Source organism: Microbacterium proteolyticum (assembly GCF_029639405.1).
Classification (GTDB): domain Bacteria; phylum Actinomycetota; class Actinomycetes; order Actinomycetales; family Microbacteriaceae; genus Microbacterium.
Genome location: NZ_CP121274.1, coordinates 1652469 through 1709985, shown reverse-complemented (window position 1 = coordinate 1709985; position 57517 = coordinate 1652469). Strand labels below are relative to the sequence as shown.

General features: G+C 71.8%; 50 protein-coding genes (2 of these 50 only partly in view). 13 read left to right on the top strand and 37 right to left on the bottom strand.

All coding sequences use genetic code 11. From position 1 onward, the window contains the following. The 8 genes from rpoB to P8R59_RS08700 form a co-directional block, all read right to left on the bottom strand. On the bottom strand, window positions 1-163 hold the 5' portion of the coding sequence (gene rpoB / locus P8R59_RS08735; RefSeq protein WP_278103622.1) for a DNA-directed RNA polymerase subunit beta. The gene continues 3332 nt to the left of window position 1, outside the view; the window shows 163 of its 3495 coding nt (coding positions 1-163); it begins with the start codon at window positions 161-163; the stop codon falls past the left edge of the window. 269 nt (window positions 164-432) lie between these two features. Continuing rightward, window positions 433-1989, bottom strand: a complete 1557-nt coding sequence (locus P8R59_RS08730) for an urea amidolyase family protein (RefSeq protein ID WP_278103621.1) — start codon at window positions 1987-1989, stop codon at window positions 433-435. Between the two features lie 11 nt (window positions 1990-2000). Continuing rightward, a complete protein-coding gene (locus tag P8R59_RS08725) occupies window positions 2001-2756 on the bottom strand; it encodes a 5-oxoprolinase subunit PxpA (protein WP_278103620.1) in 756 nt (251 codons plus the stop codon). A gap of 97 nt (window positions 2757-2853) precedes the next feature. Next, entirely contained in the window at window positions 2854-3684 is an 831-nt protein-coding gene (locus P8R59_RS08720) for an N-acyl homoserine lactonase family protein (protein WP_278103619.1), read from the bottom strand. Then, entirely contained in the window at window positions 3681-5351 is a 1671-nt protein-coding gene (locus P8R59_RS08715) for an allophanate hydrolase (RefSeq protein WP_278103618.1), read from the bottom strand. The genes P8R59_RS08720 and P8R59_RS08715 overlap by 4 nt, the downstream gene beginning before the upstream one ends. Continuing rightward, the gene (uca, locus tag P8R59_RS08710; protein WP_278103617.1) at window positions 5348-8950 is read right to left on the bottom strand and encodes an urea carboxylase; all 3603 of its coding nucleotides are present in this window, start codon (window positions 8948-8950) and stop codon (window positions 5348-5350) included. The genes P8R59_RS08715 and uca overlap by 4 nt, the downstream gene beginning before the upstream one ends. Next, the gene (locus P8R59_RS08705) at window positions 8947-9627 is read right to left on the bottom strand and encodes an urea amidolyase associated protein UAAP2 (RefSeq protein ID WP_278103616.1); all 681 of its coding nucleotides are present in this window, start codon (window positions 9625-9627) and stop codon (window positions 8947-8949) included. The genes uca and P8R59_RS08705 overlap by 4 nt, the downstream gene beginning before the upstream one ends. A 12-nt stretch (window positions 9628-9639) precedes the next feature. Next, complete coding sequence (locus tag P8R59_RS08700; RefSeq protein ID WP_278103615.1) at window positions 9640-10479, bottom strand: urea amidolyase associated protein UAAP1; 840 nt, start codon at window positions 10477-10479, stop codon at window positions 9640-9642. Window positions 10480-10565: 86 nt separating this feature from the next. On the opposite strand from P8R59_RS08700, the gene P8R59_RS08695 reads away from it, so the two are divergent. From P8R59_RS08695 to P8R59_RS08685, 3 genes are all read left to right on the top strand, one after another. Continuing rightward, a complete protein-coding gene (locus P8R59_RS08695) occupies window positions 10566-11222 on the top strand; it encodes a TetR/AcrR family transcriptional regulator (protein ID WP_278103614.1) in 657 nt (218 codons plus the stop codon). A 309-nt stretch (window positions 11223-11531) separates the two neighbouring features. Continuing rightward, a complete protein-coding gene (locus P8R59_RS08690; protein WP_278103613.1) occupies window positions 11532-13046 on the top strand; it encodes a sodium:solute symporter family protein in 1515 nt (504 codons plus the stop codon). A 51-nt stretch (window positions 13047-13097) separates the two neighbouring features. Further along, on the top strand, window positions 13098-13745 hold the full coding sequence (locus P8R59_RS08685) for a cyclase family protein (protein ID WP_202401118.1): 648 nt from the start codon (window positions 13098-13100) through the stop codon (window positions 13743-13745). A 27-nt stretch (window positions 13746-13772) separates the two neighbouring features. Here P8R59_RS08685 and P8R59_RS08680 read toward each other — a convergent pair whose 3' ends face one another. Further along, complete coding sequence (locus tag P8R59_RS08680) at window positions 13773-14798, bottom strand: hypothetical protein (RefSeq protein WP_278103612.1); 1026 nt, start codon at window positions 14796-14798, stop codon at window positions 13773-13775. A 48-nt stretch (window positions 14799-14846) separates the two neighbouring features. On the opposite strand from P8R59_RS08680, the gene P8R59_RS08675 reads away from it, so the two are divergent. Continuing rightward, window positions 14847-15215, top strand: coding sequence for a cupin domain-containing protein (locus P8R59_RS08675; protein ID WP_278103611.1), 369 nt, complete (start codon window positions 14847-14849; stop codon window positions 15213-15215). Between the two features lie 53 nt (window positions 15216-15268). Here P8R59_RS08675 and P8R59_RS08670 read toward each other — a convergent pair whose 3' ends face one another. Next, window positions 15269-16180 carry an amidohydrolase family protein gene (locus tag P8R59_RS08670; RefSeq protein ID WP_278103610.1) on the bottom strand — a complete coding sequence of 304 codons (912 nt, stop codon included), beginning with the start codon at window positions 16178-16180 and terminating at the stop codon, window positions 15269-15271. Further along, a complete protein-coding gene (locus P8R59_RS08665) occupies window positions 16170-16685 on the bottom strand; it encodes a RidA family protein (protein ID WP_278103609.1) in 516 nt (171 codons plus the stop codon). Before P8R59_RS08665 ends, P8R59_RS08670 begins: the two co-directional genes overlap by 11 nt. Before the next feature lie 64 nt (window positions 16686-16749). Here P8R59_RS08665 and P8R59_RS08660 point away from each other — a divergent pair, with 64 nt between their 5' ends. Together P8R59_RS08660 and P8R59_RS08655 are read left to right on the top strand one after the other, a co-directional pair. After that, entirely contained in the window at window positions 16750-17250 is a 501-nt protein-coding gene (locus tag P8R59_RS08660) for a RidA family protein (RefSeq protein WP_077050691.1), read from the top strand. Further along, complete coding sequence (locus P8R59_RS08655; protein ID WP_278103608.1) at window positions 17247-18479, top strand: MFS transporter; 1233 nt, start codon at window positions 17247-17249, stop codon at window positions 18477-18479. Before P8R59_RS08660 ends, P8R59_RS08655 begins: the two co-directional genes overlap by 4 nt. Window positions 18480-18656: 177 nt before the next feature. Here the strand turns inward: P8R59_RS08655 and P8R59_RS08650 are convergent, their stop codons facing one another. After that, window positions 18657-18833 carry a hypothetical protein gene (locus tag P8R59_RS08650; RefSeq protein ID WP_278103607.1) on the bottom strand — a complete coding sequence of 59 codons (177 nt, stop codon included), beginning with the start codon at window positions 18831-18833 and terminating at the stop codon, window positions 18657-18659. A gap of 198 nt (window positions 18834-19031) precedes the next feature. On the opposite strand from P8R59_RS08650, the gene P8R59_RS08645 reads away from it, so the two are divergent. After that, window positions 19032-19400, top strand: coding sequence for a hypothetical protein (locus P8R59_RS08645; RefSeq protein WP_278103606.1), 369 nt, complete (start codon window positions 19032-19034; stop codon window positions 19398-19400). A 32-nt stretch (window positions 19401-19432) separates the two neighbouring features. On the opposite strand, the gene P8R59_RS08640 is transcribed toward P8R59_RS08645, so the two are convergent. From P8R59_RS08640 to P8R59_RS08550, 19 genes are all read right to left on the bottom strand, one after another. Continuing rightward, on the bottom strand, window positions 19433-20137 hold the full coding sequence (locus P8R59_RS08640; protein ID WP_278103605.1) for a hypothetical protein: 705 nt from the start codon (window positions 20135-20137) through the stop codon (window positions 19433-19435). A gap of 1149 nt (window positions 20138-21286) precedes the next feature. Next, window positions 21287-21718, bottom strand: coding sequence for a hypothetical protein (locus tag P8R59_RS08635; protein ID WP_278103604.1), 432 nt, complete (start codon window positions 21716-21718; stop codon window positions 21287-21289). Next, window positions 21715-22485 (bottom strand): amidohydrolase family protein, encoded by a 771-nt coding sequence (locus tag P8R59_RS08630; protein WP_077050697.1) that lies wholly within the window; start codon window positions 22483-22485, stop codon window positions 21715-21717. The genes P8R59_RS08635 and P8R59_RS08630 overlap by 4 nt, the downstream gene beginning before the upstream one ends. A gap of 45 nt (window positions 22486-22530) precedes the next feature. Then, the gene (locus P8R59_RS08625; RefSeq protein WP_278103603.1) at window positions 22531-23589 is read right to left on the bottom strand and encodes an ABC transporter ATP-binding protein; all 1059 of its coding nucleotides are present in this window, start codon (window positions 23587-23589) and stop codon (window positions 22531-22533) included. Next, a complete protein-coding gene (locus tag P8R59_RS08620) occupies window positions 23586-24458 on the bottom strand; it encodes an ABC transporter permease (RefSeq protein WP_077050699.1) in 873 nt (290 codons plus the stop codon). The genes P8R59_RS08625 and P8R59_RS08620 overlap by 4 nt, the downstream gene beginning before the upstream one ends. A gap of 1 nt (window position 24459) precedes the next feature. Beyond that, entirely contained in the window at window positions 24460-25338 is an 879-nt protein-coding gene (locus P8R59_RS08615; protein WP_278103602.1) for an ABC transporter permease, read from the bottom strand. 206 nt (window positions 25339-25544) lie between these two features. Then, window positions 25545-26618: an ABC transporter substrate-binding protein gene (locus tag P8R59_RS08610; RefSeq protein WP_278103601.1), complete on the bottom strand. Its 1074-nt coding sequence runs from the start codon at window positions 26616-26618 to the stop codon at window positions 25545-25547. A gap of 183 nt (window positions 26619-26801) precedes the next feature. Beyond that, window positions 26802-28223 (bottom strand): amidase, encoded by a 1422-nt coding sequence (locus P8R59_RS08605; RefSeq protein ID WP_278103600.1) that lies wholly within the window; start codon window positions 28221-28223, stop codon window positions 26802-26804. Beyond that, window positions 28220-29239: a hypothetical protein gene (locus P8R59_RS08600; RefSeq protein ID WP_278103599.1), complete on the bottom strand. Its 1020-nt coding sequence runs from the start codon at window positions 29237-29239 to the stop codon at window positions 28220-28222. The genes P8R59_RS08605 and P8R59_RS08600 overlap by 4 nt, the downstream gene beginning before the upstream one ends. Continuing rightward, on the bottom strand, window positions 29236-30597 hold the full coding sequence (locus tag P8R59_RS08595) for an amidohydrolase (RefSeq protein ID WP_278103598.1): 1362 nt from the start codon (window positions 30595-30597) through the stop codon (window positions 29236-29238). Before P8R59_RS08595 ends, P8R59_RS08600 begins: the two co-directional genes overlap by 4 nt. Before the next feature lie 30 nt (window positions 30598-30627). Further along, window positions 30628-32043, bottom strand: coding sequence for an amidase family protein (locus P8R59_RS08590; protein WP_278103597.1), 1416 nt, complete (start codon window positions 32041-32043; stop codon window positions 30628-30630). Continuing rightward, window positions 32040-33557, bottom strand: a complete 1518-nt coding sequence (locus tag P8R59_RS08585; RefSeq protein ID WP_278103596.1) for a GMC family oxidoreductase — start codon at window positions 33555-33557, stop codon at window positions 32040-32042. Before P8R59_RS08585 ends, P8R59_RS08590 begins: the two co-directional genes overlap by 4 nt. Next, window positions 33554-34195 carry a cysteine hydrolase family protein gene (locus P8R59_RS08580; RefSeq protein ID WP_278103595.1) on the bottom strand — a complete coding sequence of 214 codons (642 nt, stop codon included), beginning with the start codon at window positions 34193-34195 and terminating at the stop codon, window positions 33554-33556. Before P8R59_RS08580 ends, P8R59_RS08585 begins: the two co-directional genes overlap by 4 nt. 9 nt (window positions 34196-34204) lie before the next feature. Next, complete coding sequence (locus P8R59_RS08575; protein ID WP_278103594.1) at window positions 34205-35227, bottom strand: phosphotriesterase family protein; 1023 nt, start codon at window positions 35225-35227, stop codon at window positions 34205-34207. A gap of 3 nt (window positions 35228-35230) precedes the next feature. After that, entirely contained in the window at window positions 35231-36241 is a 1011-nt protein-coding gene (locus P8R59_RS08570) for a phosphotriesterase family protein (protein WP_278103803.1), read from the bottom strand. A 5-nt stretch (window positions 36242-36246) separates the two neighbouring features. Beyond that, the gene (locus P8R59_RS08565; protein ID WP_278103593.1) at window positions 36247-37713 is read right to left on the bottom strand and encodes an aldehyde dehydrogenase family protein; all 1467 of its coding nucleotides are present in this window, start codon (window positions 37711-37713) and stop codon (window positions 36247-36249) included. 8 nt (window positions 37714-37721) lie between these two features. Then, window positions 37722-39251 (bottom strand): glutamine synthetase family protein, encoded by a 1530-nt coding sequence (locus tag P8R59_RS08560; RefSeq protein WP_278103592.1) that lies wholly within the window; start codon window positions 39249-39251, stop codon window positions 37722-37724. Further along, complete coding sequence (locus tag P8R59_RS08555; RefSeq protein ID WP_077050711.1) at window positions 39244-40581, bottom strand: Rieske 2Fe-2S domain-containing protein; 1338 nt, start codon at window positions 40579-40581, stop codon at window positions 39244-39246. The genes P8R59_RS08560 and P8R59_RS08555 overlap by 8 nt, the downstream gene beginning before the upstream one ends. Before the next feature lie 43 nt (window positions 40582-40624). Beyond that, window positions 40625-41572, bottom strand: coding sequence for a PDR/VanB family oxidoreductase (locus P8R59_RS08550; RefSeq protein WP_278103591.1), 948 nt, complete (start codon window positions 41570-41572; stop codon window positions 40625-40627). A 142-nt stretch (window positions 41573-41714) separates the two neighbouring features. On the opposite strand from P8R59_RS08550, the gene P8R59_RS08545 reads away from it, so the two are divergent. Next, complete coding sequence (locus tag P8R59_RS08545) at window positions 41715-42437, top strand: GntR family transcriptional regulator (RefSeq protein WP_278103590.1); 723 nt, start codon at window positions 41715-41717, stop codon at window positions 42435-42437. A 68-nt stretch (window positions 42438-42505) separates the two neighbouring features. On the opposite strand, the gene P8R59_RS08540 is transcribed toward P8R59_RS08545, so the two are convergent. Further along, complete coding sequence (locus tag P8R59_RS08540; RefSeq protein WP_278103589.1) at window positions 42506-44725, bottom strand: RICIN domain-containing protein; 2220 nt, start codon at window positions 44723-44725, stop codon at window positions 42506-42508. A gap of 178 nt (window positions 44726-44903) precedes the next feature. On the opposite strand from P8R59_RS08540, the gene P8R59_RS08535 reads away from it, so the two are divergent. The 5 genes from P8R59_RS08535 to P8R59_RS08515 all read left to right on the top strand — a co-directional run bounded on the left by P8R59_RS08535 (window position 44904) and on the right by P8R59_RS08515 (window position 51559). Further along, on the top strand, window positions 44904-45977 hold the full coding sequence (locus P8R59_RS08535; protein WP_278103802.1) for a LacI family DNA-binding transcriptional regulator: 1074 nt from the start codon (window positions 44904-44906) through the stop codon (window positions 45975-45977). Window positions 45978-46043: 66 nt separating this feature from the next. Beyond that, the gene (locus tag P8R59_RS08530; RefSeq protein ID WP_278103588.1) at window positions 46044-48332 is read left to right on the top strand and encodes a beta-glucosidase family protein; all 2289 of its coding nucleotides are present in this window, start codon (window positions 46044-46046) and stop codon (window positions 48330-48332) included. A gap of 121 nt (window positions 48333-48453) precedes the next feature. Further along, window positions 48454-49764 carry an ABC transporter substrate-binding protein gene (locus tag P8R59_RS08525; protein ID WP_278103587.1) on the top strand — a complete coding sequence of 437 codons (1311 nt, stop codon included), beginning with the start codon at window positions 48454-48456 and terminating at the stop codon, window positions 49762-49764. Between the two features lie 44 nt (window positions 49765-49808). Continuing rightward, a complete protein-coding gene (locus P8R59_RS08520; RefSeq protein WP_278103586.1) occupies window positions 49809-50741 on the top strand; it encodes a carbohydrate ABC transporter permease in 933 nt (310 codons plus the stop codon). Next, on the top strand, window positions 50741-51559 hold the full coding sequence (locus P8R59_RS08515) for a carbohydrate ABC transporter permease (RefSeq protein WP_278103585.1): 819 nt from the start codon (window positions 50741-50743) through the stop codon (window positions 51557-51559). The genes P8R59_RS08520 and P8R59_RS08515 overlap by 1 nt, the downstream gene beginning before the upstream one ends. 95 nt (window positions 51560-51654) lie before the next feature. On the opposite strand, the gene P8R59_RS08510 is transcribed toward P8R59_RS08515, so the two are convergent. The 5 genes in view from P8R59_RS08510 to P8R59_RS08490 are tightly spaced (at most 41 nt apart) and all read right to left on the bottom strand, a layout consistent with a single transcriptional unit that may run on beyond the window. Continuing rightward, window positions 51655-52164, bottom strand: a complete 510-nt coding sequence (locus P8R59_RS08510; RefSeq protein ID WP_278103584.1) for a hypothetical protein — start codon at window positions 52162-52164, stop codon at window positions 51655-51657. Further along, window positions 52164-54191: a primary-amine oxidase gene (locus P8R59_RS08505; protein ID WP_278103583.1), complete on the bottom strand. Its 2028-nt coding sequence runs from the start codon at window positions 54189-54191 to the stop codon at window positions 52164-52166. Before P8R59_RS08505 ends, P8R59_RS08510 begins: the two co-directional genes overlap by 1 nt. A gap of 41 nt (window positions 54192-54232) precedes the next feature. Next, a complete protein-coding gene (locus P8R59_RS08500) occupies window positions 54233-55732 on the bottom strand; it encodes a gamma-glutamyltransferase (protein ID WP_278103582.1) in 1500 nt (499 codons plus the stop codon). Window position 55733: 1 nt separating this feature from the next. Then, window positions 55734-56831, bottom strand: coding sequence for an N-methyl-L-tryptophan oxidase (gene solA / locus P8R59_RS08495; protein ID WP_278103581.1), 1098 nt, complete (start codon window positions 56829-56831; stop codon window positions 55734-55736). Continuing rightward, window positions 56828-57517: the 3' portion of an aminotransferase class V-fold PLP-dependent enzyme gene (locus P8R59_RS08490; RefSeq protein WP_278103580.1), read on the bottom strand. It continues 567 nt past the right edge of the window; the window shows 690 of its 1257 coding nt (coding positions 568-1257); its start codon lies off the right edge, out of view; the stop codon is at window positions 56828-56830. The genes solA and P8R59_RS08490 overlap by 4 nt, the downstream gene beginning before the upstream one ends.

Here is a 57517-nt window from a genome sequence, read left to right as displayed (position 1 = left end):
GCGCCTTCCAGGCCTCGTTGCCGACCAGCCAGTCGAACGACTCGGTCTGCAGCGCGAGCAGATCGGGAACGGTCAGCTTGTCGGAGATCTTCGCGAACGAGAGGCGGGATGCGCCGCGTCCGCTCTTCGGGGTGGTGGTGGATGCGTTGCTCGCAGCAGCCAAGGGAAAAACCTCCAGAAGCCCGGGCGAGGGGCTCGTGATTCCTTGTCGTCAGGTGGAGTGCGTTCCTGCCCCGATAACCTGCACGTCGCACACCGCGATGAAGCGGGGACGGGCAGGCTCAGCCGACCACCATATGAGGGCAGGGGGAATCGAGGAGCGCAAAGTCCAAGCATACGCGGGAGGACGCGCCGTGTCCAGTCGGATTCTTGACGACTTTGCGTACCTGCGGTATAACCGCGGGCGCTCCTCCCGGATTCCCGCGTCCGACCCTACCGAGACCCGCGGAAGCGCACGCGATCACCGGGCCGGACCTGCGCGAGACGGTCGAGCGCCGCATCCGTCACCACCGCGATCACGGGGTAGCCGCCGGTCACGGGCCCGTCGGCGAGCAGCACGACCGGACGCCCGTGGGGCGGTACCTGCAGGGCGCCGGGCCGCATGCCCTCGCTGGGGAGTTCGTCGTGCCGCACCCGTTCGAGCGCCGGACCGTCGAGACGGATGCCGACCCGGTCGGCGTCGCGCGAGACGGTCCACGTCGCCTCGCCCAGTGTTCGCCGGGCGGCGGGCGTGAACCAGTCGGCGCGCGGACCGGGGGCGAGGTCCACGTCGATCGAGGCTTCCGGCACGGACCACGGGAAGACATCCACGACGGGCATCGGGTGCGACGCCTCCCCCGCGCGCAGCACGTCGCCGGCGCGGAGCGCGGGCGGGCCGAGCGACGCGAGCACGTCGGTCGAGCGGGACCCGAGCGTCTCCGGTCCCGTGACCCCGCCGCGCACGGCGAGCACGAAGCGCGCACCCCCGCGGGCGACACCGATCGACAGCTCGGCGCCGGCGGGGAGGAACACCGGGGTGTAGGCATCCACCGCCCTTCCGTCGAGGTGGAGATCGCCGAGCGCACCCGTGACAGCGACCCACGTGTCACGCTCGGCGACGGCGCGGAATCCGCCGAGCACGATCTCGACGCCCGCGGCATCCTCGGCGTTGCCGACCAGGCGGTTGGCGATGCGGAGCGCTCCGCGGTCGAGCGCGCCGGACCGTGCGACGCCGAGCGCGGCGCGTCCGGGGCGGCCGAGGTCCTGCACGGTCGCGAGAGCGCCGGGGGCGACGATGCGGAGCGCGGGGAGGCGGGAGGGGATCTCGGGAACGGAGGATGCCGCGGCGGCATCCGCCCCTCCGCTCGCCGAATCCCCTCCCGTGGCGGTTGCCCCGGCCGCGGACACGGCCGCGCGCTGCGGCACGAACCGCACCCGGGCGCCGGGGGCGAGGAGCACCGGGTCGGCGGCATCCGGAATGAAGAGGGGAGCATCGGTGGTGCCGATCAGGCGCCAGCCGCCGGGGGTCTCGCGAGGGTAGGCGCCCGAGAACCCGCCCGCGAGACCGATCGACCCGGCGGGGACGCGGGTGCGCGGCTGCGCGAGCCGCGGGACGTCGTGGGGCCAGGCGTCGCTCACCAGATAGGCGAACCCGGGAGCGAAGCCCGTGAAGGCGACGGTCCACTCGGCGCCGGCGTGCCGCGCCACGAGGTCGGCGGGACGGATGCCGAGCAGGGCGGCGGTCTCCTCGAGGTCGGGGCCGTCGTAGCGCGTCGGGATCTCGACGAGGGCGCCGGGCGCCGTGGCATCCGGAGGGGTCTGCCCGACCGAGAGGATCCACGCCCGGACCGCGGCGGGGGCGATGCGGGCCGGGTCGAAGGCGACGAGCACGGTGCGGGCCGCGGGGACGAGGTCGTCGACACCCGCGGGTGGGCTCGCGGCGAGCGCCGCGTGGAGTCCCAGGACCCGGGCGAGATCGTCGACCTCGGCCAGGATCGCCCGCTCCCCCATCGGCCGCAGTGTCACCACGGCGCGCGGACCTCTATATGCGCCGCGTCCAGCGCCGCGCGCACGGCACGGGCCATGGCGACCGCGGCGGGGGTGTCGCCGTGCAGGCACAGGGACGCGGCATCCACGGTCAGGGTCGTGCCGTCGACGGCATCCACCGTCCCCTCGAGGGCCAGGCGCAGTGCGCGGTCGGCGACGCGAGCGGGGTCGTCGATGAGCGCTCCCGGCTGGTCGCGCGGCACGAGCCCGCCGCGTGCCGTGTACCCGCGGTCGAGGAACGCCTCGGGCACGAACGGGAGTCCCGCGGATGCCGCGGCCTCGACGATCGCACCCGGCAGGCCGAGCACGGGCAGGGGTCGGCCGAGGCGGGCGGAGTGGTCGGCGACCGCGGCGACGACCGCGGCGGCCTGCACCGGGTCGGCGGAGACCGCGTGGTACAGCGCACCGTGCGGCTTCACGTAGCGGAGGTCGGCGCCGGCGGCCTCCAGGGCGTCGAGCTGACGGGCCACGCTCGCGCGCAACTCGGACGCGGGCGGATCGCGGCGGATGCGGCCGAAGTTCGCGCGGTCCTCGTACGACGGGTGCGCGCCGATCGCGACGCCGAACCGCGCCGCGCGCTCGACCGAGGCCCGCATCGAGGCGTCGTCGCCCGCATGCCCGCCGCACGCGACGGAGGCGCTGCTGATGACCGCGAACATGGCTTCGTCGTCGGCGGTCGGCATCCCGTCGCGCGTCTCTCCGAGGTCGGCGTTGAGGTCCACGCCCCTCACGCTACCCACGCTTTGCGGGCGTGAGTCGCCAGGATTTGTCGCTTCGCCGGCCGCGGAGGCGACAAATCTTGGCGACTCACGCCCCAAGCGGCGGGGGTCAGCGGGAGCGGACGATCGCCGACCAGACCGGGAAAGCGGGGTCATGGGCGGGCCACACCTCGGACGACGGAGCCCGGTGCAGGGAGGCCAGGCGGGAGATCGCGCGATCGGCGAGCGCGGGGCCGTCGTCGCCCACCGTCGAACCGCAGCGGACCTCACGCTCGATGTTGTCGAGCAGGTCCGCGGCGTCTCCGGCCAGGACGACGGTGCGCTCCGGCAGCTCCACGGCGAACGACTGGTGCCCCGGGGTGTGCCCCGACGTGTCGATCGCGGTGAGACCCGCAGCCAGGGGCGTATCGCCGTCGAGCAGGCCGAGCGTGAGGCCGTCGCGGTCGAGGTCGGCGTGGAAGAGGAAGTTCCCGCGGGCGTCGGTGGTCTGGTTGACGTGCTGCCACTCCCTCCGCTGCAGCAGCAGCGGCTGATCGGGAGTGAGCAGGCGGGCGGCACCGGTGTGGTCGAAGTGCGAGTGCGTGAGCAGCGCCGCCGCGAGATCGCCGAGGTCGAGCCCCGCCTCGGCGATCTGGTCGACCAACGGGTCGCCGGGCGGAACGATCGGCGTGTAGTTCTCGTAGTCGAAGGATGCCGTGCGCGTCGCGCGGTCGCGGATGCGCGCCGGGTCGAACCCGCCGTCGACGAGCACCCACCCCTCGTCGAACACGACCGCGACCGCGGTCACCGGCTCCATGAGGAACCGGAAGCTGCTGCCGCCGTGGAGGGACACGGCCTCGGGGATCGGCTCGTACCCCACGACCATCGGGACCAGGCGCCGCGGCCGGCCGCCGAGCCGCAGCGGCGGCAGGTCGGCGTGATCGACGACCGTCGAGCTCACGCCGTCGCCGCCCGGTACGCGCGCCAGCCGCCGTGGGCGGTGATGTCGGTCGCACCCTCCAGCGCGACGGCCTCGCACAGGAAGCCGGCGACACTCGACCCGTCCGCAAGCACGGCGGAACCGATGCCCATGGGGGCGGGCAGATCCGCGACGAAGCGTCCGAACCCGGCGGCCGGAAGCCGCCACACCTCCCCCGCGATCGCGGCGCCGCCCTCGGCCGCGCGGGCGAGGCCCGGCTTCGGCGGAACCGTGTCGAGGGCGTAGAGCCGGTACTGCGCGGCGGTCTCGACCTCGGCGATAAATGTTCCGCCCGCGGCGACGAGCTGGTGGTTCAGCGGCTGCCCGCGCAGGTGCGCGCCCACGACGAGGAGGTCGACGGACGGCGCCTGGATGCGCTCGGCGAGCTGCGCGAGCGTGCGGTCGGCGAACGGCGCACCGGTGAGCATCACGCCGAACGCGCGGCCACCCACCACCCCGGCGGGGACGGCGAGGGCGCTCCTGTCGAGCAGGTTCGCGAAGTTCGTGTACCGGCCCATGCGGCTGTTCGCGCCGACCGGGTCGGCCGCGACCTCGTCGAGGGTCGGATGCCACGTGGTCGTCGGTGTGAGCAGCGCCACGGTCCCGTCGAGTCGGCGCAGCCCCTCCGCCCCGAGGCGGTCGAGACGCTCGCGGTCGCGGAAGTAGTCCGCGGCCCGCGCCTCGGCCCCGCCGAGCACGATCCCGGCCACCGTCGGGTCGAGGTCGGTGCCGACGAGCTCGGGGTGGGCCGCGATGAAGTCGCCGACGGCCGCGGTGCGCTCCGCGACGAACGCGCCGCCGTACAGCAGCGACGCCGCTTCGAGGAGCGGCGCGATATCGACCTCGACGATCTCCACGCCCGAGGCGGCGAGCGCGGCGACGACACCGGCGAAGGCTTCGGCCCAGCCGTCGGCGAGGCCCTCGAGGTGATCGGGCGTCGGGATGGCCACGCGCGGGCGCGCGTCGAGCGGCGGGGCGGGGCGGTCCTCGCGGCCGAGCGGGTCGATCCCGTCGGGGCCGGCCATGAGCTCGGCGGCGGCGCGGGCGTCGGACAGGTCGCGCGCGAACACGGTGACGCAGTCGAGCGTGCGGCACGCGGGCACGACGCCGGTGGCGGGCACGAGCCCGACCGTGGGCTTCACGCCGACGATGCCGTTGAGCGCCGCGGGCACGCGACCGGAACCGGCCGTGTCGGTGCCGAGCGCGAGGTCGACGACGCCGAGGGCCACGGCCACGGCCGACCCCGAGCTGGAGCCGCCCGAGATGCGCGTCGGGTCCCACGCGTTGCGGACGGCCCCGAAGGGGCTCCGGGTCCCCACGAGTCCGGTGGCGAACTGGTCGAGGTTCGTCTTGCCGATCACCACGGCCCCGGCCGCGCGCAGGCGCGCCACCGCGGTCGCGTCACGCTCGGGACGGTACGCGTACGCGCGGCTCCCGGCGGTGGTCGGCATCCCCTCGACATCGATGTTGTCCTTCACCGCGACGACGGTGCCGGCGAGCGGCAGGCGCTCCCCCGCCGCGACGCCGAGATCGACCTCGGCCGCCTCAGCGAGCGCGTCGTCCTCGTCGCGGACCGTGATCCACACCTCGGGGCGGTCGACCTCGCGCATCCGGGCGTACGCGGCGCGGACCCGCTCGACGGCGCTCACGCGTCCACCGCCACGGCGGCGAGCAGCTGGCCCGCGGCCACGGTCTCGCCGGGCCGTACGAACACCTCGGCGACGGTCCCCGTCACCGGCGACCCGATCGGGGTCTCCATCTTCATCGCCTCCAGCACGATCATCTTCTCTTCCTTCTGCACGGCCGCTCCCTGAGCGGCATCCACGCGCCAGACCGCGGCGGCGAACGGCGCGGTCACCCCCACCGTTCCGGGCGGCAGTTCGCGGCCCGCGGTCGGGGCCGCGGCCGGTGCCTCGTCGACGCGGTCGAACTCGCCGCTCGCGCGCCACCGCTCGCGCTCCTCGTCGAAAGCGCGGCGTTGGCGCTCGCGGAACGCCTCGATCCCCGGCGCCTCGTCGGCGAGGAACCGCTCGTACTCCGCCAGGGCGAACTCGCCCTCAACGGTCTCGAAATTCCCGCGCCCGGCATCCACGTCCGCCCGGAGGTCGAGGAGTTCCTCGGCCGAGACGGGGTACCAGCGGATGCGGTCGAAGAATCGCAGCGCCCACGGGTTCTCGGCGAACAGCCCGCCGCGGCGGAAACGGTTCCAGATCTGCACGGTACGGCCAACGAACTGGTAGCCGCCCGGGCCCTCCATGCCGTAGATGCACATGTACGCGCCGCCGATGCCGACGGAGTTCTCGGCCGTCCACGTGCGCGCCGGGTTGTACTTCGTCGTGACCAGGCGGTGGCGCGGGTCGAGCGGTGTCGCCACCGGCGCCCCGAGGTACACGTCGCCGAGCCCCATCACGAGGTACTGCGCGTCGAACACGGTGCGGTAGACGTCGTCGACGCTGTCGAGGCCGTTGATGCGGCGGATGAACTCGATGTTCCACGGCGTCCACGGGGCGTCGTCGCGGACGCCCGCCATGTACCGCTCGATCGCCAGACGCGTCGCGGGGTCGTCCCACGACAGCGGCAGCCGCACCTCGCGCGACGGCACGACGAGCTCGGACGTGGGCGGCAGGTCGTCGTCGAGTTCGCGCAGCAATCCCACGAGTTGCGACGCGCGCAGCACCGAGGCATCCGTGTGCACCTGGAGCGACCGGATGCCGGGGGTGACGTCGAGGATCCCTCTCGGCGCCTCGTGCGCGAGGCGTTCCTGCAGCGCGTGCACGCGCATGCGCAGCCCCAGGTCGAGCACCTGGTCGCCGAACTCGACGAGGACGTTGTCGTCGCCGTCGCGGCGGTACGTCGTCCGCGGGCGGAGGACGCGCTCCCCCTCGACCTCGGCCTCGCGCAAGGCGATCACGCCGTCGTCGCCGTCGCCGGTGCCGACGAGGGCGGGGGCGGCGATCGCCGGGTCGAGCGTGGCCGCATCGGCCTCGCGCACCGGCGCGAACCGCACGACGTCGCCCGGCCGCAGCTGCCCGAGCTTCCAGAGATCCCCGGATGCCACGACCACCGGGCACACGAACCCGCCGAGGCTCGGCCCGTCGGGGCCGAGGAGCACGGGGGTATCGCCGGTGAAGTCGAGCGCGCCGACGGCGTAGGGCGTGTCGTGGATGTTCGAGGGGTGCAGCCCCGCCTCGCCGCCGTCGGTGCGCGCCCACGCCGGCTTCGGGCCGGTGAGCCGCACGCCGGTGCGGGCGGAGTTGACCTGCACGCGGTACTCCGCGGAGTACAGCGCGTCGATGTCGGCGCGCGTGAAGAACTCGGGGGCGCCGTGCGGCCCCTCGGTCACCGCGAGGACCCACGTCGTGTCGAGGTGCGGGCGCCTCGCCGCGGGGATCGGTGCCGGGGCGGCGACCGCCGCAGTCCCCGGGCGCAGCACGTCTCCGGTCACGAGCGCGCGGCCGCCGTGCCCGCCGAAGCCGCCGAGCGTGAAGGTCGACGCGCTCCCGAGGTACGACGGCACGTCGATGCCGCCGCGCACGGCGAGGAACACCCGCATGCCCGGGCCCTCGGCGGTGCCGATGCGCAGCACGCCGCCCGCGGGAACCTCGATCGGCTCCCACTGCGGGGCGGCGACACCGTCGACCTCGACCGTGACCGGCGCTCCCGTCACGGCGACGACCGAGTCCACGCTGAAGCGCAGGGTCGGACCGGTCAGCGTGATCTCCAGGCCCGGCGCCCCCTCGGGGTTGCCGACGGCGAGGTTGGCCTCGCGGAAGGACACGGCATCCATGGGCCCGGACGGCGGGACGCCGATCTGCCAGTACCCCACGCGTCCGGGCAGGTCCTGCACGGTCGTGAGCATGCCGGCATCCACGACGTCGATGCGCGGGTCGGGGTCGTGCGCGTCGTCGAGGGTCCCGGTGTCGTGCGCGACGGCACGGACGCGCGGGTCGTTCACGATCTCGCGGATCATGCCGGCGCCCGTCACGATGCCGTCGATGCGCGTGTCGGCGAGCGCGGCGGAGAGCCGGTCGAGGGCCGCGTCGCGGTCGGCGCCGTGCGCGATGACCTTGCCCAGCAGCGGGTCGTAGAACGGCGAGACCTCGCTGCCGGCCTCGACCCACGCATCGACGCGGATGCCATCGCCCTCGGGCAGCTGCACGGCGGTGACGAGTCCGGTCGATGGGGTGTTGCCGCGGTCGGGGTCCTCGGCGTAGATGCGGGCCTCGACCGCGTGTCCGCGCGGTTCGCGGGCTTCCGCGAACAGGGCGTCCGGCACGGCGTCGGGGCCGCCGCCGGCGAGATCGAGCATCAGGCCGACCAGGTCGACGCCGAAGACCGCCTCGGTGACGGGGTGCTCGACCTGCAGGCGCGCGTTGACCTCGAGGAAGTACGCGCGCTCGGCGATCGGGTCATAGACGAACTCCGCGGTTCCGGCGGAGCGGTACCGGATGCCGGATGCCAGGGCCGCCGCGGTGCGGTGCAGTTCCGCACGCACCGCGTCGGGGAGTCCGGGCGCCGGTGCCTCCTCGACGACCTTCTGGTTCCGGCGCTGCGGCGAGCAGTCGCGGTCGCCGAGGACCGCGACGCGGCCCGCGCCGTCGCCGAAGAGCTGCACTTCGACGTGCCGCGCGGGGCGCACGAACTTCTCCAGGAACACCCCGGGCGTGCCGAAGCTCGCCTCGGCCTGGCGGACCACCGCGTCGTACGCGGCGCGGAGCTCGTCGGCATCCGCGCACACGCGCATGCCGATGCCGCCGCCACCGCCGGTGGCCTTGAGCATCACGGGGTATCCGATGACGGATGCCGCGGCCTCGGCCTCCGAGGCCGACGCGAGCACGCCGGTGCCGGGGAGGAGCGGCACACCCGCGGCCTCGGCGAGCGCCCGCGCGCGGTGCTTCAGACCGAAGGCCTCGAGCTGCTCGGGCGTCGGACCGACCCACGCGAGCCCCGCCGCCTCGACGGCGCGTGCCGCGTCGGCGTTCTCGGCGAGGAACCCGTACCCGGGGTGGATCGCCCCGGCGCCCGTGGCGCGGGCGGCGTCGAGGATCGCGTCGATGCGGAGGTACGACTCCGCGGCGGGGGCGGGGCCGAGGCGCACGGCCTCGTCGGCCTCGCGGACGTGGGGCGCGGCGCGGTCGGCGTCCGAGAAGACCGCGACCGTGCGGAGGCCCCGCTCGCGCGCCGAGCGCAGGATGCGGCGGGCGATCTCGCCGCGGTTAGCGACGAGGAGCGTGTCGAAACCGGTCACGGGCGCGTCACCACCATGCGCAGCGGCGTGCAGCTGAAGTCGTTGCACGGGTTGTTCATCTGCGGGCAGTTCGACACGATCACGAGCACGTCGCGCTCGGCGCGGAGGGCCACGCCCTTCCCGGGCGCCGACATGCCGTCGACGATGCCGAGCGATCCGTCCTCCTCGACCGGGACGTTCATGAACCAGTTGAGGTTCGACACGAGGTCGCGGGCGCCGAGACCGTAGCGGGCCGCCTCTGCGAGGAAGTTCTCGCGGCAGCCGTGCTGGTACATCGTGTGGTGGCCGTAGCGGAGGGTGTTCGACTCCTTCGAGCAGGCGCCTCCGATCGTGTCCTGCCGGTCGACCTCGTTGCCGACCACGGTCATGAGCGGAAGGCCGAGGTTGCTGCGCAGCACCGTGCCGGTGCGGACGTAGACGTTGCGCTGCCACGCGATGGTGTCGGCGGCGCTGTAGCGCTCGTCGGTGTCGTCGGCGGCGTAGACGAGGAAGTCGGCGGACTGGTTGCCGCCCACGTCGACGATCGTCAGGACGTCGCCGGCGCGGACGATGCCCGACCACGGTCCGCGCGGCGCGACGCGCTCATCGAGCACGACCTCGCCGGGCACGAGCGGCTCGGACCAGTCGAGGGGCACGCCGTCGGCGTGGACGGGACGTTCGGGAACGGTGGTGATCATGACGACTCCTGCTCAGAGCCCGGCCAGGGCGGCGTACGTGATGCTGTTGCGGTAGGCGCGTTCGCGCTCGGGGGTCAGGGAGAACACGGCATCCCCCTCGCCGGTCGGCTCGGACGCCCACGCCGTGACCTGCAGCGGGCCGACGATGTAGTCCTCGCGCGGGTCGAGCGGGTGCGGGACGTCGGCGACCAGCACGATCAACGGCAGTTCCGCGACGAGCTCGACCGACGCCCCCGGACCGGCGGAACCGAGCCACTCGAGGTCGCCCTCGGGGTTCGCGCGCACACCCTGGAAGAACGAGACCGCGGGCGGCAGGTCGCGGACGGTCAGGCCGTGCTTGCTCGCGGCGAGGCGCAGCAGACCGTGACCCGACGGCGACGGACCCTCGGGCGCCGCGTCGCCGTACCGCTGCTCGTTCCAGGCGTCCGTGGAGGTGCCGCAGAACGCGTCGTGGTGGCCCGAGGTGTCGGCGGCGATCGTCGCGAGGACGCGGCCGTCGCCCGAGAGCAGCGGGTGGCCCTCGCCGAGGTACGCCTGCCACGGGATCTTCTGCGTGTCCGCGACGTTGAGTCGCTCGCCGGGTTCGACGGCGTTGAAGAGGAGCACGGTCGCGCACGCGTCGCCGGTGGGATCCGTGAAGCGCAGGCGTGTGCCGCGGGCGACGCGCAGGTGCGTGTAGCCGCCCGGCGCCACCGTCTCGGCCCAGCGCAGGTCTTCCGCGGCGACCCCCTCCGGGGCGAAGGGAGCCGTCGAGGGCGGGAGATACGGCATCCATTCCGACTGTGCGGCACGGGCGCGGGCGTCCTCACGGGCGCGCCCCACGTTGCCGAGAGCGTCGACACGACCTTCCATGTGCAGCCTCTTTCTGTCGCTTGACAGGTATTAGAGCAGGCGTGCGTTTCGGTGGCGTTACGCGGCCCCCCGGTACGGTGGAGCGCATGGCCGCCACCCGAACCGGACGCCCCCGCGCCTCGGGTGCGTCCCCCACCGGACTCGGCACGCGCGCCGACGTCCTGGCCGCCGCGGCCGCCCTCTTCGGCACGCGCGGGTACGCCTCGGCCAGCACGCACGCGATCGCCGAAGCCGCCGGCATCCGCCAAGCCACGCTGTACCACCACTTCGCGCGCAAGCAGGACATCCTCCTCGCGCTGCTCCTCGACACCGTGCAGCCCTCGCTCGATGTCGCCGCCCAGCTGCTCGCGCGCGAGGAGGAACCCGCCGCACGCCTGTGGGCGCTGTGCGTCGCGGACGTCACGCTGCTCGCCGAAGCCCCGCACAACACCGGCGCGCTGTACCTGCTGCCCGAGGTGTCGGACGCGGCGTTCGAGCCGTTCCGCGAACGCCGGAGCGAGCTCGAGACGACCTACCGCACGCTCGTGGCCGCGTGCGGCGTCGCCCCGGACACCGCCGCCGCGGGCGCCTCCCTCGTGCTGGCGCTGGTCGAGAGCGTCATCCTGCAGCGCAAGGGCGGGCAGACGGCGACCCTGGATGCCACGACCATCGCCGCCGCCGCGTTGCGCGTCCTCGATCTCGACGCTGCGACGCGCGAGCGCGCGGCCGCGGCGGGGCCCGGGGTGCTGTCGGCGCTGGGCTGAGCCGCGTCCGCCCGGTGGCGCCCCGATCCCGGAGCCGCCGCGTCCGCGCGAGCACGCATAAACGCGATTCGCGACCATAAACGCGCTGTCCACGCGTTTCTGCGCGCGGAAAGCGTTTATGCGTGCGCGGGAAGCCGCGACCCCGGACGCCACGACCTCGCGGAGCCGCGGGCCCGGATGCCGTGCCCCGGCGCCGCGGGCGATTTCACGCGCCTTTTACACGGCCGAAACCACGCGAGACCCCGGCGAGCGGATCGTTTCTGTCAAGCAACAGAAACCCGATCCGTCCCTCATCGCCGGGAGCCCGCCATGATCATCTTCGGAGTCGCGCTCAGCGTCGTCCTCATCCTCGTCGTCGGCATCGTCGTCGCACGCAAGGTCGACGGCGACAGTGCGAACTACCTCGTCGCCGGGCGCCGCCTCGGCGTGCCGCTCGTCGCCGTGAGCCTCACCGCCGCCGCCGTCGACGCCAACGCGACGGTCGGGAACACCGACCTCACGTCGCAGTTCGGCTTCTGGTCGGGGGCCTCGCTCGCCATCGGCCTCGCCGTCTGCCTCCTCCTGACGGGGCTCTTCCTCGCCAAGCGCATGAACTCCATGAAGCTCTTCACGCTGGGCGACTTCTTCCGCCTGCGGTACGGACGCCCCGTGGAGCTGCTGGCATCCGTGCTCATGATCGTGTCGTTCACGTTCCTGCTCGCGGGCAACCTCGTCGCGTGCGGCTTCCTCCTCGAGCGCTTCGCCAACATCCCCTACGCGTGGGGCGTGGTGCTCGCCGTGGTCCTCGTGCTCGCGTACACGGTCGCCGGCGGCCTGTTCTCGGATGCCTACACCGCGGCGATCCAGACCACGATCACCGTCGTGGCGGCCATCGCCCTGCTCGCCTGGGTCGCCCTCTCGTACGGGATCGTCATCCCCGAGGGCATGGGACCGCTCGACCTCCAGCAGCTCACCGACCCCGCCGCCGGAGCCCCGATCAACTGGGCGACGCTCATCTCGCTCGCCATCGGCGACATCGTCGCGATCGACTTCATGCAGCGCATCTTCGGCGCGAAGAGCCCGACGGTCGCGCAGCGCTCGTGCTTCATCGCCGCCGGCCTCACCGCGGCCATCGGCTCGGTCTTCGCCATCGTGGCCCTGAGCGTCTCGTCGACCCTCGGGCTGTCGGTCGAGAACGGCCCGGTGCTGTACCAGCTCCTCGGCGACTACGCCCCGCCGATCATCGCGATCCTCGTCCTCTCGGGCATCGTCGCCGCGTCGTTCTCGACGGCGTCCGGCGCGATGCTGGCGACCTCGGCGATCGCCGTCCGCAACATCTTCACGGCCCGCCGCCACACCGGCAGCGGCCCCGACCCGCTTCTGCGCTGGACGCGGATCGCCATGATCCCGTTCGTGATCGCGGGCGCCTTCCTCGCCATCCGCGTCAGCCAGACCGGCATCCTGCTCACCCTCGCCTTCGACCTGATGCTCGCGTGCCTCGCGGCGCCGTTCGTCATCGGCGTGTTCTGGAAGCGCCCGGGTCAGGTAGCGGCGCTCGGCGCGATGGCCGTCGGATTCGTGGTGCGGATGACGCTGCTCGCCCTCACCCCGACGCTCTATGGCGTGCCGAACGACATCTTCTACATCCCGAACGACCTGATCGGCCCGGAGTTCGACGGATGGGCGACGCTCGTGTCGGCGCTCGTCGGATTCGGGACCTACGTGGTGCTGGCCTTCGTGGTACCGCGCCGGGAGCCCGAACTCGACCGCGAGATGGCCGTGCTGGCCGACCTCGCGGCCGAGCGGGAGGCGTCGGAGCGCGAGGGCGTCGAGGTCGCCGCGTGAGTTTGGATCCAAATATGCACTTTTCGGATCCCTGGCGCTAGGGTGCTGCCCGTGACCATCATCGATCTGAGCATCCCCGTCCACCCCGACATGCTGCACTGGGGTCGCCGACCCACGTACGAGATGGTGGAGGAGATCTCCGACACCAACCCGAGCGAGGTGTCGCGCTGGCTCATCGGAGCGCACACCGGCACCCACGTCGACGCCCCGAGCCATTTCGTGCCCGGCGGGACGACCGTGGACTCCCTGCCCCTCACCCACACCGTCGGCCCGGCGCGGGTGCTCGACCTGCGCCACGTCGAGAAGGAGATCACCGCCGACGACCTGATCGCCGCGGGCGCCGAGGGGGCGACGCGCGTGCTGTTCAAGACGCGCAACTCCACCGATGCCCTCACGCGCAACGAGAAGAGCCCCACGTGGGTGGGGCTCGGCCCCTCCGGCGCACAGTGGCTCGTCGACCAGGGCGTCGTCTTCGCCGCGAACGACTACATGACGATGGAGGCCCCCGACCACACGGTCGAGTGGCCCACCCACGTCATCCTTTGCAACGCCGGGGTCGTCATCCTCGAGAACGCGAACCTCGCCGACACGGAAGCGGGCGACTACTACCTCGTCTGCCAGCCGGTGCCGTTCGAGGGCCGCGAGGCCGCGCCCGCCCCGGCACTGCTGCTCCCGGCCGAGACGGCGAACGTCGTCTGACCCGCGCGCGGGGCGCTCCGGATGCCGTCAGGCGTCGGGGCGTCCCGCTCCGCGGTCGAGCAGGCGCCGAGGTTCTTCGATGAGCATCTCCTCGACCCGCGCGTCCCCCAGACGCGCCCGCAGCTCCGGCACGACGGTTCCGAGCAGCCGGGCGTAGCCGTAGCCGCCGTGGCGGGCGAGCTGCGCCTTCGTCCACACCGACTGCCCGAGCACGTACGACGCCGACGGCCGCTCGGCCACGGCGTCGACGAAGAAGCGCAGACGCTCCCCGTCCGTGGGGTTGAACACGCGTCCGACGTGCACGTCCTCGGTGCCGAAGCACATCTCGAGCGTCGCGCCCGCGTCCGACAGATCGCGCCAGTACGCGGCATCCAGGAACTCGTCGGCGTTGGTGAAGATCACGCGATCCGCCGGCAGCCCCGCACCCGCGAGCTCGTCGAGCACGGCGATGCCGTCGCGCGCGTCGGGGTCGAGGCGCACTGTGACGCTCGCACCGCTGCGCGTCGCCGCATCGGCCGCCGCGCGCAGGATGCCGCGTTCGGCGCCCGGGAGACCGGCGGTGGTGCCCAGGATGCCGAGGAGACCCGCCCGGTAGTCCGTGCCGGGGACCGCGTCGTCGAGCGCGACGGCGAACAGGTCGCGCAGGCCGTCCTCGTCGAGCGCCGCGATCGCGGGCGGAAGCGTCGAGCGGATGTAGGTGCCGTACGCGACGACGATGGTCATCCCCGACCGCCGCGCGATGGCGGGCAGCCGCCCGTGGTCGGGCCCCAGCCCCCACGACGTGGACTCGACGAGCGCCCGCTGCCCCGCGGCGACCGCCGCGCGGAGCTCGTCCACGGCGGCATCCGGATCGTCCAGCCGCAGGTTGTCGGCGAAGGCCAGCATGTTGCGGCCGAGGTACGCGCGCGTCTCGGGGCGCACGGTGGGCGGGCCCGGGGGCGGGGGCTGCTCGCCCGGGCGCTGCAGGCGGGCCGAGTCGGCGAGCACGTGATCGTGCATGGACGTCGCGCCGAGCGCCGCAGCCGGGAGGGCTCCGAGGACGGTCTCGATCATGCTCATTCCCCCGTTGCGGATCCATTATTGCGTCTTTAGGATCCAATCATGACACTTGTGATTCGCCCCGCCGACCTGGATGCCGCCGAGCTGGAGGCCAAACCCCTCGCCCCGCCGAACGCCGAGCCGCTGTCGGGCGAGATCATCGTCCGCGGCAAGGTGCAGTTCGTGAACGACGACCGCACCATCATCTCCGGCGTCTGGGAGAGCGACCCCGGCACCTCGCGGTGGGAGTTCCTCACCCGCGGCGAGATCGTGCACATCCTCGCGGGGCGCATGACCGTGCAGCGGGACGGCGAGGAGGCGGTGGAGCTCACCGCCGGCAGCGCCGCGTACTTCCCGATCGGGTGGACGGGCGTGTGGACCGTCATCGAACCGGTCCGCAAGCTCTACGTGGTCTACAAGCCCGCCGCCTGATCTCCCCGGGCTGCATGCCCTCGGCTCCCGCCGGGACGTGCAGCCCGAGCCCGTCAGCCCAGGCGCAGGAGCCGCGCGGCGTTCTCGCCGATGATCGCGGCGGCTTCGGATGCCGAGAGCCCGGGCAGCTCCTCGACGATCGCGGCCGTGGTGCCCGGGGTGTACCAGGGGAAGTCCGACCCGAGCACGACGCGCTCCACCCCGACCTCGCGTACGAGGGCCACGACCTGCGCAGCCGTGGGCGCCAGGGGCGCACCGATCCAGTGCACGATCTCGGACAGGTCGAACCGCAGCGTCGGCTGCGCCTCGGCGAGCGCCGCGACGTCGCGCCACGCCGCCCCGCCCAGGTGCGCCATGATGACGGCGAGCCCCGGCCGCTCCCCCGCCACGGCGGCGATGCGCTTCGGGTCGGCCCAGCCGAACCCGCGGACGTCGGGGCCGCCGTGGAACACGACCGGCGCACCGGCCTCCTCCAGCGCGTCGTAGGCGCCGGCCAGGCCCGGGTCGTCGGGATACGTGCGGATGGCGATGGGGTGCAGCTTCAGGCCGCGGGCACCTGAGTCGCCGAACATCTCCGCGAAGTGCGCGTACACCTCCGCGGAGGTCATGACGGCGGGGTTGGCGGCGAGGAACGACAGCAGGCGCGGATGCTGCGCCCCCACGTCGCACAGCCACCGGTTGTAGGCGACGAGCTCATCGCGGAGGGCGGCGTGCGGCGGGACGGCGGGCCAGTAGTCGGCGCCGCCGGGCGGGTGCGGGAGCTCGGGCAGCTCGAAGCTCCCGAGCACGGCGGCGTAGTCGAAGCCCTCGGCCTCGAGCGTCGCAAGCGCGTCGGCGACGGTGCCCGCGAGCCCGGCGAACGTCACGTCGTCCTTCTCGCCGTACTCGACGATGGGATAGGCGGTCAGGTCGTGGAGGCCCTGCGCCGGATCGGCGTACAGGTGCAGGTGGGTGTCAATCCTCATCGTCGACCTCCGGTGCCGGATGCCGGGTCTCGACGACCGTGACCATCTCGAACACGTTGTTGCCCGACAGCGTGGTGACCCCGATGCCGGCGGACGTGGAGCGTCCGATGCGATCGCCGAAGACCTCGACGAAGAGGTCGGCTGCCCCGTTGGTGACGAGGTTCACGTCTGTGAAGTCCGGGGCCACGCAGACGAAGGTCAGCGTGCGGATGAAGGCGGACACCTCGTCGAGCGAGCCCACGGCGTACCGGATGAGGCCCAGGACGTTGATCGCGGCGTACCGGGCGGCCGCGTAGCCCTCCTCGAGGGTGACGGTTTCACCGACGCGACCGGGGTGCACCTTGTGGCCCTGGCGATCCTCGGGCGTGATGCCGCTGATCGTGAGCGTGCGCCCCAAATGGTGGAAGGCCTTCATGGTGGCGTAGCGCTCACCGTAGGGCGGGTCGCTGTAGTCGGGGATGACCAGCCCCAGTTCCTTCACGCGTTGCTCCGCGGACCACGCCATGACAGCTCCCGTCGTAATGGATCCATTATCTGTGAGATAGGATACAACCGAAGAGAGGTGCGCCATGACATCCCCGGAAGCACGCGTCCGCGAACTCGGCCTCGAGATCCCCGACTACAGCGACCCGCCGTTCGGCATCCGCTACGGCCGCATGAAGCCGTTCCACCGCATCGGCTCGCTCATCGAGCTCGCGGGCCTCACCCCCGAGAACCGCGCCGGGGATCGACTGCACCCGGGCGTGGTCAGCGTCGACGTGACCGTCGAAGAGGGCTACGCCGCCGCGCGCCTCACCGCCGTCCACACCCTCGGCATGATCCGCTACGCCCTCGGGTCGCTCGACAACGTGGTGAGCCTGTCGCGCGCCCTCTGCTTCGTGGTCTGCCCGCCCGGTTTCGAAGACCTGCACCTCGTCTCCAACGGCGCGACCGACCTCTTCCTGGACGTCTTCGGAGAGGATGCCGGCAGCGTCGGCCGAGCCTCGATCGGGGCGACGAGCCTGTCGCGCAACAACTGCTTCGAACTGTGGCTCAGCCTCGAGTGCGCACCGGAGACCCCCGCGGCATGAACGGCGCGCGGGACATCACCCGCACCGTGCCGTTCTGGCTGATCTTCGCCGCGTCGACGCTCGGAGGCATCACCAACTCCGCCAGTACGCCCCTCATCCCCGTCTACGTCACCGACGTCCTCGGGGGCGGGACCGAGCTCGCCGGCGCTCTCATCTCGCTGGCTGCCGTGGCCTCGATGCTGTCGATGCCGATCGCGGGGGTGCTCGGCGACCGCTTCGGCTACCGTCTCGTCGCCGTGATCGGAAGCGCCGTGGCGACCGCCGCGATGGTGCTGCTCGTGAGCGTTCCGACCGTGTGGGGCGCGGGTCTCAGCCGCATCCTGTTCGGTCTCGGCGGCTCGGCCGCGGTGACGCTCCTCATGGCGTGGCTCGTGACCATGGCCGCGCCGGGGCAGCGCGGGAAGGCGCTGAGCATCTACGGCCTGAGCGTCTGGATCGGGCTGGCGCTGGGCCCGCCGCTCGGCACCGCGGTCGAGGCGATCGCCGATCCGCGCACCGTGTTCCTGATGTGCGCCGGGCTGGAACTGCTCACCGGGCTGCTCATCCTCGCGCTCCCCCGCGTCCCCCGCGCGCTGCCGCGCGCCGGAGCGACACCGCGCCCCCGGGGCCTGCGGGCCCTGTGGCGCGCCTTCCTCGCGGTCTGGACGCCCGGGGTCGTCGCCGCGGCCGCCTGGTGCGGCGAGGGCCTCATGCTCGGGTTCCTCATCGTGCACCTCTCGGCCGCCGGCATCCCCGCGACGGGCATCACCGGCGCGGCATCCGTGTTCGCCGTCTTCGCGGTGTCGGTCATCGTCGCGCGCCTGTTCCTCGCGAGCCTCCCCGACCGGATCGGTCCGCTCCGGGCGACGGCGATCTCGCTCGTCGCCCTCACGGCGGGCCTCACGACGCTGGCCCTGGCCGGCGACTTCTGGATGGCATCGGTGGGCGCCGCGCTCATCGGCGTCGGTTTCTCGCCGCTCTACCCGTCGCTGACGATGCTCGCCACGCGCGGACTCCACCCCGAGAACCGCGCCCTCGGCGTCGGCCTCTTCTCGAGTTTCACGAGCATCGGATACGGCGGCGGCGCCATCATCGGCGGCGCCGTGATCGCCACGGCCCCCTCGATGTGGGCGTTCCTCCTCGTCGCGGGGCTGCAGCTGGTGGCGCTCGCGGTGCTGGTGATCTTCACGCGCGACGACTCGCCGCGGACGCGGACGGATGCCATCGAGCCCCGGGATCCTGCCGCCTGACGCGGGCGCCCGGGCCGTGCGCGTGCCCCAGGTCGGATGCCCCGGACCTCGTCGGATGGCCGAACGCGTCTCCAGCTGGTAAGCAAGATGCACCACGATCAGCCCGCTCGCCTCACGGCTCGGGCTGATTTTCTTGTTGGAGCAGCTCGCCCGCCACAGCGGCGGGCCGACCGCGCCTCACCAGCCGCGCAGGCACTTCGCCGGCAGGAGGTCGCGCATCGCCACGGCGACCGTGTCGTCGCCGCGGGTGATCCACACGCGCGGGTTCGGCCAGTAGTCGGTGAGCAGTTCGGCGCACACGCCGCACGGCTCGATCACGTGCTCGCTTCCGCCCGGGCGGCGCAGCACGCTCACCCCTGGCCACCATCGTGCCGCCGACCGTGATTCAGTGGAGACCGCTCACCGCACGGGCCGGCCGCCGATCCGACGGACTATCTCCTCGAGTCGCGCGTCACGGTCCTTTTGCGCCTGCTCCCTAGTGAGGGTGCGAACCACGACCTTGCTTCCGGAGTTCCGAACGAGAGTTGTCTCTCCCACTTCGACCCACGAAGCATGATGGCTGTTGCCGTGGTATTTGCCTTCGCAGGAGCACGTGCACTCATCGCCTTCGGCACTTTGGCAACGCTGATCACATTGCTCAGCCACGCTGTAATGCATTTCAATCTCGACCAGGCCATCCCGAATTGCGATCGCTTCCGCGATATCGGTGAGGTGCGGGCGAGCGATTTCCCAGTGGCCCTGCCAGCCGGGGGAACCCTCAGGGGCTGCGATCCAGGTCGGCCGAATGGCTGCTCCGGTCGCAGTCTTGAACATCTGGCGGTTGGACGGTTCGTCGCCCTGTGGGCCACGCAGACCTCGCACCTGGACCCGGCCGTGAAGCGGGCGCACGATTCTTGCCATCATGACGGGAAGATATCGTGACTTCGACGCTTTATCGGTGCGCCCCGATCCGCTCAGGCGCCGGATCTGAGGAACTGGATGAACTCGTGGCCGAAGTCCGTAGTCAACCTCCGAAGAAGACTGCGGAAGCTCTGCGCCCGAGGATCTTCGAGGAGACCTCTCGCTGACACGGCGAGGAAGATCCGCCACGCGTCCTCCGCGGATACCCCCGTGGCGCTAGTGATCCACCCTCGGATGTCAGTTGCTTCCCCATCGTTGACGACATAGATCCCGCCATACGTGAGGCTAAGCCCTTCGCCCGTGTCCGGCGACCCATCTGAGGCTCGAACGTCGTCGCACCATGCGATCACCGCAATCTCTGCCGGAGATAGAGAGGAGATCAGTTCGACAAACTCGGCTCGGCGAGAGTAGGGGATGGAGGACCAGGGACCAGAGTGGGCCGCGGCCATGGCAAGAAGCTGCCTCTTTTCCGAGTCGGCGGTCTCGATTGCAGCACGTTGCAGGCGCGCGAGACTGGATAGGAACTCGGGGTCGGCCATGTCGACACGAACCCCGCCGCGGTCTAGCGCATCGAGACGGGCGCTTACCATTGCCGCCCACTCTTCCACCCGTCGGGCATGAGCCTGTCGCATTGCTTCCGCGCTGAATGTGACTGCTATCGGTCCTGCAATCGGTATCGCTTCGAGAGCTGCGCCGATTATGGCCGCAGCCCACCCCTTGTGCGGCGACTCTTCGGGGTACGGGTTGTCTACACCCACAGGGCACAACGATTCACATATGAGTCGAACACGTAAGCGATCCGCCCTCGGTCTTGGGGAGGAAGCCGTCGAGGCCTGTCTCAGTCGGTATCACTAAGTCGTCTCCCCCCATCTGATCCGTCCCCCTCAGGCGCCGGTCGGTCTGGGTACCGCTCCTCTACTCGCCGATCGAGCTCTGACACCACCCCACCGAACCACACGTGCCCCTAGGAGGTGGCCGACGGCTCGCCGGAATCCTGTCCGTCACGAAGCGCCTGACGACGGCTTCGGCGCAACACCGATCGGGTTTCCGCTATGAGCCCGACCCTGCATGGCGACCCTCGTACGGACCTTTGCGAGCAATTGGGGAAGCCGACATGCCGGCTCGGGCGAAATGAGGGAGCCTCTCGTCGCTCTGCCCGCAGATCTCACGGCCGTCTGTGCTTCACGCGTAGTTTAAGGAAATGACGGACGTGACCGACGTGGCTAACCAGGCTCTCCCCACTGTCATTGCTCTGCTCGCGCTAGGAGTCAGCATCGTCGCAGCGATACCGGCGTTCGTCGGACTCGCACATGCACGTGAGCGAATGCGGTTGCCTCAGGAGCCAATGAGCTCGCGGAGCAGGCGAATAGGATCGCCCTCAACGCTGACGACCTCTCGCGCCGCACCGAAGCAAGAGCGACCGAACCTTATGACGTGGAATGGACTGTCGGCTGGGTCGACGAGCACCGCTTCTTCATCGCCAACCAAGGACTCGACCCTGCGCACAATGTGCGATTCCGCCTGGGAGGCCCATGGAGTGCTGGGCGGCACAAGGGCCCCGCGGTCGTTGCGCCATGGACGGACTTCGAAGTGCCCTGTGACACGACTCTCTCGCAGGGCAGGCTCGACGGAGACATGGTGCAACTCCGCATCGTGTGGACCTCGCCGGCCGGGACACCACACAAAGCCTCTCTGGAGATTCCCGGGCGGGACGTCTTCCGCCACCGCCGTGCAGTTGGATGACCTCCTCCCACCGAGCAATGCAGTCACCGCGGGTGCCCGGTCCCACTCGTCGCACACGAAACTCGCTGTCCGCTAGAAAAGTCGAAGCCCACGAGTCACTTCGGAGTAGGACTTCAAACGAGCGTTCCGCCTTTACGGGCGAGGAACGGGCGACGCCGCCCCGCTCACCAGAGCCGGAGACGCTTCGCCGGCAGCAGGTCGCTCATCGCCACCGCGACGGTGTCGTCGCCGCGGGTGATCCAGACGCGCGCGTCGGGCCAGTAGTCGGTGAGCAGTTCGGCGCACACGCCGCACGGCTCGATCACGTGCTCGCTGCCGCCCGGGCGGCGCAGCACACTCACCCCGGCCAACACGGTCCCGGCGGAAGCGATCACGTTGCCCGCGGCGACGCCCTCGGCGCACACCGAGGAGCGGCGGGCCGAGCCGTCGACGTGCACGCCCGTGACGATCCGGCCGTCGGCGAGCCGGAACGCGGCCACCACCTCGTGCCGGCCCTCGCGGTAGACCGCGCCGAGCTGCGTCCGCGCGGCCTCGAGCAGCTCGGCATCCGCGTCGGACATCGCCGCGGGACGCCCGAGCGGCGGCCGATGGGTCACACCGGCACCGCGATGCGCATGATGCGGGCGTAGTTGCCACCCTCGACGAGGGCGCGGTCGGCGGCATCCGGGATCGCCTTCGCGATCTTCATGCGCTCGAGGTCGAAGTCCGACCCCGGCCACTCCGAACCCATGAGGATCTTCTCGGGCCCGAGCCGCGCGTACGCGCGCTTCACGTCGGCCATGAGGGTCGCGGAGGTCTCGAGGTACACGTTCTCGCGGCGCTCGGCCACGATGATCGCCTCGGGCACGTTCCAGACGGCACCCATGTGGGCGATGATCGTCGGCACGTCGGGGTGGTCCTTGGCGATCTCCTCGATCGAGAACGGCGCGCAGAAGGCGTCATCGAGCGCGTTGATGATGACGGCCATGCCGTTCGCGGCGCACGCGCGGAACACCGGGTCGAGCAGACCGTGGTCGGCGACGTGGTAGCCGTGCATGCTCGGGTGGAGCTTCAGACCCCGGATGCCGGCATCCGCGAGTCGCTGGATCTCCTCGACCGCGTCGTCGGCCTGCGGCATGACCTGCCCGAACCCGATGAACCGGTCGGGGTGGGCGTCCTGCAGCCCGATGATGAAGTCGTTCTCGATGCGCTGCGCGAGCGAGCACACCATCGCCATGTCGACGCCGGCGGCATCCATGCGCGAGAGGATGCGCTGCGGATCGAACGGGACGTGGGCGGGCGGCTCCTCACCGGGGCGTGCGCCGGTCAAGTAGTCGGAGCGGCCCCGGACGTCTTGGGTGGTGTTGTAGGCGTCGATGATCATGGGCACTCCTGGCAGTCGAGGGGAAGGAAGAGGGGGGATCCGGGTTCAGACCGGGACGGGGATCGCGGCCGTCGCGACGGCTTCGATGAGGTGGACGCGCTCGGGGGTGCGGCACGCCAGGCGCACGCGCTCCCCCACGGCGAGCGCCGACAGGTCGGTCGACGGAGAGAGGGAGGCGACGACCTTGCGCCCGTACGGGGTCACGAGCTCGAGGCGGTAGCGCGAGCCCTGGAAGCTCACGAGCCGCACCGTCCCCTCGACCGACCAGACCGGGGTGGTCTCGTCGGGCGCGACGACGCTCATGTCCTCCGGGCGCAGCACCGCGGTGGCATCCACGATCAGGCCGGCGGTGTCGTCGACGAGCGCGCCGTCGGAGACGGGCAGGAGGTTCGCCTCGCCGAGGAAGCTCGCAACGTACGCGTTGACGGGCCGGCGGTAGAGGTCTTCGGGCGTGGCGACCTGCACGAGGCGCCCCTCGTGCATGATCGCGACGCGGTCCGACATCGTCAACGCCTCGGTCTGGTCGTGCGTGACCGAGACGGTGGTGATGCCGACCTTCCGCTGGATGCGGGTGATCTCCACCTGCATCTGTTCGCGCAGCTGCTTGTCGAGGGCGGCCATGGGCTCGTCCAGGAGCAGGATGCCGGGGTTGGCGGCGAGCGCGCGGGCCAGGGCGACGCGCTGGCGCTGTCCGCCCGAGAGCGACGCCGGCGAGCGATCGGCCATGCCGGGGAGCTGCACGAGCGACAGCATCTCGTCGGCGACCGCGCGACGCTCCTTGACCGGGCGCCGGGCCGCGAGCAGCGGGAAGGCGACGTTGTCGCCGATGTTCAGATGCGGGAACAGGGCGTACGACTGGAACACGACGCCGACGTTGCGCTTCTGGGGGGCGAGACGTTCGACGTTCTTCCCGTCGAAGGCGACGTGACCGGCATCCACCGCCTGGAGCCCGGCGATGACGTTCAGCAGCGTCGACTTGCCGCTGCCGCTCGCGCCGAGGAGCGTGACGAACTCCCCCGGCTGGACGTCGAGCGAGACGCCCTTGAGGACGTGGTTGGCGCCGAGGGTGACCTCGACGTCGGTGACGGAGAGTGCGACGGTCATTCGATGACTCCTTCCGGGCGGACCGCCGCGGTGCGGGCGCGCTCGCGGCGTGCTCCGGACCGGCGCGATGCGCGGCCGATGACGAGGGGGACGACCGCGAGGACCACGATCGCGAGAACGGAGACGAGCGTCGAGGCCGCCGTCAGCTCCGGGGAGAACGCCTCGGATGCCGCGTTCAGCATCTTCAGCGGGAGGGTTTGGACGCCCGGCGGCAGCAGGAAGACCGCCAGCACGACCTCGTCGAACACGACGACGAACGCGAACAGCGCGCCCGAGAGGATGTAGGGCAGCAGGGCCGGGAGCTCGATCTTCCACAGCACGAGCGGCCAGCGGGCACCGAGGGTCCACGCGGCCGGCCGCAGCGCCGGGTCGATGCGCGCGACGCCACCCGAGACGATGACGAACACGTACGGCAGCGCGAGGAGCGCGTGGCCGAGGACCAGGGTCAGCACCGAGCCGCGGAGGAACGACAGCTCGGACCCGGCGCCGTAGAGTCCCACGGCGTAGGCGATCGGCGGGAGCGCGATCGGGACGATGAACAGGGTCCGGATCCACCGCTGGGCGGCGCGGCTCCGGACCCGCGTGAGGCCGATGGCGCCCACCGCTCCCAGCACGGTGGCCAGGAGCGTGGCGGCGGCGCTCTCCCACAGCGAGAAGGTGAAGGCGTTCATCCAGCGCCGGTCGCCGAGGACCTTCGCGTACCACTGCAGGGAGAACCCGTCCGGCGGGAAGAGGATGAAGCCGCCCTGCGTCCACGAGGTGGACACCAGGATGAGGAACGGCACGATCAGGAGCAGGCTCGCCAGCAGCGCGACGAAGATGACGGGGATCCGCCAGGCGCCCAGGCTCCGGGCAACGGTGGTCGTCATGTCAGCCCCACTTCTCGCTCACCTTGAACAGGCGGTCGGCGACGAGGTAGATGAGCATCGTCCCCCCGACCAGCAGGATGCTCATGGCCGCCGCCAGATCGGGGCGGTCGGCCTTGCTCATCTGCGCGTTGATGACGCCGGAGACCGTCATGTTGGCGGGGCCGCCGAGCAGCAGCGGCGTCACGTAGAAGCCGAGCGACATCACGAAGACCAGGACGCCGCCGCTGATGACCGAGGGAACGATGTGCGGCCAGGTCACCGTGCGGAAGGTGAGGAGCGGACCGGCGCCGAAGATCGTGGCGGCGTTGAGCTGCTCCTTGTCGATCGACTGGAGGGAGCTCATCACGGGCAGGACCGCGAACGGGAGCATGACCGCGATCATCGCGGGGTACATGCCGGCGACGGTCTGGTAGATCTCCACGGGCTGGTCTCCGAGACCGATGACGCCCAGGAACCAGTGGATCGCCCCCTTCGGGAGTTCCAGCAGCACCCACCCGAACGAGCGCACCATGACCGACGTCCACAGCGAGAGCAGGAGCGCGGCCAGGAGGGCGACGCGGAGCCAGGCCGGCGACGTCACGATCGCGAGCGCGTAGGCGGCCCCCAGGATCATGGTGAGCACCATCGTCACCACCGCGATCACGACGGTGCGGCCCAGGGAGCCGAGGAACGCCGGCACGGCGAACGCCTCGGGGTACGCGGAACCGCCGCCCTCGAACGACATCGCGACGAGGGCGATCATCGGGACGCCGAGGGCGATGGCGAAGAAGGCCAGGGGCGGCCACACGAGCCAGCGGACCTCGGCTCGGCTGATCCCGCCGCGGAGTCCGCCGGCGGACCGCGCCCGCGGCATCCTCGTGGCTAAGGTCGCACTGCTCACGGGTTCATGCTCCTCGGTCGAGATTGCGGGGGAGTTTCCCCCGGGAGGGATCCGTGTCGGCGGGGTCAGCCGACATTGTGGATCCAAAGTTAGCTCTTGTGGATCCGATTGTAAACGGGCCGTGTTTCCGGCGGGTAACAGCGCACCCGGAAACAGCGGAAGGGCGCCTCCCCGGGGGGAGACGCCCTTCGTGAAAGTGCGGGAGATCAGCCCGCGAGCCACGCCGTGTAGGAGTTCAGCAGCAGGTCCGCGTTCTCGGCACGCCACTCCTCGCCGTACGACAGGAGGTTGGTGTGGGAGGGGGCGTTCACGACCTCCGACTTGACGTCGTCGGGGAGCTCGTCGAACACCGCGGGGTTGACGGGGCCGTAGCCGGTGCGCGTGGTGAAGACGGCTTGGCGGGCCGGGTCGTTGATCCACGAGGCGAGGGCCGCGACGGCATCCGGGTTCTTGGCCGACTTGGGGGAGACGAAGCCCGAGGGGATCGCGAAGGCCTGGTTCCACTGGACGGTGATGTCCTGCCCGGCGTTCTGCAGGGCGCGGAACTGGCCCGTGACGGTCACGGCGATGGCCACGCTGCCGCTGCTCAGCAGCTGCTGCGTCTCGGGGTAGGACTGGTAGAAGACGAGGCTGTCGCGGATCGAGTCCAGCTTCTTCTCCGCGCGCGGGATGTCCAGCGGGTAGAGGTCGGCCGGGTCGACGCCATCCGCGATGAGGGCGATCTCGTACGAGGAGTCGTACGAACCGGGGTCGCCGGGCCACGCCCGCTTGCCCGGGAAGGTCGTCGTGTCGAAGAAGTCGGCCCAGTCCTGGGGTCCGCCGTCCGGGAACGTCGAGGTCAGCCAGCCCTGCGCGATGCCGAAGACGAAGCCGCCGATGTAGTACGGACGGACGTTCTCGGGGAGGAGGCTCCCCTGGGCGTCCGCGGGGACCTCGGCGAGGTTGTCGAGGTTGGGCAGGATGTCGGAGATGCCGGCCTGGAAGATGTCGTAGTCACCCTCCTCGCCCTTGAGCTCGCTCTTGTAGACGGCGTCCTCGATGCTCGTCGAGACGACATCGACACCGGTCTCGTCGATGAAGCTGTCGAAGTACGCGACCTGGCGGCTCTCGTTCGTCGGCCCGCCGTAGTCGGCCCAGACGACCTGGCCGCTGAGGGCGGCGCCGTCGCTGGAGGCGGGCTCGGAGCCGGTGGCGCCGGCGCAGCCGGCGGCCAGGAGGCTCATCGCGGCGAGTCCCGCGACAGTGGCGGCGATGCGCCGGGAGCGGTTCGGGGTCTTCATGATGGGGGTACTCCTCGTGCTGTACGGAAGGGGCGGAGCGGACGCGGCGCGTGTCGGGTCACGCGTCGCACGCGGCGGCCGGGTGGAGAATCATGGATGTATCTGGTGTGGAACTGGATCCAATATTGCAGGATTGGATCCGCTTGTACATGCCGGGATTGTTTCGCGGACGTAAAACGTCGGTCATTCCCCCGGCGTACGCCCGGTGAACCCGAGGATCCCCTCGATTCCCGCGGTCACCGCCAGCAGCTCCGCCTCGCCGCGATGACGGCCCATCACCTGCATCCCGACCGGCAGATGCCCGTCGAAGCCCGCCGGGGTGACGACCACGGGGTGCGCGGTCACCGTGAAGCGGTTCGCCAGCATCTGCCACCGGAAATAGCGATCGTAGACGGCGTCCCCCACCCGCTCGACCCACTCGACCTCGGCGGGAGGCGCCGCGACCGGGGTGGCGGGGGCGACGATGACGTCCACGTCGACGAAAAGGCGCTCGGTGCGCCGGAACACCTCCGTGCGCGTCCGCAGCGCATCGGCGAGCTCGGTCGCCGTGATCCGTTCGCCCTGGCGGACGTTGCGCAGCAGGTCCGGGCGCATGAGCTCCGGATGGGCGGCTGCCTCGCCCCGGTAGGAGGCGAAGAAGTTGTACATCTCCACGATCTCCCAGGCCGCCTCGGTATCCGTCAGCTCGAGATCCAGATCGACGACGTCGTACCCCGCGGCCACCAGGGCCTCGCGCGTGCCGGCGTGGACGGCGGCGACCTCGGCCGAGATCGGGACACCCCCGGCGTCCCGGCTCCACCCGATCCGGACGGACCCCGGATGCCGCGGCGTCAGTGACGCGAACACGGCCGGATCCTCCGCGATCGAGAGCGGCGCCATCGGGTCGGGCCCGGCCATCGCGGCGAGCGCGTAGGCGACGTCGTCGCTCGTGCGCGCCATGGGCCCGAGCACGCCGTGCGCCGTCCAGCCGTTGTCGAGCCGGCCGCTCGCGACACGGCCGGGGGTCGGGCGGAGCCCCACCACGTTGCAGAACGCCGCGGGGTAGCGCAGGCTCCCGCCGCTGTCGGAACCGTCGGCGAACGGCAGCATCCCCGCCGCGACGGCCGCCGCCGCTCCCCCGCTGGACCCGCCGGCGTGGCGGGACAGGTCGTAGGGGTTGCGGCACGTGTCGGCGATCGCGCTGAAGGTGAGCGTGCCGAGCCCCGCCTCGGGGGTGTTGGTCTTGCCGATGACGAGCGCGCCGGCGCGCCGCATGCGCCCGACGACCATCGCATCCGCGCGGGCGGGCGCGGCGTCCGCGTGCAGGCGGGAGCCGTGGCGGGTCGGCAGTCCCTCGACGTCGAGGAGGTCCTTCACGGCGGTGGGCAGTCCGTGGAGCATCCCCACCTCGTCACCGCGCGCGACCGCCGCGTCGGCCTCGCGCGCCATCGCGAGCGCCTCGGACTCGGGCACCATCGTCACGATCGCGGCGATCGCCGGATTGTGCTCCTCGATCCGCGCGAGGTGGGCGCGCATCACCTCCTCGGCGGAGAACTCCCGGGCGCGGATGCCGGCGGCGAGCGCGCGGGCGCTCCGTCGGTGCAGGGGGGTGTCGGTGGGGGTCATCCGGGGGTCTCCGTCCGGTCCAGGAGCGCGACGGGGCGCGCGACGAGCATGTCGGTGAGGCGGGCGTCGTCGACGCCGACGCCCGCGAGGAGGGGGACGATGCGGGTGAGGACGTGGCCGTACCCCATCCCGCCGTAGCGGGTGAGCTGTCCTTTGGTCCACACGGAGCAGCTCAGCGTGATCGCCGCGTCGGGCCGTGCGGCCACGAGCGCACCGAGGAAGTCGAGGCGCTCGCGGTCGGTGTGGTCGCGGATTCCGCCGCCGAACGAGTGGTCGCTTCCGAAGGCGAACTCCACCACCGCGCCGGTGTCGACGACGTCGGCGACGTAGCCGAGGTCGAGCACCTTGTCGATGTTGCAGAACAGGATCCGCTCGGGTGCGAGGCCTGTGGCGGTCAGGATGCCGGCGACCTCGGGGCCGCGCCGCGCGGCGGCATCCAGGCGGATGCTCACCGACGCTCCGGCCTCGGCTGCGGCGCGTCCCGCGGCGCGGAGGGCGCGTCCCTCGGCCGCGGTGATCTCCGCGCTCGTGCCGAGGAGCCCGAGCAGTCCGGCGCGGAACGACGTCCCGGGCACGGCATCCGTCAGCGCCGTCCGGAAGAGCCCGAACATCTCGGCCTCGCTGAGATCGCGCCACCCCGCGGGCAGGGTCTTGTCGATGTACGAGCCGTAGGCGGCGACGATGTGCACCCCGCTGCGGCGCGCGATCTCGGGCAGATCGGCGTGCCGCGGCCCCATGCCCCACGACGTGGCCTCGACGACCGCGTGCAGGCCCGCGGCTCGCGCGGCGGCGAGTTCCTCGGCTGCGGTGTCGGGCGCGTCGAGCGTGAGGTTGTCGGGCATCGACATCCAGTTCCACCGGAGGTCGCCCCACGTCTCCAGGCGCGGCGGCCCGTCGAGGAACGATCCGTCCGGCAGGGGTCGGGCGAGACCCCGCGAGTCGGTGAGCAGGTGCTCATTCGTGGATGTCGGCCCCCACCCCTCCGGGGAGACGGGCCCGAGGACCGTCTCGATCACGCGCCGGCCGATCCGTACACGGTGCGTCCGCCGACGACCGTGCGGCGCACGCGCAGTCCGCGGAGCGCCTCGACACCGGCATCCACGGGGTCCGCCGACCACAGCGCCCAGTCCGCGAGCAAGCCGGGCCGGATCATGCCGCGGTCGTGCTCGGCGAGGCTCGCGTACGCGGCGCCGGTCGTGTACCCGGCGAGCGCCTCGTCGAGCGTGATGGCCTCGGACGGGTCGAGCGGGTCGGGGGAGTTCGCGACGAACCGCGTCACCGCCTGCCACATGAGGTGCCGCGGGTCGAACGCGAAGTACGGTCCGTCGGATCCGAGCGCGAGCACCGCGCCCGCGTCGATCCACGACCGCATGGGGTTGGCGCGCTCGGCGCGCTCCCCCAGCTTCTCGCGGAGGCCCACGCCGTTGTGCCAGATGATCGAGGGCTGGAGGGATGCCACGGTCCCGACGCTGCCGGCGAGACGCATCGTCTCGGAGCTCGGCTCGAGGTAGCCGTGGATGACCTGGTAGCGGTTCTCCCCCACCGCGGCGCCGGCGCGCGCGTACTCGCGGGCCACGAGCGCGATGGCCGCTCCCCCCACGGCGTGCGTGCCGACGCCCCAGCCGTTCGCGGCGCAGAACGCCACGAGGCGGGCGTAGTCGGCATCCGGGATGCGCTGCTCGCCGCGGTAACCCGAGGCGTCCCACGGCTCGTCCAGCAGCGCCTGCCCCTTCAGGGCCTCGCCGTCGGCGTAGACCTTGATCGGGCCGAGGCGCAGGACGTCGTCGCCGAAACCCGTCGAGACCCCGGTGCCCGCGAGGTGCGCGATCACGGCGTCGACGTCGGGGGTGTCGGGCGACCCGATCTCGAGGTAGGGCATCGCGACGGTGCGCATCGTCAGTCGGCCGCGGCGGTGGGCCTCCTGGTACCCGCGCATCTCGTCGATCGTGACGGCGGGGTCGACGACACCGGTGAAGCCGAGGGCGTGGAAGAGCGGCTGGACGAGATCGAGGGCCGCGACCCGCTGGTCGAGCGTGGGCGGCGCGTCGCCCGTCCAGTCCTCGTCGTCGAACGTGCGCGCCATCGCGTCGATGAAACCGTCGACATCGACGTCGGCGGCCACGTGCTCGCTCGCCTTGAGGCCTCCGCGCTGCATGTGCAGGTGCGCGTCGATCAGGCCGGGGAGCACCACCCCGTCGAGCTCTTCGACCGCGTGGTCGGCGGGGAGCACGGCCCGCACTTCGTCGATGCCGCCGACGGCGACGATCGTCCCGGCGCGCACGGCGAACGCCTCGGCGCGCGGACGGTCGGGGTCCATCGTGCGCACGGGCGCGATGTACAGGGTCGTGATGTCGGTCCGGGGGGACGGGGTCATGCGGGCTCCTCGGCGGGGACGGCGGGCGGGTCAGAGGGGCGGGCGGCGCGCCATCGTGTCGGCGACGGCGCCCTCCCAGGTCAGGCCGAACTCCAGCAACGTGCGGTCGGCGCGGTAGGGGCCGACGAACTGCACGCCGATCGGCAGCCCCTCGGTCGAGAACGAGAAGGGCAGCGACAGCGCGGGCATCGCGGTCGCCGTGATCCGGCTGCACGAGCGCTGCCAGGAGTAGTACCGGTCCATCGCGACGCCGTCGATCTCGGTGGGGTACTCCCACTCGACGGGGAACGGCAGCACCTGGACGCACGGGGCGAGCAGCAGATCGACGTCGTCGAACAGCGCCTGGAACCGGCGGAACAGGCGCGTCCGGGCGCCGGCCGCGCGCACCAGCGTCTCGGCCGTGAATCCCGCGGCCCACGCGATGTCGTCCTTCAGCGTCTGCTTCACGAGGTCGGGGTGCTCCGCGGCCTCGTCGCCGTGCGCGTCGAGGAACTCCAGCGACCGGAACGTCTCGAAGACGAGGTCGGCCTCGGACAGGTCGAGGTCGACGGGGATCACCTCGGCCCCGAGGTCGGCCGCGAGGCGGGCGGCCGCGTCGGTCGCCGCGCGCACCTGCGGGTCGAGCGGCAGCCCGCCGAGGTCGGGGCTGTAGGCGATGCGCGCCCCCGCGAACGGGCGGGGCTGCAGTGACAGGAAGAGCGCAGGATCCTCGTCGATCGACAACGGCGCCCGACGCTCCGGCGCCGAGATCACCGACAGCAGCAGCGCCGCATCGCGGACGGTGCGCGCGAGCGGACCGAGCACCGAGCCCGGGTCCCACGCGTTGCCGGGACGGGCCGAGGCGACGCGGCCCGCGGTCGGGCGGAGCCCCACGAGGTTGCCGAACGACGCGGGGTTGCGGATGCTGCCGCCGAGGTCGGATCCGTCCGCGACCGGCAGCATGCCGCTGGTGACGGCCGCGGCGGCGCCGCCGCTGCTGCCCCCGGCCGAACGGGCGAGGTCGTACGGGTTGCGCGTGATGCCGAAGACGTCGTTGAACGTGTGCGAGCCGACGCCGAACTCGGGGGTGTTGGTCTTCCCGACGAACACGGCCCCGGCGTCGCGGATCCGGCCCGAGATGACGCTGTCGGCCTGCGCGACGGTTCCGACGTGGATGCGCGATCCCGACGTCGTGGGCAGCCCCGCGACGTCCATGAGGTCTTTCACGGCGAACGGCAGACCGTGCAGCGCGCCCATCGAGAGGCCGCGCGCGCTGAGGGCGTCGAGTTCGCGCGCGCGATCGATGGCCTCGTCGGGGCGGTACGAGACGATGGCGTTGACCGCGGGGTTGATCTCGTCGATGCGCTCCAGGTGCGCGCGCACGACCTCCTCCGACGACACCTCGCGGCGGCGGATCGCGTCGGCCAGGTCGGCGGCGGCGCGTTCGGTCAGTTCGTGCGTGCTCATGCGGCGTCCTCGATCAGCATCCGGGCGATGTTCTCGCCCACCACGACGGCGGGCATGGCGGTGGTGGCACGGGGGACGCGGGGCATGATCGCGCAGTCCGCGACGCGCAGCCCGTCGATCCCGTGGACGCGTCCGCGCGCGTCGACGACGGCGAGCGGGTCGTCGGCGAGTCCCATCCGGCACGTGCCGACCGGATGCCAGTAGTTGTCGGGGTTCGCGTAGAGGTGGGCCGCGAGTGCCTCGCGCGTGAAGGTGTCGGGGCCGGGGTGCAGCTCTCGGCCGACGAGGGGCGCGAGGTCCGGTGACGCGGCGAGCTCGCGGAGGATCCCGACGCCGTCGACGAGCATCCGCACGTCCGCGCCCTCCGGATCGGTCAGGAACCGGTGGTCGATGATCGGCTTCGCCTCGGGGTCGGTGCTGCGGAGCCGCACGAAACCACGCGAGCGCGGGAGGAGCGCCGACGTCCCGATGCTCCACCGCGTGCGTTCGCCGCGATGCGTCGGACTGTACGGGAGGAAGTGCAGGTCGAACGCCTCGCTCTCCAGGCTGGATGCCGCCTTGCCCATCGCCTGCTCGTCCGGGGCCCATCCCGCCGCGCGGGCGGCATCCATCTCCGCCGTCATCCGCGCCGACCCCTCCCAGTTCATGAGCAGGAACGGCTGATCGTGGAGGTTCTCCCCCACCCCGGGCAGGTGCTGGACGATGGGGATGCCGAGCGGCGCCAGCTGCGCCGCCGGGCCGATGCCCGAGCGCAGCAGCACGGTCGGGGAGTTGTACGCCCCGCCGGCGAGGACCACCGTGCCCGCGCGGACCGTGCGCGTCTGGCCGCGGTGGACGACGACGACACCGGTCGCGCGGCCGCCCTCGACGACGACGCGGTCCACGAGCGCCTCGCCGACGATCGTGAGGTTCGGGAGCGCCCGCGCGGGATCCAGGTACGCGAATGCGGTGTTCACGCGCACGCCATCCTCGATGTTCACGTCCTCGGGGGCGAAGCCCGCGTTCTCGTCGAGGTCGTTGAGGGTGGCGACGCGCGGCATGCCGACCGCGGGGGCGGCGTCGTACCAGGCGTGCTGCCAGGGAGTGAGTTCGGAGGCGAGGTACCGGCGCACGCGCATGCGCCGCGCGCCCTCCTCGAACAGCGGCCGCAGGTCGTCGGCCGCCCACCCGGTGAGCCCCGCCTCGGCCCACGCGTCGTAGTCGCGCCGGTGCCCCCACGTCTGGGTGCAGCCGTTCATGTCGGACGATCCGCCGATCGCGCGCGCCCGCTCGAACCCCACCTTCCACGGGTAGGTGTCACCGGAGTCGTAGCCCCAGTCGTGGGAGCGACCCAGGCGAGTGGCATCCACGAGATCCGCGGGCCAGGCGGCGTCGCCGCGGGGTCCGAAGTCGGGACCCGCCTCCAGGACGAGCACCTCGCGGCCGGACTCGGCCAGCCGTGCCGCCACCACGTTGCCCGCCGTGCCGCCGCCGACGACGACGTACTCGGCCGCGGCGGGGAGGGGCGTCGTCACGCGGGCACCGGTGCGCCGTCCAGCGACGCGTGCACGTCGGCGGCCGTGACGAGCGCGTCCCGCTGCAGGTACTGCACGGCCTCGAGGGCGTTGTCGTGCGCGCGCTGGGTGGACCCGGCCACGCAGTCGGTCACGACCCGCACGCGGTAGTCGTGCTGGTGCGCGTCGACGGCGGTGTAGTGGATACAGACGTCGGTGAGACCACCCACGAGCACGACCGTGTCGGCCTTGTAGGCCTTCAGCACGATCTCGAGCTCCGTGCCGAAGAACGCCGAGTAGCGGCGCTTGCGGATGAGGAACTCCTCGGGCTGCGGGTCGAGCCACGCCGCGATCTCGGTGTCGGGGTCGCCCTCGATGCAGTGCGGGCCCTCGGCACCGTCGAGCTCGCGGCCGATGTCCACCAGTGAACGCTTGTGCACCTCCTGGATCCAGACGACGGGCACCGCGGCCGCGCGGGCGCCGTCGACCAGCGCACGGACGCGCTCGCGGCGCTCGGCGCGACCGCCCATGAGGACGGGGATGCCGCCCTCCTCGGGCGGGGTGGTGCCGGCACCGCCCTGGATGTCGACGACGATCAGGACGGTGCGGCCGACCAGGTGGGCGGGGCCGATGCCGGTCTCGGGTGCGGTGTCGGTCATGGGGACCTCCTAGAGCGTCGGGCGGTCGAGCAACCGCCGCGGAGTGTGGATGAGGATCTGGTCGGCGACCGCCGGGTCGCCGGCGATCTTCGCGATGGCGGGGCCGATGCGGGCGAAAAGGTGGTCGTAGCCGCGCCCGCCGTTGCGGCGGAGGTTCGCCTGCGCCCACACGTCCTGGGCGATGACGAGCTGGGCGCCGTACCCCTCGGACAGCAGCCACTCGACCATCTGGAGCCGCTCGGCATCCGTCGGGTTCCGGAGGTCGGCGCCGCCGTAGTAGAAGTCCGACCCGAACGTGTCGTAGGCGAGGACGGCGCCGGCCTGCGCGATGTCGCGGTGGTAGGCCTTGTCCCAATACTCATCGAGGTGGCCGATGATCACGCGGTCGGGCGACATGCCCTCCGCCACCAGCACCTCGAGCACCTCGGTCCCGGCCATGCCGCGGAACGACTGGTGGGTGTAGACGGCGGCGCCGGTCTCGGCACCGGCGCGCGCGGCCGCGCGGAGCGAGCGCCACTCGGCATCCGTCACGGGATAGCTCGTGCCGATCTCACCGAGGAGGGCGGGAAGGATGCCGGTGCCCTCGATGCCGTCGCGCAGCTGGGTCAGCAGCAGCTCGGTGAGGGTGTCGACGTCGGCGGTCCGCACGTCATCGGGCATCGTGGGCTCGACGTAGAACCCCGCACCGACCATGACGTGCACGCCCGACCGGCGGGAGATCTCGGGGAGTTCGGCCAGGCGCCGGCCCATGCCGTCGAGCGTGAGCTCGACGACGCCCGATCCCCCCGCGGTGACGACGTGCGCGAGCTCCTCGGCGGCGACGTCGGGGTCGTGCAGGACGATGTTCTCGGGGATCGAGAGGAAGTTCCACCGGAGGTACGCCATGAGCTCGGGGCCCATCGGGACGCCCTCGGGCGGCAGCTCGGTCGGCGTCTTCGCCCAGATGCGCAGGTCGCTGAGCAGGTGCTCGTGCATCGACGTGCGGCCCAGGTCGGCGGCGTCGATGGGTCCTCGGACGGTGTGCACGGGCATCGGTCACTCCCCGAAGACGGCGCGACGCGGGTTGTCGCGGTGGATGGTGTCGAGGGTCTCGGGTGCGATGCCGGCCTCGACGGCGATCTGCCGGAACTCCTCGAAGAGGAACGTGTATCCCGGGCCACCGTACGCCCGCAGGTGCGAACGCTGGCAGACGTCGTGGGAGAGCAGCACCTTGTGCGCGTAGCCCGCGTCGATGATGCGGCGGAGGTACTCGATGCGGCGGTCGATCTGGTGGCGCACCAGCGCACCGCCGACCCGGCACGTCATGAGGCAGTCGAACTCGACGAAGGCCCCGCGCCGGAGGAGCTCGAGCGAGTAGTCGATGCTCTTCACGGTGTCGGCGTGGCCGATGACGACGCGCGAGGGGTCGACGCCCTCTTCGGCGATGATCTCGAGCTGGGCGAGGCCCGTCGGGAAGGATGCCGCGTGCGTGGAGATGAGGGCACCGGTCTCGCGACCGGCGCGCGCGGCCGCGCGGAACGAGCGCTCCTCGGCGGCGGTGATGTGCGACAGGTCGGACGCGATCTCGCCGATCACGCCCGCGCGCACGCCGGTCCCGGGGATCTCGTCCAGGAGGTCGGCGATGAGGAAGTCGGCGAGCGTGTTCGTCGGAGTGCGGTCGAACCACTCCTTGTCGAGGTAGGTGTCGTAGTAGTGACCCGTCCCGAGGATGACCTGGATGCCACTGGCCTCCGCCGCCCGCCGGGTCGCCCGGACGTTCGCGATCGAGCGCGACCCGGTCCGCCGGTTCTGCTGGAGCTCGGTGATGTCGTCGCTCTCGCCGAACGGCGCGGCGTAGTCGCTGAGTTCGCCGTTCGTCAGATCGACGAGCGTCGATCCGCCCGCCGCGCGGAACAGCGCGAGCTCCGCGAGCATCTCCTCCTCGACCGCGAGGTAACCGTCCTGCGGGGTCGTCCGCGTCATGTTGATGTACACGTGCTCGTGCGGCAGCGTGACGCCGAGCTGTGCGGGCGCGATCGGCCCGGACACGCCGTGGACGGTGAGCATGCCGGTCACGCCTCCGGGATGGCGATGACGACGCTCTTGGTCTCGAGGAAGCCGCGCAGCCCCTCCTCGCCCAGGTCGCGTCCCAGTCCCGACTCCCCCGTGCCGCCGAACGAGAGGGCGGGGTCGAAGAGGTTGTACGTGTTGATCCACACCGTGCCGGCGTCCAGCGCCGCGGCCATTCGGTGCGCCCGACCGAGGTCGCGGGTCCACACGCCCGCCGCGAGTCCGTAGGCGGTGTCGTTGGCGATGCGGAGGGCATCCGCTTCGTCGTCGAACGGGATGATGCCGACGACGGGTCCGAAGATCTCCTCGCGGGCGATGCGCATGTCGTTCGTGACGCCGGAGAAGAGCGTCGGCTCGACGTAGAAGCCCGGCTCGCGGACCCCGCCGCCGGCGAGGAGGGTCGCGCCCTCGTCGACGCCCGCGCGGATGTAGCCGAGCACGCGCTCGCGCTGCTCCTCCGATACGAGCGGGCCGACGGTGATGCCGCCGTCGAGGCCGTCGCCGACGGGGACGCGGCCCACGGCCGCGGTCATGCGCTCCGTCATCTCGGCGAGGATCGAGCGCTGCACGAGCAGACGGCTCCCCGCGGTGCACATCTGCCCGGAGTGTCCGAACGACGCGCGCATCGCCGCGAGGACGGCGGCATCCAGGTCGGCGTCCTCGAACACGATGTTCGGGCTCTTGCCGCCGAGTTCCAGCGTCACGCGCGTGAAGTCGTCGGCCGCGGCGTGCGCGACGAGCCGCCCGACCTCGGTCGAGCCGGTGAAGGTGATCTTCGCGATGCCCGGGTGCGCGGTGAGCGCGGCGCCGACGGATCCGTCGCCCGTCAGGATGCTCACGGTGCCGGCGGGAACGCCCGCCTCGGCCAGGATGCCGCCGAGGCGGAGGAGCGTCAGCGGGGTGTCCTCCGCGGGCTTGGCGACCACGGGGCAGCCCGCGGCGAGCGCCGGGGCGAGCTTGAACGCCGCCGTCATGATCGGGAAGTTCCACGGCAGGATGATCGCCACCGGGCCGACCGGCTCCTGCACCGTGTAGACGTGGTGTCCCCCGCCGTCGACCGCGACGACCGTGCCGCCCAGGCGCGACGGCGCCCCCGCGAAGTGGCGGAAGGTGCGGGCGGCCATCGCCGTGTCAGCGCGGGAGCGCTCGATGGGCTTGCCGTTGTCGCGCGTCTCGAGCACCGCCAGCTCTTCGAGCCGCTCCTCGATGAGATCGGCGACCCGGTTGAGGATCCGGGCGCGCTCCAGGGGCGCGAGCCCGCGCCAGCGCCGGTCGGCGTGGGCGTCGACCGCGATCGCGACCGCGGCGTCGACGTCGGCGACCGTCGCGTCGGCCACGGTCGTGAGCACCTCGCCGGTGGCGGGGTCGATCACCGCGCGCGCGGGGCGCTCGCCGAGCGGCATCCACTCTCCGCCGAGGAGGAACGGCTCGTACTCCGGCAGGGCGGTGACGGTGGTGCGCAGGCTCATGGTGGTCCTCAGAAGATCTCGAAGTACTCGCGCTGCTCCCAATCGGAGACGTGGCGAAGATAACGGGCGAACTCGGCCCTCTTGATGGTCGCGTACCACTCCACCACGACGTCGCCGAGGGCGGCACGGAAGACGTCGTCGGCCTCGAAGGCGTCGACGGCGGCCCCGAGGGATGCCGGCAGCGCCGGGGCGTCCGTGCGGTAGGGGTCGGTCGTGGGGGCGGGCGGGATGAGCCCGCGCTCGATGCCGTCGACGCCGCTGATCAGCTGCGACGCGATGTAGAGGTACGGGTTGGCCGCGGGCTCGCCCGACCGGTTCTCGAGCCGTGTCGCCGGGTCGCCGATCCCGCCGACGGCACGCACCATCGCGCCCTTGTTGTCGATGCCCCACGCGATGCGGTCGGGCGCGAGCGAGTTCGGCTGGTAGCGCTTGTAGCCGTTGACCGTCGGGGTGGTGAACACCGCCGCCGCCCCGGCGTGCGCGAGGAGGCCCCCGAGGTAGGCCGAGCCGAGCAGCGACAGGGTCGTCCCCGGCGCATCGGGCACGAACGCGCCGCGGCCGGTCGCGCGCTCGGTGAGCGACTGGTGCAGGTGCCATCCGGTCGAGGCCCCGTCGGCCCCCTGCGGGCGGGACATGAACGTCGCGTGATAACCGAGGCCCGCGGCGATGCGCCGGACGGCGGTGCGGCACAGGACGATGGCATCCGCGATCTCGGCCGCGGAGCCTGCCTCCATCGTGATCTCGAACTGGCTGGGGCCGAACTCGAGCTCGATCGAGCGCAGCGGCAGGTCGAGGAGCGTCAGCCCGCGGTACAGCGCATCGACGAGCGGCTGCATGCGGTCGAGGCCCTCCTCGAGCAGCAGCTGCGAGCCGCGCGTGGTCGGCGCGGTGAGGGAGGCGGCCCCGGGGCGACCGGGCGCACCGACGTGCTCGGTACCGAGGGCTGCGTCGTCGGCGCGGAAGACGTGGAACTCCAGCTCCGCACCGACCGTCATGTCGTAGCCGCGCGCGGCGAGCGCGGTCAGCTCGTTGCGCAGGATCGTCCGGGTGCAGAACGGAACCGGGCTGCCGTCGGGGAAGCGCAGGTCGCACAGGATCCAGGCGGTCCCCGGTGCCCACGGCAGCACGCGGAACGTGGTGGGGTCGGGCACGAGCACGATGTCGCCGGCGCCGCTGAACCCGCCGACTCCGACACCCGTCTCGGAGCTGAACACCGAGAACACCGACTGGCCGGAGGTGTCCTTCAACAGCAGCGAGCTGGGGGCGGTGACGCCCGAACGGAGGGCGGCGGCGAGTCCTCCCCGCGCGATCGTCTTGCCGCGCAGGATGCCGTGCTGGTCGACGAACGAGAAGCGCACCATGTCGATGCCGAGCTCGTCCACGACGCGGCGCATCTGTCCGGCGGCGGCGTACTGCGCCTCGCTCCACAGCCCGTGCCGGTGGACGAATCCCTCGCGGTCGGCGGCGAGCATCGGGCGGGCGGAGATCCCGCCGCCGCTCTCCGAGACCGGGCGCTCGTCGACGTTGCGCTCACGCATCGACGGTCTCCTCGGCGGTCGTCTTCGGGGCCGCCCACGGCGAGGCCGCGCGGCGCTCGTGCTCGCGTTGCACCCACCGCTCCTGCCACGCGTCGTTGGCGGCGATCGTGTCCATCGCGAGCGGCCCGGTGAGCTTCGCGGCATCCTCGTCGCTCACGGGGTGCGACGGCGTCTGCCCGCCCGCGGCGAAGGAGTCGATCGCCCGCAGCAGCAGGCGCCGGTTGGCGGTGACCGCGCGGTCCGAGACGCCGAGGCGCTCGACCGTGCGGTCCTGGATGGCGCCCATGCTCTCGACGGCCCACTGGTCGTGGACGTTGATGTCGAGCCCCATGCCCGTGTACGTCAGTTCCTTCTGCTCCTGGGGGTCGAAGCCCCAGTTGTTGTCGCGGTTGCGGATCGGTCGGTAGTCCGGCAAGGTCACGCCCTCCAGTCGCTGCTGCAGCAGGGTGTCCTTGTCCGTGACCTCGGCGAAGTCGTACCAGATCATGTACCAGTAGTGGTGCTCGTCGTCGATCGGCACGTGCCACTGCGTGAACACCTTGGTGTTGCCGAAGGGGACGACGAAAGCGTTGGGGAACATCAGGTTCGTCACGCGCACGTGCTTGATGTCCTCGGTGAGCTGGCGCAGAGCGAAGACTCGGAGGCCGTGGTCGGCGCTCTCGACCTCGATGTCGGGACGGTAGCTCTCGCCCACGAGCATCGAGAGCTTCTTCCCCGTTCCCTCGACCTCCTCCGCGAACTGCTGCCCGTACATCTCGCGGGGGTCTTCCTCGATGAAGCGGTGCAGGAACGACACGTGGCTCGGGTCGATGCCGCCCTCGAGCCCCTGCAGCCAGTTGCAGTCCCACAGACCCTTGAACGCGAAGGTGTACTCCTCCGGCGCGACGAAGCAGTCGTAGTCGGGGAAGGGCGGAGGGTCGCCCGCGCCCATGTAGGTGAAGATGATCCCGTTCTTCTCGACGCACGGGTAGTTGGCGATGCGGATCTTGCCCAGGAACTGGCTGTGCTCGGGTTCGGCGGGCTGCTCGACGCACTTGCCCTCGCCGTTGTAGAGCCACCCGTGGTAGAGGCACCGGATGCCGTCCTCCTCGAGGCGGCCGTACGACAGGTCGACGCCCCGGTGGGCGCAGTAGCGGCTGATGAGCCCCCAGCCCTCGCGCTTCTTGAACAGCACGAGGTCCTCGCTCATGATGCGGACGGCCTTGACCGGCCGCTCCCCCGGCATCTCGGACACGAGGGCGGCCGGCTGCCAGTACGAGCGCAGGAGGTTGCCGAGCGGCGTACCCGGCCCGGAGCGGGTGATCTTCTCGTTGTCTTCCTGCTTCAGCATGGCCGTGGCCTCTCGTGGTCGGTGCGGGTGTGGTGCAGGCCGGTCAGGCCTGGAGGACGAGGACGGGGCACGCCGAGCGCGAGACGCACACCATCATGCAGTCGTTCGCGGCACGCTCCTGGGCGGTGAGGACGAAGTCGCGATGCTCGACCTCCCCCTCGAGGACGCCCGTCTCGCAGCTGCCGCAGATGCCCTCCTCGCAGTCGGAGAGCACGTCGACACCCGCGTCGCGCAGCACCTCGAGCACGCTCTGCTCGGGTTCGACGGTCACCTCGACGCCCGTGAGCGCGAGGCGCACGGCGAACGGTCCGCCGGGCTCGTACTCCACCACGGGGGCGGTGAAGTACTCCAGGTGAAGGCGACCGGATGCCGCGGGCACCAGGCGCGTGACCTCCCCGAGCATGCGCGCGGGACCGCACGCGTACACCGCGGCGTCCGGGTGGGCCGCGAGCTCGGCCGCGAGGTCGGCGCGCACCCCCTCGTCGCGCGCGACGACGTCGACGGTTCCGCCGGGCAGGGCCGCGAGATCGTCGAGGAACGCCATGCGGGTGCGCGAGGCGCCGAGGTACAGCACACGCCACGGCACGCCCGCCGCGGCGGCGGCGCGCACCATGGGCAGAACCGGCGTGATGCCGATGCCGCCCGCGAGGAACAGGTACTCGTCGGCGGGTTCGAGGCCGAAATGGGTGCGCGGACCGCGGAGCGACACGACGTCGCCGGGACGCAGCCGCTCGTGCACGGCGCGGGAGCCGCCGCGGCTCTGCTCCTCGCGGAGGACGGCGATGCGGTACCGCGCCGAGGCGGGCTCCCCGCACAGCGAGTACTGGCGGACGGGCGCACCCGGGAGGGCCAGGTCGATGTGGGCGCCGGGCGTCCATCCGGGAAGCGGGCCGTCGACCCCTTCGAGCTCGACCGACAGCACATCGGCGGTCTCGAGCGTCAAGGAACGCACACGGGCGCGGAGCTCGTTGGCATCCTCTCGGGTCGTCATGTTTGGATCCTAACAGATCCAGATTGGATCCCGAATCAGCAGCATGGGAGCCAGTCCCGCGTGGATTGCGTGGCATCCGGCGGCCGTTCTGCTAGGTTCGCACCTCGTGGGATCGGGACCACGATCGACCGAGAGGGGCAGCATGGCCGCACGGGGGGACACCGAGATCTCGGCCGCCGGGGGGCACGCCCTCGTCGACGAGATCGCCGCCAAGATCCGGGAACGCATCATGTCGGGCGACATCCCGATCGGCGCGCAGCTGCGTCAGGCGGAGCTCGCGAGCGACTTCGGAGTCAGCCGCACCCCGGTGCGCGAGGCGCTGCGGCAGTTGCAGACGGGCGGCCTCATCGAGGTCCTCCCCAACCGCGGTGCCGTCGTGCGCGTGCCCGCGCCGTGGGAGGTGCGCGAGGCCTACGAAGTGCGCGCCGAGCTCGAAGCCCTCGCCGCCGCCCGCGCCGTCGAGCGCATCTCGCGCGGCGACGTCACGCGCCTGCGCGAGGCGAACCAGGACATGTACGACCGCTCCGTCGAGCGCGAGCGCGGCCAGGGCGACCCGGCCCTCGCCAGCCGCCGCGAGAACGACGTCTTCCACAACACCATCGCGCAGGTCTCCGCCAACGCGCGCCTCGCCCGCGCGATCGACGAGATCAACGAGACCTTCCCCCGCAACGTGTCGGCTCAGCTGCTCGTCGGCGACGACCGCCATCGCGAGGAGAACTTCCAGGAGCACGTCCGCATCATCGAAGCGATCGAGCGGGGCGACGCCGAAGCCGCCCGCCACGAGATGCGCGAGCACGTCCTCAAGGCCGGCGAGCAGCTGGCGCGCTGGTACGAGCGGCGCTCCGCGACGGTGTTCACGGGCTGACACCGACCCGCTCCCGATCGACGCGAAAGGCCGGTGCGGGGCGCACCCCGCACCGGCCTTTGCTCAGGTCAGCGCGTCCACTGCTGATTGGCCCCGGCGTTGGGGGTCCACAGCTGGACCTTCGTCCCATTCGCCGTGCCCCAGGCGGTGACATCGAGCACGAGCCCGCTGGCCCTGCTCGCGATCGATCCGTCCAGGCGGACCTTCCACTTCTGGCTGTTCTTGCCGTTGCAGTCCCAGAGGATGACCCGCGTGGCGTTGACGACGCCGTCGGCATCGGCCGCGAGGCACTTGCCCGACACCCGCAGCTCGCCGGCGGCCGTCGCGGTGATCGTCTGGTTGGCATTGCCCACGCAGTCCCAGATCTGCACCTGCACGCCCGTCGCACCGTTGGGGACGTCGAGGCACCGATTCGATGCAGTTCCGCGCAGCGAGAACGTCGAGGCGGGAGCGGGGGTCGTCACGATCCGCCATTCCTGCGCGTCGTCGCCGGTGCCGTCCGTTCCGGCGGCGAGCGCACTCTCGACGGTGACCGCGCCACCGGTCTGAGCCCCGGTGACGTAGAGCGACGAGTTCAGCGTCGAGCGGATCCTCTGGTAGCCGTCGCTCGTGGGCTCGAGGGTCCACACCTTGTCGGCTCCCCCGTCGTCCACCCACTGCGCCAGTTGGCGTCCCGCGACGCCCTGCCCGCCCCAGATGCCGATCGCGCGGCCGCCCGACTTGTTCAGGAACGTGACGGTGGAGCCCTTCGAGACGACGTGCCACCGCTGGGCGTCGGCGCTGGATGCCGCCTGCGAGACGATGTCCGCGACGTTGCCGGTGAGGTTGGCATCCTGTGTCTTGCCGGAATCCGGGGCGAGCACCTGACCCGTCTTGCGATTGACGAGGGTCGTGTAGTCGCCGACGGAGCGGCCCAGGTCGACGTCGGCGTAGGCGATGGGACCGGTCGCGCCGCCCGCCCAGGCCGCCTGCAGGACGAGCACCCGCCCGTTCGCGTCGACCGGCTGGATGGTGCGGCTGTAGCCCGCTCCGATGGGTGTCTGGTATTCCTTCCAGGTGCCGTCCGAGCGGCCGGTGTCGTTGACCCAGACGCTGCCGCTGCCGGCCGCGTTGTAGACGATGCGACCGTCGGCGAGTGCGCTGAGCACCGGGCTTCCACCGGTGGACAGCGAGCGCGCCCCCTGCGGGACGGGCAGATCGCCGACGGCGTGCGCGGTCGCGGAACGGAAGGTGAGCGGGCTGTCCGAGATCCGGTACTGGACGTCGGCGCCGCCGCCCCACCACTCGTAGGTCTGGATCCACTTGCCGTCGGTCGTCTGCGCGACCGTCGTCATCCCCGGGCGCCCCCCGCCGATCTCCGTCTTCCCGTTGCCGCGATCGACCGTGAGGCCCGGCACGTCGATGACGGGGTCGCTCCACGCGGCGGTCGTCCCGTTCCAGGTCCGGTGCACGAGCACCTGACCACCCGAATCGGATGCCGTGGTGTTGGCGGGATCGATCGTCGGCACGCCGGTCGTGCTGTCGTAGCCGAGGTAGTCGTTCTCGTCGCTGTAGTACGCCACGAGCTGCCCCTGGTACGCCAGCAGATGCGGCTCCCAGATCGGATCCACCTGCTTCGTGCTGTTGGCCTGGGAGGTCCGTCCGACCGCGCCCGCGCTGCCGCCCTGCCAGCCGCCCGCGGCGATGATGTTGACGAATCGCCAGGTCGCCCCGCGGTCCGAGCTCGCATACAGGGCGAGTGCGACGTCGCGTCGATCGCCGTCGCCGCTGGGCGTCCAGTTCGGGTCGGCCGCCTTCTGCTCGTTGTAGTACGCGTCGTCGCCCGAGACGACCGAGGCGACCACGAGCGTGCCCTCGGCGAGGGAGCCGACGGCCTGCGGGAGGACGTACGGCTGCGCGTTGGTCCAGTTGCTCGTGTACTTGGCCACCGCAGAGCCCGTCGACAGCTGGGCAGGGGGCTTGATGTCGGCCAGCTTCTGCCAGGTGGTGCCCTGATCATCGCTCTTGTACAGCGGCAGCGTCTGCCCGACGACCGCGCTCTGGCTGTTCTCGAAGGTGACCACGAGCCGGCCGTCCGGCAGCTGCGCCGACTTCGGGTACAGCACGCACGGGCGCTTGTTGCACGCTCCGGCGTTGTCGGCGACGTACACCGCGCCGGGACTGGGTTGATAGGCGGATGCCGGGGCGGCGGACGCGATGAGTCCCGTCACCCCGAGGGCGACGGTGGCCAGGAGGGCGCTCGCCCTCCGCAGGCGGGACGGTCCCCGGGTTCCTTTCGGCTGCGACATTGCAGCTCCTTTCGTTTGCTCGCGCAGAGCACACCAGAAACCCTCGGCCCGCGGTGCACATCCGATAGCTTTTCGTCCCCTCGGAGCGAAACCTTTTCGCAATCGTGGACGACAACTTTCTCCGTCCTTACGCTCGGTGCTGTCCCCGATCGACGACGGAGAGGAACGGGTTGTGGTGATGACCTACGGGCGCGGAGCGACGGCGCTCCCCGCGGATCTCCCGGATCGTCGCACCACTCTCGCGGCGATCGCCGAGCGGGCCCACGTGTCGATCGGGACGGTGTCCAAGGTCGTGAACGAGCGCGCCGGTGTCGGCGACGAGACCCGGGCGCGCGTGCGAGAGGTCATCGCCGAGCTCGGGTACATCACGCACGCCGAACGCCAGCTGTCGGCCGCGCAGCTCGCCGAACCCACCTTCGAGCTCCTCGTCGACCCCTTCGACGAGCGGAACCCCTACATGTTCTCGTTCCTCGGCGGCGCCACCGAGGCCTCCGGCGACCTGGGCGCCGCGCTCGTGACCCGCCGCCTGGACTCCATCTCCCGGATGCGACCCAACGACTGGGCGCGCTCCCTCGCCGCCCACCATCGTGCGGGCGTGATCGAGGTGACCACGCGCTACTCGGCCGGGCGGGAGCGCGCGTTGCGTGCCGTCGGCCTGCCCATGGTGCTCGTCGACCCGATCGACTTCCCCCGCACCACGACGATGAGCATCGGGGCGACGAACTGGGCCGGCGCCTACGAAGCCACCACGCACCTGCTCGAGCTCGGGCACACGCGCATCGCCTACATCGGCGGACCCGCGGATGCCGCCTGCGACATCGCCCGCGCGTCGGGGTGGGCCGCGGCGATGGGGTCGGCCGGCCACCGCGTGGACGCCGACGCGGTTCGACGCGATTCGTACTCGTTCGAGCACGGGTTCGCCGTGGCGACCGATCTCCTGCGCTCCCTGGGCCGGCCGACGGCGATCTTCGCGGGTGCGGACATCACCGCGATGGGGGTGCTGGAAGCCGCGCGGCGCCTGGGCATCTCCGTTCCGGACGAGCTGTCCGTGGTGGGCTTCGACGACACGGTCCTGGCCCGTTCGTCGAGCCCGAACCTCACGACCGTGCACCAGCCGATCGCCGACATCGGCCGCACCGCAGTCGGTGCACTCCTGCGTCTCGCCCGCGGGGAGTCCTTCGCCACCAAACGGGTGGAGCTGGCCACGCATCTCGTGGTGCGCGACTCCACGGCGCCCCCGCCGCGTCGCTGATCCGCACCCGCTTCTTCCTTCACCCGAACCGCCACACGTCCCTTCACCGTGCCCGGAAAGTCGACTATGACCTCGTCACACCCTCCCCTGCCCGCTTCCCCCGACGCCGCCGAGCGCGCCCACGCCCTGCTCGCCCGGATGACGCTCGAGGAGAAGATCGCCCAGCTCGGCAGCAGCTGGCCCGGCTCCGAACAGGCCGAAGGCGACGTCGCGCCGATGCAGGAGACGCACCTCCGGGCCGAGTCCTTCGAGGACGCGGTCGTCGACGGACTGGGCCACCTGACCCGCGTCTACGGGACCACCCCGGTCTCGCCCGCCGACGGGCGCGCCCGCCTCGACGTGCTGCAGGCCGCGGTGGTCGACGGGAACCGCTGGGGGATCCCCGCGATCGCGCACGAGGAATGCCTCACGGGTGTCACGGCGTGGGGCGCGACCGTCTACCCGACCCCCCTCGCGTGGGCGGCCTCGTTCGATCCCGCGACCGTCCGCCTCATGGGCGCGCGCATCGGGTCGGATCTGCGCAGCCTCGGCGTGCATCAGGGCCTCGCCCCCGTCCTCGACGTGGTCCGCGACTACCGCTGGGGACGCGTGGAGGAGACGATGGGCGAGGACCCCCACGTCGTGGCCGAGATCGGCACCGCCTACGTCGAGGGCGTCGAGTCCGCCGGTGCGGTGGCCACCCCGAAGCACTTCGCCGGGTACGCCGCCTCACGCGGGGCCCGCAACCACGCGCCGGTGTCGATCGGTCCGCGCGAGTTCGCCGACGTCATCCTCCCGCCCTTCGAGCGCGCGCTGCAGACGGCGCGGTCGGTGATGAACTCCTACACCGACGTCGACGGCATCCCCGCCGCCGCGGACACGAACCTCTTCACCTCGCTGCTGCGAGAGCAATGGGGATTCGAGGGCACCGTCGTCTCGGACTACTGGGCGATCCCCTTCCTGCACTCGATGCACCGCATCGCCGCCGACGAGGAGGCGGCCGGCGTCCTCGCTCTGCACGCGGGCATCGACGTCGAGCTCCCCCACCGGATGTCGTTCCTCGGCCTGGCCGAGGCGGTCCGCGCGGGAGAGGTCCCCGAGGCGCTGATCGACCGGGCCGCGGAACGCGTACTGCGACAGAAGATCGAGCTCGCCCTCCTCGACATCGCGGACGAGCCGCGGCGCGAGGTCGATCTCGACTCCCCCGCGAACCGTGTCGTCGCTGTGACCCTCGCGGAACGGTCGATCGTGCTGGTGAAGAACGGCGGCGTGCTTCCCCTCGCCCCGTCCCTCCGGCGCATCGCCGTCATCGGCCCCACCGCGGACGACGCCGCCTGCCTGTTCGGCTGCTATTCGTTCCCGAACCACGTCCTCGTGCACCACCCCGACACGCCGCTCGGAATCGTGGCACCGACCTACCTGGACGCCCTGTTCGAGACGCTCGACGACGCAGAGATCACCGCCGTCGCCGGCACCTCGGTGCGCGGGGGCGAGACCGAGGGGATCGCGGCCGCCGTGGCGGCGGCGCGCGACGCCGAAGTGGCGATCGTCTTCGTCGGAGACCGGTCCGGGATGTTCGGCCTCGGAACCTCGGGCGAAGGATGCGACGTCGCAACACTGGACCTCCCCGGCGCGCAGCAGCAGCTGGTCGACGCCGTGCTCGACTCGGGGACGCCGGTGATCCTCGTGGTCAGTTCGGGCCGCCCCTACGCCCTCGGCCGGGCCGTCGGCGAGGCCGCCGCCATCGTGCAGGTCTTCTTCCCCGGGCAGGAGGGGGCGGGCGCTCTCGCCGACATCCTGACCGGGCGTGCGAACCCCTCGGGACGCCTGCCCGTGCAGATCCCCACGCGGCACGCGCCGCAGCCGGGGACCTATCTCGCCCCGCCCCTGGCCCTGCGCAGCGACGGCGTCAGCAACCTCGACCCCTCCCCCGCGTTCACGTTCGGGCACGGCCTGTCGTACACGCGCTTCGAACGACGGATCGTGGATGCCGACACCACCGCACGCACCGAAGCCGACGACGTGGTGCTCGCCGTCGAAGTCCGCAACACCGGGCCGGTCCGCGGCGCCGACGTCGTGCAGGTGTACGTCAGCGTCGCCGATCCGAGCGTGGTCCAGCCGCTGCGACGGCTCGTGGCGTTCCATCGAGTGGACCTCGACGCGGGGCAGAGCGCCGTCGTCGAGCTGCGTCTCCCGGTCGAGACTTTCGCGTTCACGGGCATCGACCTCGTGCGCTCCGTCGAACCCGGTCCGATCACCCTGCGCGTCGCGGCCTCGGCCGACGACGACGGGGAAGCACGCCAGATCGAGCTCGTCGGAGAGAGGGCTCCGGCGCCCTCGCCGCGGCGGAGGTTCCCCTCCGCGCGGGTGCGATGAGCGCGATAAGTTTTCGCTCCCGCATGCATTGTCGGCCATGGAATCCGCTCATATTTTTCAAGATGTCCCCGTGAAAACGGGGAACAACCCGAAAACCACCAACGAAAGAGTTAGTTCGAAGATGAACAGTCACATCGCTCGACGCATCGGCGCCATCGGCGTCGCCGGCGTCCTGATCGCCGGACTCGCCGGTTGTGCGGGATCCACCGGCCCCAGCTCCTCGCGGCCCGAGAACGAGGTCCATCTCCTCGTCTTCAACGACGCGGCGGCCGAGGCCGAGACGGCTCTGGCGGAGAAGTTCAACGAGACCAGCGACGTCAAGATCGTCGTCGACAAGTCGCCCGAGACCGAGTCGGTCGCCTACATCAACGGCGTCCGCCAGTCGCTGGGCACCCCCGACGCACCCGACATCTTCATGAGCTGGGGCGCGGCCCAGATCCAGGACTTCGTCGACTCGGGTGCCCTGCTGTCGTACAACGACTGGATCGACCAGACCCCGGCGCTGCGCGACTCGTTCAGCCCGGCCGTCTTCGACCAGGAGGTCATCGACGGTCAGGCCTACGGCATCCCGGTCCGGGGCACGCAGCCGGTGTTCCTGTTCAACAACGCCTCGGTGCTCTCGGCGAACGGCCTGAAGCCCGCCGCGACCTGGGACGAGCTGCTGTCGCAGGTGTCCACCCTCAAGGCTGCCGGAGTCACCCCGATCGGCCTGGCCGGCGCCAGCCAGTGGCCGACGCTGATGTGGTTCCAGTACGTCTACGCGCAGACCATCGGGAACGACCAGGTCGCCAAGGCCCTCGCCGGCGACACGTCGGTGTGGGACAGCGCCGGCAGCCGTGAGGCGCTGACGAAGCTGCGCGCGCTCATCGACGCGGGAGCCTTCGGCACCACCTTCGACTCCGTCGACTACGACAACTCCCCCGCTCTGCTGCGCAGCGGCAAGTCCGCCTACGAGCTGATGGGCACGTGGAACTACGCCGTGCAGGCGGGCGCCGACGCGACCTTCGCCGACACCGAACTCGGCTACAGCAGCTTCCCGGCCTTCGGTTCCCTCCCCGCCGGCCAGCTGTCCGGAAACGTCAGCAACTACTACAACGTCGTCGCCGACACCCGGTACCCCGACACCGTGAAGGCGTTCCTCCAGGAGCTCTACAGCCCCGAGTTCATCCAGTCCCAGCTGGCCCTCGGCAACCTGCCCACGACGACCGACGTGGGCGACTACCTCGCGGACGCCCCGGGCACCGAATCCGCCAAGAAGTTCCTCGAGTTCACCAACGACGCCGTCCAGGCGGCGCCCAGTTTCCAGCTGTCGTGGGACCAGGCCGTTCCGACGGCCAGCAAGCAGGGCATGCTGGACGCCATGAGCGGCTTCTTCAGTGGCACGCTCGACGCGGACGGATTCGTCAAGGCCCTGCAGGGCCTGCAGTACTGATCCGCCGGAACCACCCGCACCGACGCCGCAACGAAAGTTCACCCGTGACTGAATCCACTCGGGCGGCTCGGTCCACTCGCCGCCGGGGCGGTCTGCACCACGCAGGCCGTCCCGGCGCGCTCTGGGCCGCACCCGCCGTCGCCTTCTTCGCCGTCTTCGCCCTGTTGCCGCTGGCGTACGCGGTCTACCTCTCGTTCACCAAGTACAACGGCATCGCCATCGCCGCACCCCGATTCGTCGGTGGCGAGAACTGGGCGCGCCTGGCATCCGACCCGGCCGTTCCGCAGGCGCTGTGGCTGAGCATCGTGCTGGTCGTCCTCGCGGTCGTCACGCAGACACCGGTCGCGCTCCTCATCGGCGTGTGGACCGCCGGGCAGCAGCGCGGTCGGGCGATCGTCGCGGCGCTCTACTTCCTCCCGCTGTTGATGTCGGCCGCCGCGATCGCGGTGCTGTTCTCCGCCCTCGTCGACCCCAACTTCGGTCTCCCGGCGGCCCTGCCGTGGCTGTTCGGCGACGGCAACCTCCTCGGCACCTCGCCCTCGGCGATGGCGGTCGTCGCCTTCGTCCTCGCCTGGCAGTACGTCCCGTTCCACAGCCTCATCTACCAGGCCGCCGCACGTTCGGTGCCGCCGGTGCTCTACCAGGCGGCGGCCATCGACGGCGCGGGGACGGTGCGCCAGTTCTTCAGCATCACGCTGCCGCAGCTGCGCAACACGGTGATCACGTCGGTGATCCTCATGGTGGTGGGTACCTTCACCACCTTCGAGACCATTCTCATCATCACCGGCGGCGGCCCCTCCGGCGGGACGACGATCCTCGCCTATCTCATGTACATCGCCGGCTTCGGGGCGGCGGCCAACTACGGCTACGCCTCGGTGATCGCCGTCGTGCTCATCATCATCGCGACGATCATCTCGCTGGGCATGGTCCGCCTCACCGGCTTCGACCGCATGCGCGGAACGCAGGAGGGCATCTGATGCGCACACGTCCGAACATCGTCGGCGGGGCGGTCGCGGCGCTCTGGCTCGGCATCATCCTGATCCCGATCCTGTTGATGCTGCGCGCCGCCTTCGACACGCAGGCCGGTTACGCGGAGAACGGCCCTCTGGCCTGGCCGAGCACTCTGACTCTGGAGAACTTCGTCACGGCGATCGAGGGCGGATTCCTCCGCAATCTCGCGAACTCGGCGATCATCACGGCCGGCACCGTCGCTCTGGTGCTGCTGGTCGTTCCCCCGCTGTCCTTCGCGATCGTCCGCAGCACCTCGAGGACCGTGGCGAACGCGTTCCGGCTCATGCTCCTGGGCTTGGCGATCCCGGCGCAGGTGGTGGTCGTCCCGGTGTCGTACCTGATCATCCAGCTCGGGCTCAACAACTCCCTCGTAGGCGTGATCCTGCCGACCACCGCGTTCGCGATCCCCGTGTGCACGCTCGTGCTGACCGGCGCGATGCGCAACATCGGCGACGAGCTCTACGAGGCGATGGCGATCGACGGGGCCTCGACGATGCGGATCTTCACGCGGATGGTGCTCCCGCTGTCGAAGGGCGGCATCGCGACCGTCATCGTCTTCTCGGCCCTGCAGGCCTGGAACGGATTCCTGCTGCCCCTCGTGCTCGCCCGCTCCCCCGAGGTGACGGTCGCGACCGTCGCGCTGAACCAGTTCCGCGGCCAGTACAGCGTCAATGTCCCCGGTCTGATGGCGGCGGTCGTGCTGACGATCATCCCGATCCTGGTGGTCTACCTCTTCGCCCGCCGCGCGCTCGTCGCCGGCGTCATGGGCTTGGGCGGGAAGTAGCTCCCCCGACGACCACGGAGGAGGCGCGCCCAGGCGGGTGCGCCTCCTCCTTAGTTCATGCGATCGGCGCTCCGCCGCGCCCGCTGATCGCCGCGTCAGCCGACCACCAGCGGCGCGGCCATCAGCACCGCCGACGCGCCCATTGCCAGCGGCGGCAGCCGCGTCACGAGCGGCCGGTCGCGATGCGCCGTGGCGAACAGCACCACACCCCCGACGGCATAGGCGGCCACGCCGAGGAGGGTCAGCAGCACGAGCGGCATCGCCCCCGCCCCGTGATGGGACGCGCCCGCGGATGCCGGGACGTGCGCGGCCAGCAGAAGGGATGCCATGAGCACGGCGCCGAGCGCGTCGAACGCCCGCATCCGCCGGGGCTCGCCGCGCCGCACGCGCCCCGGCGCCACCGCCACCAGCGCCGCGAGGAGCAGCGCCGCCGCCCAGAACACCGCCGGTACGCTCCCGCCGCCGAGCACCATGTCGCCCATCGCCAGCAGCATGAGCGCCGCGATGAGCAGCTCACGCACGCGCGCGGCGGGACGGTCGGCGGCGACGCAGCACGCGCCGGCCGCCGTCGTCACCAGCGCGCCGACGTGCAGGACCTCGCCCATCAGTGCCCGTGGTGCTCGTGCCCGTGGTGCCCGTGCGCGGAGTGGTCGTGGTGCTCGTGCCCGCCGGCGTCGTGTCCGTGGAACGCGTGGCCCTCGGCGACGGCCCCGCCGGAACCCGCTGTCGGCGCGTGGCAGTGGTCACCGCCCGAAGACGGCGGCAGGTCGAGTGAGGGGTTCCGCGTGAAGAACCCGTCCGGCTCGAAGCGCAGCCCGATGCGGTGCACCGGCATGATCGGCCACTCCTCGGGCTTCGGGTAGTGGTGCACGCCGACGATCGGCCAGAGCACGAGCTCGGCGCCGTCGAGCGGCCGGTCGGCCTGCTGCCAGGCCGTGATGCCCTCCGCCTCGAGCGGAGCCTGGTTGGGGTAGTCGCCCGTGATGAAGCGCTCGTTCGGGTCGTAGGCGGTCGCCCACAGGTGCTTCGACACGAACGGGGCCTTGCGCTCGACGATGCTGCCGGGCTTGGCGAACAGACGCGTCGTGTGCATCGCCGACAGGCGGTAGGCGGTGCTCTCGCCGAACCGGTTGGTGCGCTCGGTGTTCTCCACCCGCCAGTGCACCGCCCGGGACGCGTCGGCCATCCGGCCGGCATCCTTCTCGGAGGCGATGACCTCGGAGACCATCTTCACCGCGTTGCCCCAGGGGTTCAGCTCCTCGTCCTCCTCGACCTCGGCGTGCACCTCGACCAGGCGGTTCTTCGGGCCGTCGATCGCGGTGTCCATGCGCACGGCGAAGTAGTGCTGGTGCGTCGGGGCCTGGACGTTGGGGCTGACCATGCGACCGAAGGCGGGCATCTTGCCGTCGTCGATACCGGAGACCGACAGGATGCCGGTGAGCTTGATCTCCAGCTCGATCGAGCCGTCCTGGTACAGCGACCAGTAGAACCCGTAGTCGTAGTTCGCGACGGTGGCGAAGAACGAGATCACGAGGCGGCGCGAGCGGCGGACGTCGGCCTCGCCGGTGCGGGTGTTCACGTGCTTCCACAGGATGGAGGAGTCCTCCTCGTGCAGGCACACGCCGTTGGTGATGGTCTGGGCCTCGCCGACGCCGTCGAGCACGTGCGCGTCGAAGTAGTGGATCTCGCCGAGGCAGTCGCATCCGAGTTCGAGGGATGCCGTGAGGGGGCCGGCCCCGTACTCGCCCCAGTCGAAGAAGTTCTTGCGGTACGCCGTCGGGTCGGCGTCGAGGTACGGCACGTACATCTCGTTGACCGCGGCGCGGCGGAGGACGGGACGCTCGACGTCGCCGTCGCGGTAGGCGATGTCGTGCAGGACGAGCCCCTCGCGGTGCGTGAAGCCGATGCGGAACGACCAGTTCTGCCACGTGACCCGGTGACCCTCGACGGTGAAGCCGGGCCCCTCGGGCTGGGTGATCTCCAGCGGCGCGACGTGCCGGTCCGGACCCCAGGTGCCGGAGCGGTAGTTGCCGCCCTCGCTGGCCATCGGGATGACGCCGTGGTCCTCGATGCGGATGATGTCGAGCGTCTCGAGGTCGAGGATCGGCACGAGCCCCGCGACCGGACGCGCGTAGCCGTTGTCGTCGGCGCTCTTGCGGTACCAGACGGTGCCCCACGACAGACGGCGGTCGGCGAGGTCCTCCGGCTCGAAGCCCGTGATCGACTCGGGGTCGACCCACACGTGCGTGGTGTCGGTGATCCCGCGCTTGGCCAGGGCTTCCTTCAACAGCGGGTGCTCGCGGGCGGCGCGGGCGATCGCGCGCGCCTCATCGCTGGAGACGCCGGGGCGCTTGGCATCCACGGGGCTCCAGGATGCCAGCGACGCCTCGACGCGATCGGTGCCCGAGGTCCAGCCGGTGACCTCCCACGCCGCGTGCGCGGCGGGGTTCATGACCACCAGGCGCACCGGGCGCCCTTGGCCGGGGGCGAGGCTGCGGGCCAGGCCCTCCTCGACGGCGATGCCCCAGAAGCGGGGTTCGGCGCCGATGCGGTCGTCCGCGCGCACGAGCGCGGTGATCTCGACGATCTCGCTCGGGGTGAGGGGGTCGCTCCAGTGCCGGTCGGCGGTCATCGGGTCTCCTTGCTGCGGTGGTGCGGGCGATGCGGGTGGGTTCAGGATGCCGGGACGAGCACGGCGACGCCGTCGGCGCGGGGATCGCTCGCCGCGTCGCGCACGCCGGCGTCGCCGACGCGGCGGACGAACTGGACGTGTCCGGCTTCATCGGCGGGGCCGGGGAAGGCCGCGACGCCGAGGCCGAGGGTCTCGGCCCGTTCGATCACGTCGAGCCCGACCCCCGGTTCGGTCACGAGGGTCAGCCGGTCGTGGCCGAGGTCGCGGTCGCCGATCACCCAGCGCGGGCGGCCGAGCAGCTCGTCGAGGTCGGTGGCGGGATCGGTGGCATCGGGCAGCAGCTGCGCGAGGATCCAGGGCTGTGCCCGACCCCCCTGGCATCCCGCCACCACCGTCACGTCGCGGCGGTCGACGATCGCGGGCGCGAGCGTGTGCGGCGGGCGGGCTCCGGGACGGATCGCCGCGGGTGAGGCCGGGTCGATCGAGAACGCCCCGCCGCGGTTGTGGAGCAGGATGCCGGTGACCGGATCGAGCAGTCCGGAACCGAAGGTCTGGTACACGCTCTGCACGATCGTCACGGCGTAGCCGTCGTCGTCGATCGCGACCACGGCGGCGGTGTCGCCCTGCGGACGCGGCTCCCCCGGGCCCGTGAGGGGCGGGGCGTCGAGCGCGAGCAGCGCCTCGAGGTCGACCGGACCCGCGGCGGGATCGCCGAGATGGGCGCCGCGCGCCCGTGCACCGCGGACGCTCGCCTCGAGGAGCTCGGGGGCTCCCGGCTCGCGCTCGCCCGCCGCCGCGACGCCGAGGAGGATCGCTCCCACCGAGGGAGGCGGGGCGACGCTGTACTCCGCGTCGCCGATCGTGCGGGTCAGGGCGCCGACGACCTCGGGGCGGTAGCCGGCGAAGTCGTCGTCGGTGTGGACGCCGCCGTGGGCGCGCAGCGTCCGGACGAGAGCGCGGGCGATCTCGCCGACGTAGAAGTCGCGCGGGTCGGCCGCGAGGCGGCGGAGCGACGCCGCGAGCGCCGGCTGGACGAGGACGTCGCCCTCGGCGAGCAGTGCCCCGTCCCGGGTGAAGACCTCTCGCAGCCCGGCGTCCGCGTGGATCGCGTCGGCGCGCGAGACCAGGGCGCGCGCGAGACCCGCGCTCACCCGCGTTCCGCCGTCGGCGACGTCGGCGGCCGCCGCCAGTGCCCGCGAGACCGGCAGCACCGCGCCGAGCCCCGCGATCGCGGTCCACCCGGCGACCATGCCCGGCACGGTCACCGAGCCCGCTCCCGCGCGCGGCACCTCGCTCCAGGCGGCCGCGGCCTCGGCGACGGCGGCCGGCGCGGTACCCGCGGCGACGACCGCGGTCGTGGAGCCGTCCGGGCGGCGGACCAGGGCGATGACGTCGCCGCCGATCGCGCACTGGTGCGGGTAGACGACGGTGAGCATGGCGGCCGCGGCGAGCGCGGCATCCAGGGCGTTTCCTCCCGCGGCGATCGCGGAGCGTCCCGCGTCGACGGCGGCGGCGTGAGGGGCGGCGAGGGCGATGGTCACGTCAGATCCCCCGTCGTGCGGTCGAGACGAAGTCGAGGTCGGGGCGCTCGATCCCCGTGGCGAGGTCGGCGACGGCGTCGCCGATCGCGGGCCCGAACTTGAACCCGTGTCCCGAGCAGGCCGACACGGCGATGACCTCGGGGGCGTCGGCGAGCGGCCCGATGACGAAGCGCTTGTCCTGGGTCATCGTGTACAGGCACGCGGCCGCCTCGACGGGGGTGGTGTCGACGCCGGGCACGAACGCGTGCAGCAGATCGCGCAGCGCGTCGACCTCGGCGGGGGTGGGCGGGGCGACGGGCGTCTCGGGGTCCCAGACCTCGCCGGCATCCACTCCGAGCTTCACGCCGTTCCCGTCGGCATCCGGGATGCCGAAGACGAGCCCCTCGGGGCGATCGACGGAGAAGGCCCCGAGCGACGGCGGGGATCCGGCCGGCTGCCCCGCGCGGACGGTGACGGTGAGGATGCGCCACACCTCGAGGAGGTTCGCCAGCTGCGGCAGCAGACGGCCGGCCCACGAGCCGCCGGCGACGACGAGCCGCGCGGCGCGCACGACACCCTGATCGGTGCGGACCTCCACGCCGTCGGACACCGGCTCCCAGCCGAGCACGCGCTCCCCGTCGCGGAGGTCGGCGCCCGCCGCTTCGGCGAGACGCCGGAGCGCGCGGAGCGCCCGTTCGGCCTCCAGCACACCGGCCGCCGGGTCGTACACGGCGCGGTACCCCTCGGGCACCGCGAACCCGGGCATCAGCGCCGCCATCCGGTCTCGATCGTCGACCAGGACGCAGTCCGGTCCCTGCAGCTGCGACGCGCCCTCGTGGGCGTAGAGGCCGCCGGTGCGATGGAAGAGCGTCTCCCCCGACGCGCGCTCGAGAGCGCCCCACGCGTCGAAGGCCTTCTCGACGAGCGGATTCCACACCGGGTTCGGGTACGCGCGGCGGATCATGCGGGTGCGCCCGTGCGAGGAGCCGCGGGAGTGCCCCGCGGCGAAGCGGTCGATGCCCACCACGCGCACCCCGCGTCGGGCGAGGCTCGCGACGGTGGACATGCCCTGGATGCCGAGCCCGAGCACGACGACGTCGGCCGAGACGACCGCGGTCATCGCGTGATCCCGGTGGCGATCGCCGCGACCCCGTCGACGAGGGCGGACAGGTCGGTGTCGTCGTTGTACACGTGCGGCGAGGCGCGCACGACGCTCGGCACACCCCGATCGCCCAGGTCCCACTGGCCGTGCGTCGCCGGCACCGAGACGACCCGCACGCCGCGGCGCGCGAGCTCGACGACGGCGTCGGCGGATGCCACTCCCTCGATGACGAAGGTCACGATGGCCGAGCGCGTCCCCGGAGGGTCGGCGACGGTCACGCCGTCGAGGGAGGCGAGCGCCTCGCGGAGTCGTCGACCGGCATCCACCAGCCACGCCTGGGTGACCGGGATGCCGCGCGCCGCGGCCTCGCCCAGTGCGGCGCCGAGACCGAGGCGTGCGGCGATCGCGCCCTCCCACGTCTCGTACCGCCGCGCCGAGGCGTCGAGCTCCCACTCGGAGCTCGTCGTCCAGCGCGCACCCCGCACGTCCGGGGCCGCGGGCAGCAGGCGCTCGAGCAGGGCGCCGCGCACGTACGCGAACCCGGTGCCGCGCGGGGCGCGGAGGAACTTGCGGCCGGTGGTCACCATGACGTCGCAGCCGATCTCGGCCACGTCGACCGCGAGGTGCCCGACCGACTGGGTGGCGTCGAGGATGTAGGTCCCGCCGTAGCGCCGCACGACCTCCCCGATCTGGGCGGCCGGCTC

Coding starts and splice junctions, on each gene's coding strand:
- P8R59_RS08540 (WP_278103589.1), bottom strand. CDS start 44,725: ATGTCGCAGCCGAAAGGAACCCGGGGACCGTCCCGCCTGCGGAGGGCG.
- P8R59_RS08675 (WP_278103611.1), top strand. CDS start 14,847: ATGACACTTGTGATTCGCCCCGCCGACCTGGATGCCGCCGAGCTGGAG.
- P8R59_RS08700 (WP_278103615.1), bottom strand. CDS start 10,479: ATGGAAGGTCGTGTCGACGCTCTCGGCAACGTGGGGCGCGCCCGTGAG.
- P8R59_RS08510 (WP_278103584.1), bottom strand. CDS start 52,164: ATGGGCGAGGTCCTGCACGTCGGCGCGCTGGTGACGACGGCGGCCGGC.
- P8R59_RS08575 (WP_278103594.1), bottom strand. CDS start 35,227: ATGCCCGTGCACACCGTCCGAGGACCCATCGACGCCGCCGACCTGGGC.
- P8R59_RS08505 (WP_278103583.1), bottom strand. CDS start 54,191: ATGACCGCCGACCGGCACTGGAGCGACCCCCTCACCCCGAGCGAGATC.
- P8R59_RS08655 (WP_278103608.1), top strand. CDS start 17,247: ATGAACGGCGCGCGGGACATCACCCGCACCGTGCCGTTCTGGCTGATC.
- P8R59_RS08620 (WP_077050699.1), bottom strand. CDS start 24,458: ATGACGACCACCGTTGCCCGGAGCCTGGGCGCCTGGCGGATCCCCGTC.
- P8R59_RS08630 (WP_077050697.1), bottom strand. CDS start 22,485: ATGATCATCGACGCCTACAACACCACCCAAGACGTCCGGGGCCGCTCC.
- P8R59_RS08610 (WP_278103601.1), bottom strand. CDS start 26,618: ATGAAGACCCCGAACCGCTCCCGGCGCATCGCCGCCACTGTCGCGGGA.
- P8R59_RS08705 (WP_278103616.1), bottom strand. CDS start 9,627: ATGATCACCACCGTTCCCGAACGTCCCGTCCACGCCGACGGCGTGCCC.
- P8R59_RS08530 (WP_278103588.1), top strand. CDS start 46,044: ATGACCTCGTCACACCCTCCCCTGCCCGCTTCCCCCGACGCCGCCGAG.
- P8R59_RS08625 (WP_278103603.1), bottom strand. CDS start 23,589: ATGACCGTCGCACTCTCCGTCACCGACGTCGAGGTCACCCTCGGCGCC.
- P8R59_RS08560 (WP_278103592.1), bottom strand. CDS start 39,251: ATGCGTGAGCGCAACGTCGACGAGCGCCCGGTCTCGGAGAGCGGCGGC.
- P8R59_RS08515 (WP_278103585.1), top strand. CDS start 50,741: ATGCGCACACGTCCGAACATCGTCGGCGGGGCGGTCGCGGCGCTCTGG.
- P8R59_RS08525 (WP_278103587.1), top strand. CDS start 48,454: ATGAACAGTCACATCGCTCGACGCATCGGCGCCATCGGCGTCGCCGGC.
- solA (WP_278103581.1), bottom strand. CDS start 56,831: ATGACCGCGGTCGTCTCGGCCGACGTCGTCGTGCTCGGGCTCGGCATC.
- P8R59_RS08730 (WP_278103621.1), bottom strand. CDS start 1,989: ATGGGGGAGCGGGCGATCCTGGCCGAGGTCGACGATCTCGCCCGGGTC.
- P8R59_RS08570 (WP_278103803.1), bottom strand. CDS start 36,241: ATGCTCACCGTCCACGGCGTGTCCGGGCCGATCGCGCCCGCACAGCTC.
- P8R59_RS08690 (WP_278103613.1), top strand. CDS start 11,532: ATGATCATCTTCGGAGTCGCGCTCAGCGTCGTCCTCATCCTCGTCGTC.
- P8R59_RS08605 (WP_278103600.1), bottom strand. CDS start 28,223: ATGACCCCCACCGACACCCCCCTGCACCGACGGAGCGCCCGCGCGCTC.
- P8R59_RS08670 (WP_278103610.1), bottom strand. CDS start 16,180: ATGAGGATTGACACCCACCTGCACCTGTACGCCGATCCGGCGCAGGGC.
- P8R59_RS08590 (WP_278103597.1), bottom strand. CDS start 32,043: ATGAGCACGCACGAACTGACCGAACGCGCCGCCGCCGACCTGGCCGAC.
- P8R59_RS08660 (WP_077050691.1), top strand. CDS start 16,750: ATGACATCCCCGGAAGCACGCGTCCGCGAACTCGGCCTCGAGATCCCC.
- P8R59_RS08665 (WP_278103609.1), bottom strand. CDS start 16,685: ATGGCGTGGTCCGCGGAGCAACGCGTGAAGGAACTGGGGCTGGTCATC.
- P8R59_RS08550 (WP_278103591.1), bottom strand. CDS start 41,572: ATGACGACCCGAGAGGATGCCAACGAGCTCCGCGCCCGTGTGCGTTCC.
- P8R59_RS08565 (WP_278103593.1), bottom strand. CDS start 37,713: ATGAGCCTGCGCACCACCGTCACCGCCCTGCCGGAGTACGAGCCGTTC.
- P8R59_RS08695 (WP_278103614.1), top strand. CDS start 10,566: ATGGCCGCCACCCGAACCGGACGCCCCCGCGCCTCGGGTGCGTCCCCC.
- P8R59_RS08555 (WP_077050711.1), bottom strand. CDS start 40,581: ATGCTGAAGCAGGAAGACAACGAGAAGATCACCCGCTCCGGGCCGGGT.
- P8R59_RS08545 (WP_278103590.1), top strand. CDS start 41,715: ATGGCCGCACGGGGGGACACCGAGATCTCGGCCGCCGGGGGGCACGCC.
- P8R59_RS08595 (WP_278103598.1), bottom strand. CDS start 30,597: ATGACCCCGTCCCCCCGGACCGACATCACGACCCTGTACATCGCGCCC.
- P8R59_RS08645 (WP_278103606.1), top strand. CDS start 19,032: ATGATGGCTGTTGCCGTGGTATTTGCCTTCGCAGGAGCACGTGCACTC.
- P8R59_RS08580 (WP_278103595.1), bottom strand. CDS start 34,195: ATGACCGACACCGCACCCGAGACCGGCATCGGCCCCGCCCACCTGGTC.
- P8R59_RS08535 (WP_278103802.1), top strand. CDS start 44,904: ATGACCTACGGGCGCGGAGCGACGGCGCTCCCCGCGGATCTCCCGGAT.
- P8R59_RS08680 (WP_278103612.1), bottom strand. CDS start 14,798: ATGATCGAGACCGTCCTCGGAGCCCTCCCGGCTGCGGCGCTCGGCGCG.